Source organism: Tenacibaculum holothuriorum (genome assembly GCF_002120225.1).
Taxonomy (GTDB): Bacteria; Bacteroidota; Bacteroidia; order Flavobacteriales; family Flavobacteriaceae; genus Polaribacter; species Polaribacter holothuriorum.
This window is the reverse complement of record NZ_LAPZ01000007.1, coordinates 1-57,671: the sequence shown is the minus strand read 5'-3', so window position 1 is coordinate 57,671 and position 57,671 is coordinate 1. Positions and strand designations below refer to the sequence as shown.

Genomic DNA, 57,671 nt, shown 5'->3' with positions numbered 1-57,671 from the left:
CCAGAAACACGAATCTATGATTTAGAGGACAATTTTGAAACATTAAAAATACTTCTTGGAACTCTAGGGTTTCCCTTATTTAGAAATATAGAACAAAAAGAAACTAATCAAACTGAATATTATTACTGTAAAGGAAAGGAAGCACAAGCAACTGCAATGTTGACAGATGAAGGTGTTTGGGTATTAAAAGACTCTTTAGCCAATTTAAAGGAAACAAAAACAGCTGGTAGCTGGGTTGTTGGAATGAGACAAAGATTATTAGATTCAGGAGCGTTAGTAAAAAACGGAAGCACTATAAAATTTGCTAAAAAAGTTTTATTTAAATCTCCTAGCGCTGCTGCAGCCACAGTTTTAGCTAGAAGAGCAAATGGCTGGATAGAATGGAAAAATAACAATGGTAAAACCCTAGACGAACTTAAAAGAAAGTAACCTTAATAATTCTTAGCTTTACGCCCCCTTTTTCTCCCCCTATAAAACAAAAAAACCTTCAAAATCAAAAGATTAAGAAGGTTTATTGTGATCGCGACAGGATTCGAACCTGTGACCGTCTGCTTAGAAGGCAGATGCTCTATCCAGCTGAGCTACGCGACCAGTAACTCTTTTTGTCGGGGTGGCAGGATTCGAACCTGCGACCTCTTGGTCCCAAACCAAGCGCGATAACCGGGCTACGCTACACCCCGATAAGGTTATCTACAATTCTTTTGCGGAGAGACCGGGATTCGAACCCGGGCATCCCGAAGGATGACAGCTTAGCAGGCTGCTGCATTACCACTCTGCCACCTCTCCTTAACTCGTTATATTGAGTTAAAAATTGCGAGTGCAAATATATAATGGATTAAACATTCTCACAAGTTTTTTTGAAGAAAAAAATAACTAATCTGGATACTCTACACGTAAGTGGTAGATATTCATCAACTTATTCTTAATAATTTTTTTAATTTTTTCTATTTCTCTAAAAGTGATATCAGAATTTATGAACTGATTATCCATTTTTTGCTTTTCAATAATCTTATTTATCAATTCATCTATACTTTGTGCAGTCGGATTCTTCAAACTCTTAGAAGCAGCTTCTGCAGCATCACACATCATTAATATTGCTGTTTCTTTAGAAAATGGAATAGGGCCTTGATATTGAAACTTCTTAATATCCACTTCTCCATCTGGGCTATTCTCTTGTTCCTTTTTATAAAAATAGTACGTTACGTTTGTTCCATGATGAGTTCTTATAAAATCAATTATTCTATCAGGTAACTTATTCTTTTTGGCGATTTCAACTCCTTTAATTACATGATCTAAAATAATACGTGCACTATCTCTTGCTGATAAATCGTTATGTGGATTTACTCCTGTTGACTGATTTTCTGTAAAATACATAGGATTTGCCATTTTACCAATGTCATGATACAAAGCTCCTGTTCTTACCAACATAGAATTCGCTCCTATTTCATTTGCTGCTGCCTCAGCTAAATTGGCTACTTGCATAGAATGTTGAAATGTTCCTGGTGCTTTCTCATTCAACTCTCTCAATAGTTTTGAGTTTGTATTAGATAATTCTAATAAAGTAACATCAGAAACTAATCCGAATACCTTTTCATAAAAATAGATAAAGAATACTGCTAAGAATGATAACAATCCATTTACAGCAAACAATCCGAAGTACATCCAATTAATCTTATCTGCATTCCCTTCTTTTATAATTGAAAAGGCAAAATAAGTAATCATATAAATCAATGTTATTTGACCTATAGAAATAAACAAATTCGCTCTTTTATATAATTCTGAAACTGTTAAAATGGTTACAATTCCTGCGATGATATGTAGGTAAATAAACTCAAAACTATTAGGCACTATAAACCCAAGTAATAGTACTGTAAGCACATGAGCAAACATTCCTAAACGAGCATCGAAAAATGCTTTTAGAACAATTGGAAGAATACTTAATGGAACAACATACAAATAGTCAGAATTAAACTTAACAACCATGGTTTGTACCAAAATCATTAGAAAAACATTGAAAAATATAAATGTTACTTTATTATTATCGTTGAATATTTCTAGTCGATAACGTTGCATAAATAACAATAACATTAATAACGCTAACGATACTAAAACTGTGTAACCAAATACAATCCAATTTCGATTAGATTTTGTCCATATTTGTGATTTTGATGCGTTTTCATAAGATTGTAACACATTAAAACTCTTTCCTTCTACAATATCTCCTTTTAAAATAATTAATTCTCCTTTAGACACTTTACCTTTCGTTAGCAACACTCCATTCAAAGCCTCAGTCAACTCTTTTTGAGTAAACTTTACATCATAAAAAACATTCGGAGTTAATAAATCTGAAAGCGTATTAATTAAAATTGATTTAGAATATTCTTTAACCCCAACAATATTTTGATTGATTATATTCAACACATCTTTAGATTGAATCAATCTCGAAAACACTAATTCTTCAATCGTGTTTCCTCGTCTTAGAACAATTATATCATCTTTATTCTCAAGTTTATTTCTCCCAGTTTCATCAACAAAACCATTAGCATAAACTTTTGCAATAATCTTATTCCCTAAGCTCAGTACATCAGATATATCTCTTTTAGATAACGAATCACTCAGGGTTAAACTATTAACCTTTTCTTTAAAGGTAGCTTCAACTTTATTTTTAATTTCATTATTGAATTCAAAATACAAACGCGATGCTTCTTGAATTTGCTGCTTTTCTTCAGTAATTTCTTTATCTGTTTTTTGAATAGCAAAATCAAACGGGGCATATAAATTTGCGTATTGCCAAGGCTTTCCTAAAGAAAAATCATACTTAAACTTCCCTCCTTTCGGAAACAAATAAACAATTGCAAAAGCTGTAATTAAGAACAAAAACACCTTGTAAATTATAGCATTATTCTTATAGAGTTTGTTAATAAATTGATTCATTGAATGTATTTAATATATCGTAAAGATAACCTTTCTCTTTAATTTTACTACTTGCTATAATTTGGTTATTTTCGCAAGACAAAATTAACAACAAATATATTCAACAATATGAAAGAAGTAGTAATTGCATCGGTTGCAAGAACCCCTATAGGAAGCTTTTTAGGAACTTTATCTACTACACCTGCACCAAAGTTAGGAGCAGTAGCAATTAAAGGAGCTTTAGATAAAATTAACTTGAAACCAGAAATGGTTGAAGAGGTTTTTATGGGAAATGTAGTTTCTGCTGGTTTAGGACAAGCACCTGCACGTCAAGCTGCTATGTTTGCTGGTATTCCTAACAACGTTCCTTGTACTACGGTAAATAAGGTTTGTTCATCTGGAATGAAATCTATTATGTTAGCAGCCCAAACAATTGCTTTAGGTGATGCTGAAATTGTTGTTGCTGGTGGTATGGAAAACATGAGTATGATTCCTCATTACCAACATGCTCGTAGTGCTACCAAATTCGGCCCAGTAAAAATGGAAGATGGTATGCAGAAAGATGGTTTAGTTGATGTTTATGAACAAGTAGCAATGGGAGTTTGTGCTGATGAGTGTGCTGTTGAATACAATTTTACTAGAGAAGATCAAGATGCATTTGCTATAGAATCTTACAATCGTTCTTCTAAAGCTTGGAGTGAAGGAAAATTTGCAGATGAAATTGTTCCTGTTGAAATTCCTCAACGTCGTGGAGAACCAATTATTTTTTCTGAAGACGAAGAATATAAAAACGTAAAAATGGAAAAAATTCCTGCTTTACGTCCTGCATTTACAAAAGAAGGAACTGTAACAGCTGCCAATGCCTCAACTATTAATGATGGTGGGGCTGCATTAGTACTAATGTCTGCTGAAAAAGCTGCTGAATTAGGAATTACTCCATTAGCAAAAATTAAAGGATATGCAGATGCTGCTCACGAACCAAAATGGTTTACTACTGCTCCTGCAAAGGCATTACCAAAGGCTTTAGCTAAAGCTGGAGTTTCTATTGATGATGTAGATTATTTTGAATTAAACGAAGCTTTCTCTGTTGTTGGTTTAGCAAACATGAAAATTTTAGGGTTAGATGCTTCTAAAGTAAATGTAAATGGTGGGGCTGTTTCTTTAGGGCACCCATTAGGGGTTTCAGGAGCAAGAATTATTATTGCTTTAACTTCTATTTTAAAACAAAACGATGCTAAAATTGGTGCTGCTGGTATTTGTAACGGTGGTGGTGGTGCAAGTGCAATGGTTATCGAAAAATTATAAAATTTTTCATCACATAAAACATTTATCTTTTGACCTACGGAATTTGTAATCTTAGTATAGTACCTATGAGGCTTTCTCCTTCTGACACTTCAGAAATGGTTAACCAACTTATTTTTGGTGAGCATTTCAAAGTATTAGAAAAAGATAAAAAATGGAGTAAAATAAAATTGTCTTTCGATGGATATGAAGGCTATATAGATAACAAACAATACGAAGAAATTTCAGAAGATTCTTTTAATCAATTAACTACAGAACCTAAAAACTATGCAGGTGAATTAATTGATTTTATTACTGATGATGCTAATAACTTAACAACAATTCCGTTAGGTGCTCGATTACCTTTTTTAAACAATCAACAATTTAAGTTAAACGGAACTCAGTTTAATTATCAAGGTAAAATTTGTAATGCTAAACTTCCTAAAACTTCAATTGTAGAAACTGCTTTTATGTTTTTAAACACTCCCTATTTATGGGGTGGTAAATCTCCTTTCGGAATAGATTGTTCTGGTTTTACACAAACAGTTTATAAACTTTGTGGTTACGAATTATTAAGAGATGCTAAGGAGCAAGCTACTCAAGGTGAAGTTTTAAGTTTTATTGAAGAAAGTGAACCTGGTGATTTAGCATTTTTTGATAATGAAGAAGGAATTATTACACACGTAGGTATCATAATGACTGATTACAACATTATTCATGCCCACGGAAAAGTAAGAATTGATAAACTAGATCATAGTGGGATTTACAATGTAGATAAACATTCCCACACTCATAAGTTAAGAGTTATTAAACGAATGATATAATTATAGATTTATTTCATATTAAGAATATGACATAAAAAAACCGAAACTAATGTTTCGGTTTTTTTATTTCATATTCTATTATTTCATTGATTTGTATAAATCTCTATACTCTTTAGCTTTTGCTTCGTTCTCTAAAATTTCATAGATATTCATTAAAGTTTTAACAGTATCTACACTTCTATTTAAAGAATCAGCTTTTTCTAAAAATGGTAAAGCTTCTTTATAAACCTCTTTTTGCTTAGCAGCTAATTCATCGTACTTTTTAAAGTTAGACAAGTTCTTATTCATTTCTTCAACGATAGCTTTATCTTTATTTAAAACTACTACTGCTAAATTCATATAAGCATCTGCATAATCTGGTTTTAATTCAGTTGCCTTAATATAATATTTTTTAGCATCCTTCATTCTCCCTTGGTTATAATTTACAACTCCTAAGTTATAATATAATGTAGGGTTATTTGGATCCAAGGCAATAGCCTCATTCATTAACGCTCCAAACTTATCCATTTCGCCAAGCTTAATATACATATCAGCTTCGTTTAATAATAAGTTTAAATCTTTAGGATTCGCTTTTCTAGCTTCTGTTAATGCTGCAATAGCTTCTTCAGTTTTTCCTTGCTCTTTTAAAATTAAAGCTACATTCTTAACAATAGTAGCTGACTTAGATTCAGAAACTTTTACTTCTGGCTTTATATACTGACCAGACTTTACCATTAAATCACGTTGTTGCTTCGAGCCTAAATTTTCGACTTTGCCAGTTACTCGGTTAGTAGCAATGTATTGTGTTTCGACTCCAGTATACCCAATTTTTCTTAATTCATTATAATATTTAATTGCAGCATCATAATCTTTTGCTTGGGTTGCGGCAACAGCAGCATTATACGCATATGAGGTATCTTTAGGGCTTAAAACATATGTCAAATAAAAATTCTCAGATGCTCCTTTAAAATCTTTTTTATTATTATATAAGTCTACAGCTTTATTAGATACTTCTTGGATCATTTGATTTAAGACTGGCTTAGCATCACTTGAATAAATATCATCCTTGATACTCTTTTCAAACGACAACAATTGATTGAAAGCCTCAGAAGCTAATTTATAATTCTTTTTTGCTGCATAAGCTTTACCTTTTAAGAAGTAAAACTTCGATTTATATTTATCTTTAGCGTTAGCAATTAATCCTTCTGCAGAATTTAATGCTGTAATAGCTCCAGCAAAGTCTTGATTTTTAATTGCTTTTTCAGCAGCTTTTAACTCAGATTTTTGAGCTGTAGCAGCTATAGATATTACTCCTAAAGAAAGTGCTAAAATCTGTTTTTTCATTTTAGTTATTGTTTATTTAGTGTTTATTCTTGATTTTCGTTTACATCATTTTCAATTTCCGTGCCATTTTCACTTTCTTCTTCTTCATGCATAACTTTTGCTACTGCAGCAATACCATCATTACTCTTGATGTTTATCAAACGAACTCCTTGTGTAGCTCTACCCATAACACGTAAATCTTCTACTGCTAAACGAATTGTAATTCCTGATTTATTAATAATCATTAAATCGTTAGAATTATCTACATTTTTTATAGCTACTAATTCACCTGTTTTTTCAGAAATATTAAGAGTTTTAACTCCTTTACCACCTCTATTTGTTATACGATAATCTTCTAATTTAGAACGCTTTCCGTACCCTTTTTCAGAAACTACTAAGATATTACTTTCCATATCATTAACAGCAACCATACCAATAACTTCGTCATTATCATGTGCTAAAGTAATACCTCTAACACCAGATGCTGTACGTCCCATTGGACGAGTTTTCTCTTCTTCAAAACGAATTGCCTTACCAGATTTTAAAGCTAACATTACTTGACTATCTCCAGTAGTTAATTTTGCTTCTAAAAGCTCATCTCCTTCCTTAATAGTAATTGCATTAATACCATTAGTACGCGGACGAGAATATTGCTCTAATGGAGTTTTCTTAACCTGTCCTCTTTTGGTAGCCATAATTACGTAATGATTGTTGATATACTCTTCATCTTTTAAATCACCTGTAACTAAGAATGCTTTCACTTTATCATCTTGTTCAATATTGATAAGGTTTTGTATTGCTCTACCTTTTGAATTCTTTCCTCCTTCTGGAACTTCGTATACACGCATCCAAAACACTTTCCCTTTTTGAGTAAAGAACAACATATATTGATGATTAGTTCCTACAAATAAATGCTCTAAGAAATCTTGATTACGAGTTGTAGCTCCTTTTTGACCTCTTCCTCCTCTATTTTGAACTTTATATTCATCAAGATTTGTACGCTTTACATAACCTGCATGAGAAATAGTTACCACTACTTTCGAATTAGGAATCATGTCTTCAATTCGCATGTCTCCTCCTGCATACTCGATAGTAGAACGACGCTCGTCTCCGTATTTATCACGGATATGAATCAATTCATCTTTTATAATATTATAACGACGTTCTTCGTTTGCTAAAATATCTTTTAAATCAGCAATTGTTTTGATAATTTCATCATACTCTGCACGTAACTTATCTTGCTCTAATCCTGTTAACTGACGTAAACGCATTTCAACAATGGCACGAGCTTGAATTTCAGTCAATTCAAAACGTTCCATTAACTTTTCACGAGCTTCATCAGCATTTTTAGAACCACGAATTAAAGCAATTACTTCATCAATGTTATCAGAAGCAATGATTAATCCTTCTAAAATGTGCGCTCTAGCTTCAGCTTTCTTTAATTCAAATTCTGTACGACGAACAACTACTTCATGACGGTGTTCAACAAAGTGATGAATTAACTGCTTTAAGTTTAATTGCTCTGGACGACCATTAACTAAAGCAATATTATTAACGCTAAAAGAAGTTTGTAATTGCGTGTACTTGAATAATTTGTTTAAAACGATGTTTGGTATTGCATCACGTTTTAAAACGTATACTACACGCATTCCTTTACGGTCAGACTCGTCACGAATACTTGCAATTCCTTCTAACTTTTTATCGTTAACTAAATCAGCAGTTTTTTTAATCATTTCTGCTTTGTTAACTTGGTAAGGAATTTCAGTAACAATGATACACTCACGTCCTTTAACTTCTTCAATCGTAGCTTTAGCACGCATTACTATACGACCACGACCGGTATGAAAAGCATCGCGTACACCATCGTAACCATAAATAATTCCTCCTGTAGGAAAGTCTGGTGCTTTTACATGTTGCATTAACTCGTCAATCTCAATATCACGATTATCTATATAAGCAACTGTACCATTAATAACTTCTGTTAAGTTATGAGGAGCCATATTTGTAGCCATACCTACTGCAATACCAGAAGCTCCATTAACTAATAAATTTGGAATTCTTGTAGGAAGAACTGTTGGCTCTTTTAAAGTATCATCAAAGTTTAATTTGTGATCTACAGTATCTTTTTCAATATCAGATAACATTTCTTCTGATATTTTTTGCATACGTACCTCCGTATAACGCATTGCTGCAGGACTATCTCCATCGACCGAACCAAAGTTTCCTTGTCCGTCCACCATCATATAACGTACACTCCAATCTTGAGCCATACGCACCATAGAGTCGTACACTGATGTATCACCATGTGGATGATACTTACCTAATACTTCTCCAACAACTCTTGCCGATTTCTTGTAAGCTCCTGTAGATTTGATACCTAATTCATGCATTCCATATAAAACTCTTCTGTGTACTGGTTTTAAACCATCACGAACATCTGGTAATGCTCTCGAAACAATAACCGACATCGAGTAATCGATATACGCCGATTTCATTTGCTCTTCAATGTTGATAGGTATCAACTTTTCGCCATCTGCCATATATTTCTTTTTAAAATATTAGTACTCATTTTCGTTAAAAAAGTGAATTTTATCTTCGTAATAAAACTCACTTCTTTCCCTCGCTAAAACGCGTTGTTTTTTAAAACATGGCAAGATACAATTTACACCTATTATATACAAAGTTTCACCCCATTGTTTTCAGTATACTTATTAACAATTTAATTGAAAAATTTAAGCTATTTCTATTGAAAAAAATTGCATATTTATCACAGCCATAATGACAGCATTTAGTTTTGGCATTTTTTTTGTAATTTTTAATAAAAAAAACTCACTAACTTTACACAATACAGAATTTAATTTATATGGACGATAATTTTTCACCACAAGTTAGAGATGTAATTACCTTTAGCAAAGAAGAGGCTTTACGCCTTGGACATGACTTTATAGGTACTGAACATCTTTTATTAGGTTTGATACGTAAAGGAGACGGAAAAGCCATTGAGATCTTAACTACATTTGATGTGGATTTAGACTTGGTGCGCAATAAATTGGAAAAATTAAATCCGTCTACAATCAATTTAACAAATAACGAAAAGAAAAGCTTACACTTAACTCGTCAAGCTGAAAAGGCTATAAAAACCACTTTCTTAGAAGCAAAGCTATACCAAAGCTCATCCATTGATACAGCTCATTTATTGCTTTGTATTTTAAGAAATGAAAATGACCCTACAACTAAACTTTTACAAAAGTATGATGTAGACTATGATCAAGCTAAAGCTTTATACAAAGAATTACATATTGGAGATTACGATACAAGTAATGATCCTATAGCTCAAACTCCTTCTGACGATGATTTTTCTGAAGAGAAATCTAACCCTTACGGGCAACAACCTAAAGGAAAACAAGCTAAAAAATCTAAAACTCCTGTTTTAGACAATTTCGGTAGAGATTTAACTGCCTTAGCAGAAGGAGGTAAATTAGATCCTGTTGTTGGAAGACTAGAAGAAATTGAGCGTGTTTCTCAAATTTTAAGTCGTCGTAAAAAGAATAATCCAATGTTAATTGGTGAACCTGGTGTTGGTAAATCTGCCATTGCTGAAGGTTTAGCTTTAAGAATTGTAAACAGAAAAGTATCTCGTATCCTTTTTGATAAGAGAATTGTTTCTTTAGACCTAGCTAGTTTAGTAGCAGGAACAAAATATAGAGGTCAGTTCGAAGAACGAATGAAAGCTTTAATGAATGAGCTTGAAAAGAATGATGACATCATTCTTTTTATTGATGAAATTCATACAATTGTTGGTGCTGGTGGAGCAACAGGCTCTTTAGACGCATCTAACATGTTAAAACCTGCATTAGCAAGAGGAGAAATTCAATGTATTGGGGCCACTACTCTAGATGAATACAGAACTAATATTGAGAAAGATGGTGCTTTAGAACGTCGTTTTCAAAAAGTAATTGTAAATCCCACTACTGTTGAAGAAACAGTTCAAATTTTACACAACATAAAAGGCAAATACGAAGCACATCATAATGTTGAATTTACCGATGAAGCTATTGAAGCTTGTGTAAAATTAACTAACAGATATATGACCGATAGATTCCTACCTGACAAAGCTATTGATGCTTTAGACGAAGCTGGATCTAGAATCCATATCACCAACATTGTTGTACCTCAACAAATCCTTGAATTAGAAGCTCGTCTTGAAGAAATTAGAGATCGTAAAAGTAAAGCTGTAAGTGGGCAAAAATACGAGGAAGCAGCTAAACTTAGAGATGATGAAAAGAATATTGAAACCGCTTTAGAATCTGCACAACAACAATGGGAAGAAGATTCTAAGTTACATAGAGAAATAGTAACTGAAGATAATGTTGCTGAAGTTGTATCTATGATGACAGGAATTCCTGTTAATAGAGTTGCTGAAGCAGAGAGCAACCGTCTTGCTGAGCTACCGAAGTTAATAAAAGGGAAAGTTATTGGTCAAGATGAAGCTGTTACTAAAGTTGTCAAAGCAATTCAACGAAATAGAGTTGGTTTAAAAGATCCTAACAAACCTATTGGATCATTCATTTTCTTAGGTTCCACTGGAGTTGGAAAAACACAATTAGCTAAGGTTTTAGCACGTGAGTTATTTGATTCTGACGATTCTTTAATTAGAATTGACATGAGTGAATACATGGAAAAGTTTGCTATTTCTCGCTTAATTGGTGCACCTCCAGGATATGTTGGTTACGAAGAAGGCGGGCAATTAACAGAAAAAGTACGTCGTAAACCATATTCTGTAGTTCTTTTAGATGAGATTGAAAAAGCGCATCCAGATGTATTTAACATGCTTTTACAAGTATTAGATGACGGACATATTACCGATAGCTTAGGAAGAAAGATTGATTTTAGAAATACTATCATCATCATGACCTCAAATATTGGTGTTCGCAAACTTAAAGACTTTGGTGGTGGAGTTGGTTTCGGAACTTCTTCTAAAAAAGAACAAGAAGACGCTCATGCAAAAAGTATTATTGAAGGAGCTTTAAAGAAATCATTTGCTCCTGAATTCTTAAATCGTATTGACGATGTAATTATTTTCAACTCATTAGAACGTGAAGATATTCATAAGATTATAGATATTGAATTAGATAAATTATTACACCGTATAGCAGATTTAGGCTACAACTTAAACTTAAGCGAAAAGGCAAAAGATTACATTGCTGATAAAGGATACGATAAACAATACGGAGCAAGACCTTTAAAAAGAGCTATTCAAAAATATATTGAAGATGCTTTAGCTGAAGAAATTGTAAACTCTAAATTAGACGAAGGCGATTCTATTTTTATGGATTTAGATGAAAGTTCTAAAAAACTAATCATCAAAATTGAAAAAGGTGAAAAACCTGAAGAAACTAGAACCGAAATAGACGAATAAGTTAAAACTTAATTAAATTACAAAAGGTGTTTGATCTTTATCAAACACCTTTTTATTTTTATAAATATCTTTGCTATTTGAAAATTATAAAAAAACAAATTAATGATAACAAAAATCCCTAACTATATTAAGTTCATTTTCTCAAATGCATTTTTCATTTTTTGTTATTTATTAATCCTTCGATTAGTTTTTTATTTCTTCTTTTCAGATTTATCAAAAGCTACACCTAACGAAGTTTCTACCGCATTTGGTTACGGTATCCGTTTTGATTTAAAACTAACTTCATTACTACTACTACCGTTAGCAATATTAATTTTTATAGTAAATAATCGAATTTTTAAAAACAAAACCTTAAATTTTATTAGCAAAACATATTTACTTTTATGCTACATTTTTATTACATTATTCTATGTTTTTGATTTTGGCTATTATGACTATTTAAGTACTCGATTAGATGCAGCTTCGTTACGATTTTTAAGTAATCTTAAAATATCTACTCAAGTTTTATTTGAAAGTTATCCTGTCTATAAAGGCTTATTCGCTCTTTTAATTCTAATCTTTCTTTTTTACAAACTTATTTCTTGGATATATAATTCTTTTAAAAACTACATATACACCCCAAATAAAAAACAAAAAGCATTTTTTATAATTGTTCCGTTACTAATTTTAGCTTTGGGAGTTTACAATAGTTTTACACACTATCCTTTAAGATGGAGTCAAGCATTTTTCTCACAAAAAAATTCAGTAAACCAATTTGCTTTAAACCCTGTTTTATACTTTTTTGATAGTTTCAAGTTTAGAAATGAAGGTTTTGACACAGAGAAAACAAAGAAATATTACTCTACAATTGCTAGAGAATTAAACCTTTCTAAAACTCCTTTAGAGTTTAAAAGAGAAATACACAAAAATGATTCTATTACTAACAAACCTAACATTGTTATTGTTATGTTAGAATCTTTAGGCACTATACCTATGAGCCACTATGGAAACCCACTAAACTCTACTCCTCATATGGATTCCATTATTAGAAACAGTGTGAGTTTTCCTAATTTTTATGTGCATAAAGCAGGAACAGCTGGAAGTGTTTTTGCTAGTGTTACTGGATTGCCTGATGTAGACGGAACACGAACTGCATCAAGAAATCCTTTTGTAATTAATCAACGAATTATTTTTAATCAGTTTGATGGTTATGAAAAACTTTATTTTTTAGGTGGTAGTGCTAATTGGGCAAATATTAGAGGAGTTTTTCAAGCTAACACCAAAGATTTAAAAGTATTTGAAGAAGGGAGTTATGAGGTAGAAAAAAGATCGGATGTTTGGGGAATAGACGACTATGAATTATTCAAGGAATCTAACAAAGAATTAAAGAAACTTAACGATAAAAAACAACCTTTTGTAGCTTATATTCAAACAGCTACAAACCATATGCCTTTTACTGTTCCAGATCAAAAAGAAAGCTATAAACCTTTAACTACAAATGATATTGATGAAGGTAAATTAAAAGAAGCAGGTTTTGACGGAATTGATCGTTTGAATGCTTTGCGCTATTTAGATTTTAATGTTTTTAAATTCTTAGAAAGAGCTAAAAAAGCTGGTTACTACGACAACACTATCTTTTTATTTTTTGGTGACCATAACACATCTATGAGTTATGTTAAAAACTTCGATAAAGATTATGAATATCGTTTGAATGTACATCACGTTCCGTTTTTTATTCATTCTCCAAAATATCTTAGTCCAAAAGAAATTAAGAAATACACAAAACTCGCCGATGTATTTCCAACTGCCGCTAGTTTAGCCAATATAAACTACACGAATTACACATTAGGTAACGATGCTTTAAAAGATGATGATTCATCAAGCTTTGCTTTCTTATACCAAACAATAAAAGGAGAACCTGCAGTAACTATTTTAAAAGACTCTCTTTTGTATTCTAAAACTTTAATTAGCGGATACAGCCATTTATTCAATACAAATAAAACGACTAAAAAAGACATACAAAAAAGCTACCCTATTTTAACTAAAAAAATGGATAGCTTATTAAATGGTTATTATCATAGTACTAAATATTTGTACTATAACAACAAAAAAGATTAGGTAAATATTTTATTTGATAAATAAGAATATAACTTAAAAAAAGCATATCCTATAATTGTTCCGTTAATAGCTCCTACAGTAATATCAATTGGAAAATGAACTCCTAAATAAATTCTACTGTAAGCAAAAACTATTGGAAACAAGAAGATTAATTTTATATACTTCGGAAAAACATTTTTGAATAATTGATACACAAAAACAGCAAAAACTGTTGATGTAGTTGCATGACCAGAAGTAAAACTAAAACTCTGAGGGTTAATCAACCTTTTGCGTAATAAATGATTTACTGTATCATCGTTATTAGGTCTTAATCTTTCAAAAATTCCACGAATCATATTTGTAAACTGATCAGAAAAAGCAATCATTACTGCTATTATAACTAATAGAAACATTCCTTTTTTTAACCCGAAGTTTTTGAACACTAAATACAACACAAAAACAAACAACGGAATCCAATTAAATTGATTCGTAATAAATAACCAAAACGAATCCCATTGTTCACTTCCTAAATTATTTAGGAATATTAAAAGCTCTTTGTCTTTTTGAATTATACTATCTAACAAACTACTTTCCTACTTTTAAAACTTCAACTTCAATAATTAAATCAGACTTTCCAGGAATTGGCCCATAATTTTTCTCTCCATATCCTAAGTAATAAGGAATAAAGAAACGAGACTTACCTCCTTCTTTCATCGTAAGCACTCCTTCTTTCCAACCAGCTATTAATCCAGTTTTATCGATGACAAACTCTAAAGGTTGCCCTTTATCATAACTCGAATCAATCTTATCTCCTGTATCTAAATACACAGTATAATGAGCTTTTACCGGTTGCGCTCCATTTACTTTTTTACCTGTCCCCTCTTTTAATTGTAATACTTTTAATCCAGAATCGGTTGGAGTAGATCCATTAATCCCCATTTCTTCTTTAAACTTATTTTTCTTTGTCCAAATAGCTCTTTCTCTTTCTGCTTTACGCTCTTCTGCTCTGGCTATTTCTGTTTCAAAAACTACTGGGGCATCAAACTTTTTAGCATCTTTTCCTACACGAATAATATCTACCTTATTAATATAATCATTTCGTTCGATACTATCTACAATATCTTGCCCTAATTGAACTTTACCAAAAACCGAATGTTTTCCATTTAACCATGGAGTTTCTTTGTGAGTAATAAAAAATTGACTTGAATTTGTTGCTGGCCCAGAGTTTGCCATTGATAAAATTCCAGGTCCATTGTGCGGATAAATTAATTTTGCTTCTTCATTCATAGGAAATTCATCATCAAATCTAAAACCTGCATTTCCTTGCCCTGTTCCAGTAGGATCTCCTCCTTGAATCATAAAATCTTTAATTACTCGGTGGAATTTTGTTCCATCATAAAATGGTTTTCCTTTTATTGAGTCATTTAACTTTGGATGATTTCCTTCAGCCAACGAAACAAAATTTGCTACCGTCATAGGCACTTCATCTGGATGAAGTTTAACTAATATATCTCCTTTATTTGTTTGAATATCTGCATATAAACCATCTTCAAGATTGGTATATTTCATTGTTTTACATGCCGAAAATACAATCGCGAAGACTAAGAGTAATTTTATTTTTTTCATAATTGTTTAAGGATTAGGTAATAAAAAAACAATTAGGTTAATGAAACTCACTAACCTAATTGCAAACATATAATTTTATATTGATTATTTTACTTCAACAAGCTCTACATCAAACACTAAAGCAGAAAATGGTTTAATTTTAGCTCCTTTTTGTTGTGCTCCGTAAGCCAATTCTTGAGGAATAAAGAACTTGTACTTTGCTCCTGGCTTCATTAACTGTAACCCTTCTGTCCATCCTTTAATTACTTGATTTACTCCGAATTCAGTTGGTTCAGCTCCGGATTTATCAAATTCTGTTCCATCAGTTAATTTACCTACATAGTTTACTCTAACTCTCGAAGTAGCTTTTGGCGATTCTCCTTTTCCTTCTTTAACAACTATATATTGTAAACCGCTAGCAGTAGTTTTTACTCCTTCTTTAGTTTTGTTTTCAGCGATAAATTTTTCGTTTTCTTTTTTGTATTCTCCAAATTCAGCTTCAGCTTTTTTAATTTGCTCCTCTTGCTTTTTCTTCATCATCTCTATTCTTTTCTTTTGAAAAAATGCATTGATGATATTTCTAGTTTCTTCTGGCTTTATTAATAAATCAGTAGAATCTACTCCGTTTAAATATCCTTGTACAAATAAAGAAGCATCTAATTCTTTAGCATCTTTCTTCATTTGCATTCCCATATTCAACCCAATAGCGTAGCTAACAGAATCGATGTTAGAATCTAAGCTACTTTTAGTTTTTACACCAGTATTATTTTTACATGATACTACTGACAAACCAGTTAAGGCTATTGCTAAAATTTTAATTGTTTTCATTTATTGTTTTTGATTTAATATCTATTAATGTAATTGTACTTTTTATTGGTTGGTTTCCTTTTATTTTATTTCCATCTCCTACAACTCCATAAGCTCTGTACGATGGAATTACAAATGTAATGGTTTCTCCTTTTTTCATCAATTTTATTCCGTCTTGTAACCCCGAAATAAAATCTTGTTTATCTACTGTATACTCTTTTTGTTGTTTTGGATAGATAACGTTTCCATATAAATCTGTAATATCAAAATCTATTACAGTCACTTCTTCTGGTTTTGGTGTTTTTACATTTACAGTATCTTTTTTTTGATACGCATACCAAAATCCACTTGTTGAAGGTTTAAATTCATATAAAGTATCCTTTTTTATCCAGCTTTCTATAGCTTTTTTCTCAAGAGCATTTAACCTCTTATTTTTGGCTAAAACTTCTTTATAAAAATTTGTAGTACCATGTTGTTTTGGTCTTCTTGCTTCTGGAGTAGCACAAGAAACCATTAAAGTTATAAGTAATAAAATAATAAAACTATTCTTCATAACTAGATAATAATTCTTCTTTATACTCTGGTAATAACGCCACAAAACTCTTTATAGTATCTTGAAGTGACTCTGTACTTTTACCACCAGCAGCATTATCGTGTCCTCCACCATTAAAATATTTTCTAGCAAATTGGTTTACCGAGAACTTTCCTTTAGAACGAAATGAAATCTTTACAATTCCTTGCTCTTTATCTTCAATAAAAATTACTCCAAATACAATTCCTTTAAGTGACAAGGCGTAATTAACTACTCCTTCGGTATCTCCTTTTTCGTAATTAAATTTATCTTTTTCTTCTTGAGAAAGTGAGATAAACGCTGTTTTATATTCTGGATAAATCTGAAGATTACTCAACGCTTGACCTAATAATAACAACCTGTTATATGAATTAGCATCGTGAACACTACTATGAATTCGATCGTTTTCTGCTCCTTTATCTATTAAATCGGCAATAATCCTATGGGTTCTACTGGTTGTTGATCTAAAACGGAACGAACCAGTATCTGTCATAATTCCAGTATATAAACAAGTGGCGATGTTTTTATCTATTAAATCAACATCTCCCATCATTTCAATAAAATTATACACCATTTGACAGGTAGAAGACATTGAAGTGTCTGAATACATATAGGTAAAATCATCGGGTTGTTGATGATGATCTATCAAAGCAAAGTCATTCTCGTACTTTTCGAGCGTATTCTTCATATCATCTCCCACTCTATGCAATGCATTAAAATCGAGTAAAAAGACAATTTCTGATCTATTTAAAGCTTTTACACTTTGATTGTTTTGCCTATCAAAACGTTTTACAGTTTCAGAACCTGGTATCCAATGTAAGAAATCTGGATACTCATTTGGCATTACCACTTGTGTAGAATGTCCTTTTTTATCTAAATAATGCTTCAACCCTAAAGTAGAACCTACCGCATCTCCATCTGGATTTCTATGACCAATTATTACTATTTCCCTAGGCTTAGCAAGGAATTCTTCAAGTTCTGAAAAATGTTTTAAAATCATAAGTGGCGAATATACAATTAAATTAAAAAAAATATGTAATTTCGCGCCGATTTGTGCGGAATCGCATTTTTCAGTTTTTAATTATTGAAACATATACAAATGGCAACAAATAGAACTTTTACAATGATTAAACCAGATGCTGTTGAAAACGGACATACTGGTGCTATTTTAGAAAAAATTAACGCTGCAGGTTTTAGAATCGTAGCAATGAAAAAAACTCAAATGACTAAGCGTGATGCTGAGACTTTTTATGCTATTCACAGCGAGCGTCCTTTCTTTGGAGAATTAGTTGAGTTTATGACTCGTGGTCCAATTATCTCTGCTATCTTAGAAAAAGATAATGCTGTTGAAGATTTCAGAACCTTAATTGGTGCTACTAACCCTGCTGAAGCTGCAGAAGGAACTATTCGTAAAATGTTCGCTACTTCTATTGGTGAAAATGCTGTTCACGGATCTGATTCTGATGAGAATGCTGCTATCGAAGGAGCTTTCCATTTTTCTGGAAGAGAAATGTTCTAAGAATTTTACACAATTCTTAGTTTAAATATTTTAAACCTCATTGCTTTTAAAGTAATGAGGTTTTTTCATATTCTAAACCAACATTAATCTTTTCACCAACACCTCTCCCATTTCATCATTTAACATTTTTACAATTTTTTCTTTCCCGTAACTTAATTCTTCTCTTAAAACAGAAGAAGATAAACGAACTATTAATGTTCCGTTTTGTAGCTTCACCTCAGTAGTATAAGAAGCAACTCCAGCACCCATTAGCTTTTCCCAAGCTTCTTCAATATGAATTTTTTGAAAACCTTTTTTCAAATTATTCTCTTGAATAAAGGTTCCCATTAAATCTTTTAATGAAAAACTATCGTTTTCTCGCTTACTCATTTATTATTACTACAATTATAATTTAAAAATCTGATATTCTTTATTACTCTGTTTTACCACAGCTTCTGTTCTATCTGCATGCGTATCGGTAATAAAAATTTGTCCGAATTCATCATTTGCAACCAATTGAATTATTTGTGACACCCTATTTTCATCTAACTTATCAAAAACATCATCTAACAACAATATTGGAGTAACATTCGATTGTTTTTTAATAAACTCAAACTGCGCAAACTTCAATGCTATTAAATACGATTTTTGCTGACCTTGAGACCCAAACTTTTTAATAGGATAGTCTTCAATCTCAAAACTTAAATCATCTTTATGGATTCCTACAGTAGTATACTGTATTATTTTGTCTTTTTCAAGGTTTTGAGCTAATAAATCTGAAAAATCAGCATCGTGCAACTGACTTTTATATCTCAAATTTACTTTTTCTTTCCCGCCAGTAATTACTTGATGTTTTTCATTAAATATAGGAACAAATTCATTTAAAAACTCTTTTCTCTTTTGATAAATAAATTTTCCGTATTCCATCATTTGTTCGTCATACACCTTTAAATTCAGCGCATCAAAGGTTCTATTCGCTGCAAAATATTTTAACAAAGCATTTCGTTGACTCACCACTTTCGTATAAGACAATAATGCTTTTAAATACTGCTTGTCTTGCTGAGATATAACCCCATCTATAAACTTCCTTCTTGTTTCACTACCTTCTATAATTAAATTTCTATCAGCAGGAGAAATAATAACAAGAGGAAGTTGCCCAATATGCTCCGAAAATTTCTCATAAGCTTTTCCGTTTCTTTTCAACAGTTTTTTCTGACCTCTTTTTAAAGAACAAATAATCTTTTCACTTCTTTCATTTAAAAGATAATCTCCTTCAATCATAAAAAAATCTTGCCCATGTCGAATATTTTGTCCTGCAACCGAATTAAAGTAACTCTTTGCAAACGATAAGTAATAAATAGCATCTAATACATTTGTTTTTCCAATACCATTATTTCCAACGAAACAATTTATTTTCTTTTCAAAATCAAATGTCTGAGTATCTATGTTTTTAAAATTTACTAACGAAAGCTTTTGCAAATACATGAAAAATTCTGTTTGAGAAAAGGAAGCGCAAAATATCGAAAATTTACGAAAAATCGACTTTTAAAATCCAATTAAAAAAACTATTTTTGTCGCCACTAATTTTTAAGCAATTATGGCAACATACAAGAAAAGAGGTTATAAACCGAAGAAAGAAAAGGTTGTAGAACAAGAAGTTGAAGAAACATTTGACGAGTCTCAAAGTGCTACTGCTGAAGTTTTTAACACACTTGACGAAACTGCAAACAAATCGGAAGAGTGGATTGAAAAAAACAGTAAACCTTTATTTTATGGTTTAGTAACTGTAGCTGCTTTAATTTTAGCATACTTAGCATATACTAAGTTTATAGCTGAACCAACAGAAAAAGAAGCTTCTAACGAATTAGCGTATCCAAGAGCTTTATTTGACGAAGCAAGAACTGCTGCTGGTGTAAAAGCAGATTCTTTATACAACTTAGCTATTGCTGGTGGTGTCGATGGAAAATATGGTTTTGCAGATATTTCATCTTCTTTTAGCGGAACTAAAGCAGGAAACTTAGCTAATTATTACGCTGGTGTTTCTTACTTAGAAATGAAAAAATATAAAGAAGCTATCGAATACTTAAGTAAATTTGATTCTGATGATGAATTATTAGGACCAACTGCTTTAGGTGCCATTGGTGATGCTTTTGCAGACATCGACCAATTACAAGATGCTTTAGATTATTATGAGCAAGCTGCTAATAAAAAAGCAAATGATTTCACTACTCCATTATTCTTATTCAAAGCAGGTCAAACTGCAATGGCTTTAAAAGAATATGGTAAAGCTGAAGAATTATTTACTAAAATAAAAGACAACTACGCTGAAACCGATCAAGGTAGAGATATTGAAAAATATATCAACAGCGCAAAATATGCTAAATAATTAATGGCTACAACAAACTTATCTTATTACGATAAAGCTTCAATCCCAAATGCGAAATCTTTTCGATTTGGGATTGTTGTTTCTGAATGGAATTCAGACATAACAGGAAGCATGCACAAAGGTGCAATTGAAACATTAATAGACTGTGGTGCTGAAAAAGAAAATATTATTTCTTGGGATGTACCTGGAAGTTTCGAACTAGTTTACGGATGTAAAAAAATGATTGAAACTCAACAATTAGACGCTGTAATTGCTATTGGAAACGTAATTCAAGGAGAGACAAAACACTTCGATTTTGTTTGTGAAGGTGTTACGCAAGGACTGGTAGACTTAAACATGAAATATGACGTTCCTGTTATTTTCTGTGTATTAACCGATAATACCAAACAACAATCTATAGACAGATCGGGAGGTAAATTAGGAAACAAAGGTATAGAATGTGCTGTAGCAGCAATTAAAATGGCAGCTATAAAAAACAGTAATACCTCAACTTCTACAGTTGGTTTCTAATTTTCTTTAGAAAAACAAATACAAAACAAGCCAAGTAACAGTAAGTTACTTGGTTTTTTGTTACGATAATTTTTCAACAAAGTTTGATGAGTTCTTACGAATTCAGTAACTTTGATATTCATCTTGTTTTGGTGTAATTTTTGATGCTTTCAACCAAAACACATACCTTATTTTATGGGATTTATTAAAAGAGAAGCTAAAAAATTTGATTATAAACCACGTTACTATAAAGGTGAAGGAAATCCTTATGAATTTAAACATAAATTCGATAAATTCCGAACCACTGTTGGTAAACGAAAAGGTATAAAAGGTAAATTTAATGCTGCTATTGAAGAGTTTAAAAATTCTGAAAATGGCGGATTCAATAAAACTATTATTATTACCATAGTAGTTTTAGTACTTATCTTTTTTTATATAATCGATTTTGATTTCTCTATTTTCATACCTAACAACGACTAATGTCTGATATTATACAATTATTACCAGATCATGTAGCAAATCAAATTGCTGCAGGAGAAGTAGTTCAACGTCCTGCTTCTGTTGTAAAAGAATTATTAGAAAACGCTATTGATGCTGGTGCAACTTCAATAAAGTTACTATTAAAAGACGCAGGTAAAACGTTAGTTCAAGTTATAGATAACGGAAAAGGAATGAGCGCAACCGACGCTCGTTTATCTTTCGAACGTCACGCTACTTCTAAAATTAGAGATGCCCAAGATTTATTCAACTTAAATACCAAAGGTTTTAGAGGTGAAGCCTTGGCTTCTATTGCGGCTATTGCTCATGTTGAACTAAAAACTAAGTTAGCAGACGATGAGTTAGGGACGCAAATAAAAATTGAAGGTAGTAAAGTAATCACTCAAGATGTTGTTTCTACTGCCAAAGGAACGAGTATTGCTGTTAAAAATTTATTTTACAACATTCCTGCACGTCGTAACTTTTTAAAGTCAGATACTATAGAAACACGTCATATTGTAGATGAATTTCAACGAGTAGCTTTGGCACATCCTACAATTAGCTTTTTATTACATCATAATAACAACGAAGTTTATAATTTACCTAAGAGCAATTTACGCAAGCGAATTGTATCTATTTTCGGAACCAAGATGAATGAAAAACTGGTTCCAATTGATGAACAAACTGATATTATTACAATTACCGGATTTGTTGCTAAACCAGAGTTTGCAAAGAAAAAACGTGGAGAACAATTCTTTTTTGTAAATGATCGATTTATAAAAAGCTCATATTTAAATCATGCTGTAGTAAATGCTTTTGAAGGATTGTTAGAACATGGTTCGCATCCGTCTTATTTTTTATATTTAGATGTACCTCCGAACAGTATTGATATTAACATTCACCCTACCAAAACAGAAATAAAGTTTGATAACGAAAAAGCTTTATATGCTATTTTAAGAGCCACTGTAAAACATAGTTTAGGACAATATAATATTGCTCCTGTACTTGATTTTGATAGAGATGCGAACTTAGACACACCATACGATTTAACTAAAAAAAACTCGGGTACAGTATCGATGCCAAAAATTACAGTAGACCCTACATTCAACCCTTTTAAAAATGATGTAGTACCAAGCTCTCCTGTAAAAAATACAACAAGTAGCCCAAGTACAAACAGTTATACAGCAAACTTTAAAAAAGATGCTGGTAGCTGGGAGGCATTGTATACGAATACCGATTTTGAACCAACTCCATCCGTTCAACAAGAACAACTATTTGAAAGTTCTCAAGAAACTGAAACTGGTAAAACGTTTCAAATTCAAAAGAAATATATTTTATCAACCATAAAATCTGGAGTTGTTTTAATTCATCAATCATTAGCACATCAACGTGTACTGTATGAAGAATTTTTAGAAACTATAACAGTTAGAGAAGCGAGTAGCCAACAGTTATTATTTCCTGTAAGTATTTCATTTTCTTCCGCAGATATTGAAATGATTTACAGCATTAAAGCCGATTTAGAAAGTACTGGGTTTGTCTTTGAAGAATTCACTAAAGAAAGCGTGGTTATTCGAGGAATTCCTACTTCTATTACCGAAAGCCAGATTACGTTTATTTTAGAACAGCTACTAGATGATATGAAAATGGAAGTTCCAGATACTAGTTTTAGTCACTTTGATGTTATGGCAAAATCTTTTGCAAAATCTTTAGCTATAAAAACAGGAACTATATTATCAAGTAAAGAACAAGAAAATTTAGTTAACGATTTATTCTCATGTAAAGACCCCAATAGTTCTCCTTTTGGAAAACCTACTTTTAAAACATTGACTTTACAAGAAATAGATACTATTTTTAACAAATAAACAAATATGGTATTCCCTAAATTAACTAGTACTATAAAACATATTGTATTGATAAATTTAATAATGTTTATTACTCCAACTTTATTAAATTTAGATTTAACTAATATTACAAACCTTCATTACCCACTAAACCCTATGTTTGGCATGTGGCAATATTTTACAAGTATTTTTATGCATGGTAGTTGGGGACATTTAATTTTTAACATGTTGGGACTATGGATGTTTGGTAGCTCTGTTGAACAATTCTTAGGAAAGACAAAGTTTTTATTTTTGTATCTTTCCGCTGGTATTGGAGCTGGATTAATATTTACTCTAATTGATTATATACAATTCCAACAGATTTACACAATCTTTACAGAAGCAGGATTATTAAAATCTGAAATCATAACTATTCTTGAAAAAGGCAGTACAAACGACCCTAGAGTAATTCAATCAATAACACAAGAACAATTTAATCAAATAGGCTTGATTTATAATAAAGTATTATTAGGGGCTTCTGGAGCAGTCTTTGGAATTTTTTCCGCTTCGGCTGTTTTTTTCCCTAACTCTAAAACTCTTGTTTTTCCAATTCCTTTTCCAATTCCAATGAAAGTTCTTATCATTTCATTAGTTCTTTCCGATCTGTTTTTAGGAACATTTAGCTTACCGGGTGATAATATTGCAAGATTTGCTCACGTAGGAGGAGCTATCATTGGTTTTATAATATCATGGTATTGGACCAAAAAAAAATAAATTGTCTATGTATAATGAATTAATTAAAGATTTAATAGAAGCTTTAAAATTATCACCTAATAACATTCCTCTTCGACTGCGTCTTGGAAAATGTTATGAAGCTATCTTCGATTTAGAAAATGCTGAAGAACAATACTTAGAAGTTCTACGAATTGATGATAAAAATGAGTCTGCCCAGGAAAATTTAGCTAATGTTTATTATTCTTTAGGAAAATACGATGCTTCTTTAATATTAATTGAAGAGCTTTTAAAAAACACCCCTTCCAACCTAAATATTAAGCTTTTAGAGTTACAATGCAAAGTTTTAATCAAGCTTAATGAAATTACTACAGCTCAAGAAGTATATAAATCTATAATTGCTATTCGTCCTGATTATATTAACGAAGATTTTGATAATGTCCTAAAAACAAAATCAATTACCATAGATCATGAAGTCAATATTATAGACTCCTTATTGAAAAAATCTAAAATTAATTTTGAAGATATTGGAGGAATGGAGAAAATTAAGAATGAAATTTCTCTAAAAATCATTCAACCGTTATTACATCCTGAACTTTACAAAGCATATGGAAAGAAAATTGGAGGAGGTATCTTACTTTATGGCCCTCCTGGTTGCGGAAAAACACATATTGCCAAAGCAACTGCAGGTGAAATAAATGCCAATTTTATTAGTGTTAGCATTAATGATATTTTAGATATGTGGACAGGGAATAGCGAAAAAAACTTACACGAAATATTTGAAACAGCTAGAAAAAACACTCCCTGTGTAATTTTTATCGACGAAATAGATGCCTTAGGAGCCAATAGAAATGATATGGTAAAAAATAGCGGACGTACTTTAATTAATCAATTTTTGTCCGAATTAGATGGTATTAATTCTAATAACGAAGGAATTCTGATTTTAGGTGCTACAAATACTCCTTGGCATCTAGACCCTGCATTTAGAAGACCTGGTAGATTCGATCGAATAATTTTTGTTACTCCTCCCGATGATAATGCTAGAAAAGAAATATTTGAAATTTCTTTGAAAGGCAAACCTTTGGAAAATTTAAACTATAAAAAATTAGCTCAAAGTTCAAAAGGGCTTTCGGGTGCTGACATAAATGCTGTAATTGATATTGCTATTGAAGAAAAATTGCAAGATTCGTTGAAAACAGGACAATTAGAACCATTATCAATGAAAAACCTACTCAAAGCGATAAAAAAACATAAGCCAAGTACCAAAGAATGGTTTAATTCTGCTAGGAATTATGCATTATATTCAAATGATTCTGGGCTTTATGATGACGTATTACATTATTTAAATATAAAAAAGTAATGAGCGGACATTATAATCGTGGTATACAGCTTTATAATTTGGCAAAGTATAATGAAGCTATAAAATCTTTTAAAAGTGATTTAGCGGAAAATCCACATGAATTTTACGCTAAATATTATTTGGCTCTTTGTTTTTATCATATAAATGATTTTTCAAATTTTGAAAAAACTTCCAATGCTTTAATTGCAGATTATCCAGATAGTGATGAAATTCATTTTTTATACTCTTTTGTATATTCTTCAAAAGATGATTATAAAAACGCTATAAAGCATCTTAACAAAGCTATTCAACTGAATCCATACGAGGCAGAATATTTTGGACAACAGTCGATTAACCTATTAAACCTAAAGAAATACGAAAAAGCACTAAGTTCTTCCAATCTTGGTTTACAAATTAATCCTAAAAACAATACTTGTTTAAACACACGAACTAAAGCTCTTACAAAATTAAATCGAAAACAGGAAGCTTTTGAAACCTTGCAAAACACATTACATGAGAATCCTGAAGATTATTTTACTCATGCCAATGCCGGATGGACTAATTTAGAGTTAGGTAATTACAAAACTGCTAATAAACATTTTAAAGAAGCTTTAAAACTAGATCCTAATGATGATTATGCACGCAATGGAATGGTTGAATCTATCAAAGCTAAAAATATCATTTATAGATCATTTTTAAAATATGCTTTTTGGATTCAAAATAAAGACTCTAAATTTCAGTGGCTCTTTATTATTGGCATATATATAGGTTACCGTTTTATTAGTAAAGTTGCCGATGGCTTTGGCTTTACTTTTTTACTACCAATATTTGCTATAATATATTTAGGTTTAGTATTAGGTTCATGGTTAATTTCACCTATTTCTAATGCTATATTGCTTTTTGATTCGTATGGCAAATATTTATTAAACAGAGAAGATAAAAATGCTGGATATGGATTTATTCTTGTTACAAGTGTTGCTATAATAGCGTCAATAGGTTATTACATAAACTCAAATAATATAATGCTATTAATTGCTATTTCATCATTTTGCTCTTTAATCCCAATAACCAAAGGACTACAAAAGAGTATACGATTTTACAAAAATTTAACTTTTTGGTATGGTATAGTTATTTTTATCTTAGGGTTTATAAATATAATATATCCAATTTCAATAATGGTTCCTATCATATTATTTGTAATTTTTACTTGGGGTTATAATTTTAAAAGATTGAAATGAATTTCTTAGAAAACATAAAACATCGTTTTACCAATTCAGGTATTGTAGAAAAACTCATTTATGTTAATGTAGGTGTTTTTGCCTTGGTGTTTTTTGCCAACACCTTTAGTTTTTTGTTTCAAATAAACGGAAATGTACTGGTAAACTGGTTAGCTTTACCTGCTAGCTTCGATGAGTTTTTAACAAAACCATGGACAATTGTCACGTACGGATTTTTACACGCACGTTTTATCCACATTCTTTTAAACTTAATTGCTTTATTCTACATAGGTCATTTATTTAAACAATATTTCACTTCGAAACAATTATTGAATTTTTATCTACTAGGAACTGTTTTCGGCGGAGTTATTTTTATGTTGAGTTATAATTTTTTCCCTGCTTTTCAAAAAGTTTCTCAAAGTAGTATTCTTTTAGGAGCATCTGCAGGAATTTCAGCAATATTCATTGGTATCGCAACTTACATTCCTAATTATGAATTAAAATTCCCTTTAATTGGCTACGTAAAATTATGGATATTAGCTGCTATTTGGATCGCTATAGATATTATTCAAATTCCAGCAGGTAATGCTGGTGGACATTTAGCTCACCTTGGCGGTGCTTTATTCGGTTTTCTCTATGTGAATAGAGCTAGCAATAAAGAACTTACTATTTTTACCTCCCTTAAAAACCTCTTTACAAAAAAAGAAAAGCCTTTAAAAACTGTTTATAAATCTGGGAATTCACCTCGTAAAAAAACAGTTGTAAAATCTCAAAATCAACAAGAAATTGATGCTATTTTAGATAAAATTGGTAAATCAGGTTACGATGCTTTATCTAAAGAAGAAAAAGAGTTTTTATTTAAACAAGGTAAACGTTAAGATTAAAAAGAGAAAATTATTTTATGCGTAAAATCGTATTGTTTTTCAATTCAGTATTTGCAGCGGCATTGCTATTGTCGTACGCATTACCGTATATTTCTCCAAGGCTTATTCCTTCATTAGCTGTTTTCAGCTTATTTGTTCCGTTATTAATAATTGTGAATGTTTTATTCTTAATTTACTGGTTAATAAAGCTTCATAAAAACTTTATACTTTCAGCATTAATTCTTGGAATAGGCTGGTATATTGCTCCACCATTTTTTAAGTTTTCTAAAAAAGAAGTTGTTTTAAATGAAGACTTAAAAGTAATGAGTTATAATGTTCGCTTGTTCAATCATTACAAACACGAAGATGACATTACTACCGAACAAAAAATATATGAATTTGTAAATAAGCAATCACCAGATATTATTGCTTTTCAAGAGTTTTATAATTCTAAATTATTAGATATAAAACTACCTTACAAGTACATTAAAACAAAGTCTAAAACCAATAAGTTCGGATTAGCAATTTATTCTAAATATCCTATCGTAAATTCTGGCTCTCTAAATTTTGAGCACAGTGCTAACAATACCATTTTTATTGACATTGTTAAGAAAAAAGATACGATTAGAATTTATAATGTGCATCTAGAGTCTTTAAAAATCAATCCGAAAAAAGAAAATTTTGGTGAAAAAGATTCAGAAAGATTGTTCCAACGTTTAAAAAACGGATTTGAAAAGCAAGTAGCACAAACCGAACATATCTTGCAACACGAATATTCTTGGAAAGGAAAGAAAATTATTTGCGGTGATTTTAACAATACAGCTTACTCTTGGGCATACCAAAAGCTTTCAAAAAATAAAAAAGATGCTTTTGTAGAAGCTGGTTTTGGTATGGGAAAATCCTTTCGATACATCTACCCTATGCGAATAGATTTTATTTTAACTGATGAAAATGCAACTGTAAATCAGTTTAAAACATTTAGTAAGATTAAATACTCCGACCACTACCCTATTCTAACTAGAATGCATTGGTAATTAAACAAAATAACTGTATTTTTAAATCAAAAAATTACAGTATGCAAACATTTGATGTAGCAATTATTGGTAGTGGCCCATCTGGAGCTTCAACTGCATTTCACTTAGCTAAAAAAGGAATTTCAACCGTTATTATTGAAAAAGAAACTTTACCACGTTATAAAACCTGTGGTGGTGGATTTGTTTTTAGAGGCCGTAAAGATTTACCCTTTAATATTACCTCAGTTATTGAAAAAGAGTTTCATACAGTAGATATTTATTTAGGTAATAAATTACATTTTCAAACACATAGAGAAGATCCTACAATTACTATGATTATGCGTGATTCTTTTGACAACCTTATTGTAGAAAAAGCAAAAGAATTAGGTTGTACAATTTTAGAAGACCATAAATTAAAAGGATTAGAATATGGAGGTAATCAAATTGTTTTAAAAACTTCACAAGGAGATATTGCTACAAAATTTGTAATTGCTGCCGATGGTGCTTTGAGTCCTACAGCTAAAATAGCTGGTTGGAAAGAAGACACTAGAAAATTGATTCCAGCATTAGAATATGAAGTCGAAGTGCCAGAAGAAGATTTTCAACGTTTATCAAAAGAAGTTCGTTTTGATATAGATGCAATACCTTTTGGTTATGCTTGGAACTTCCCTAAAAAAAATCATTTATCTGTAGGTGTAGCTTCAGCAAGAAGAACTAAAATAAATCTAAAAAAGTATTATAAAGAATATCTAGAAACCATTGGATTAACCAATATCATAAGTGAGTCTCAACACGGGTTTCAAATTCCTGTCGCTCCTCGTACAGACGGATTTGTAAGAAACAATGTTTTCTTAATTGGTGATGCAGCAGGTTTTGCAGACCCTATCACTGCTGAAGGTATTTCGAATGCTATTTACAGCGGGAAGTTAGCTGCAGAAGCTTTGATTGAGAGCGAATTAAATCCTGAAAAAGCAGAACAATTATATATTGAAAAATTAGAAGAAAAACTATTACCAGAAATAGAAACTGGTTTATGGCTTTCTAAATGGTTTTATGAGCAAAAAACAGTACGAAACATTTTACTAAAAAAATACGGACAACGTTTTGCTGATGCTATGGCAGATGTTTTTCACGGAGATAGGAGTTACCCTTCTAACATTAAAAAACATATTAAGGAAAAAATTAAAGAGTTGGTCTTTTAAACTAACTATTCCTATTAGTTAATAAAATTCTAAAACACTATTAACTCTTTTAGAAGATTTCAATTTAGCGTATCTTGCAAGCCTTAATAAAGGTAATACATATGCAAAGCAATACTGTGCTAAATTATATTTTAAACGTTGTTAAAAGCATGCCATCAGATTGGTTAAAATTAACAACACATCGATTAGATATTTACAACGAAGAGTTAGCTAAAACAGAGTTTTTAGAACAGTTCGAAAATTTATTCAATACTAATAATTTTCAAACAAATACTTTAAGTGAGCTACCAACTGCTTATGATTATATCAGACTAGGGCATCCATTATCTTCTGTTTTAGAATGGGCTTTAGGAAAAGTTTACAATACTAATCCTACGAATGTGATTAGTTTCTCTTCTAAATCTACGCCTATTTTAGCTGTTTTAAGAAAGAACTTATTAGCTAACAAAAACACTCGAATTGTTTATACAAATCAACTACCAAATTGCTTTGATGTTGACGCAGTTAGAAAAGTATATAATTACAATTTTGAAGTAATAAAAATCAACAACATAGAAGAACTATCTGAATTTGATGGAACTACAGTTTTCGTTTCTGAAAAAGAAAACATTTGTGATTTCTCTCTTTCTCCAAAAGTTGATTTTTACATCAATACACAGTCTACTTTAGGAAGTATTTTATTAGTAAATGGGACAGATAATGAATCGTACGTTTCAGAAATCCAACATGTACGAAGAAGGGAAACCATTGCCATGACTCCTTCTAATACTGTAATTGCTTTACAACAACTAACAGGACAACCTACTAAAAAACCTACTTTTAATACAGCTAATAATAAAGCTAAAGTTTTAAATAGTATTAAAGAAATCACTAAGTCTAATTCTAAAGCTGTGGTTGGTTCAAGCGGACTTTCAATTCAGTACGCTATCGTCATGGGATTAATTGATCATGCTTTAGAAAAATACCCTGGGAAAGCTATTAAAATTGTTGTACCTCCTAACTGTTATGGTGGAACCAATGATCAAGCAAGACGTATAGCTGCATGTATAGAAAATGTAGAAGTGATAGATTTGCCTGTAGATGGAGGAAATAACATGGTACAAAGTGTTGACGTAGTTTTAAATAAAATTGCTGAAGAGGATGCTGTACCATTTATTATTGCTGAAATACCAACAAACCCAAGAGTTGAAGTACCGAACCTTTTAAAATTAAAAGAAGTTTTAAGTGCTACTCGAACAACTCCATCAGAAAATAAAGCTATTGAACCCGTATTTATTTTAGATCAAACATTTTGTCCGAATGTGAATTTTTTAGGTCAAAATGAAATACTTTCTTCAGTAAAAACGATTGCTTATGTAAGTGGTTCTAAATTCCCAAGTGGAGGAAAATGTACAGCTGGATTCGCCGTAGCTAATAAAAAAGCTGCTAACTTAATGGATGCTATCGAGAAACATATTCAATTATGTAATAACGAAGCTACCGAATTACAATTAGAGATTTTAGCTGAACAATTACCTTCTATGGTACAACGAATTGACGATGCTTATAAAAACACCCGTGCTTTTGTTAATTATATTGAAGAGGTTTTACCAACAGCAAAAATCAACTTTGTTTCTGAAGAATTAGCAGCTCAAGGCTTCACTCCATCGGTTTTCTCTTTAGACCTTCCTACCAAAGGAAATACTGATGAAGAGAGAGAAACCTACAAAAGAGCTCTCAACTTAAAGTTGATTAACTTAATGATTTCTGAAATTCCAAACGAAAGTAAATATTGTGTGAGCTACGGTCAGTTAAAAGGATGTTATTGGACTATTCCTGCAACCTCAACTCAAGGAACCACCAAAGAAGGAGATAAAGACTATATTGCTCGTGTAGCTATTTCTCCTGATTTAGATTTGGAACTACACAAAAAAGTATTTCTAGATTTTGTAAAAAGTATATAACTTAAAAAACGTCATTGCGAGGAATTAAAAACTCCGAAACAATCTCTATATTTTAAACAGAGATTACTTTACTCACATTTCGACTACGTGCTATATGTTCGTAATGACGTTTTTTACTTCTTCTTTACTCTTCTTAAATCTAACAAATCAATTGGGTTAATTCCCAAACCTTTTACATTTTTTTGTCTAAAACGAATAACCTCATCATAATACAAAGGAATAATAGGCGCTTCTTCAATAATTATACTATCCATTTTTTGATACAGCATATAACGCTTATCTACAGAAACTTCTTTGATTGATTGTTCATACAACTCATCAAAAGTTTCATTTTTAAAATGCGTATAATTAGGTCCGTTTGGAGTGAAGTTTTTGCTATAAAAAAGCGATAAATAGTTTTCTGCATCTGGGTAATCGGCAATCCAGCTTGCTCTAAAAATCGGTAATTTACCACTAGCCTTTCCTTGACGTAAGGTTGATGGTGGAATTACATCTACTTTAGTATCTAATCCTATCTTTTGTAATTCTCTTTGAATAAACTCGCATAAATCTAAATAATTACTATTGGTTGTAATCGTTATTTGTGGATTTTTATTTCCAGTCTCTTGTTTGTATTGAGCCACTAGTGCTTTGGCTTTTGCTGGCTGAAATGAATATCCTTTTTGGTTATTAAAAGAAGGTAACCCATTAGGAATAAATCCGCTTGTTGCTGGTGTACCAATTCCATTTCTTAAAAACTTAATCATTTTCTGTCGATCAAATCCATAATTAATTGCCTGCCGAATTAATTTAGATTTAGTTGGTACTTGTTCTTCTCCGTCTAAATAAATCCCCAAATATTCAGTATTCAAATATGCCCCCGTTTGCATGATTATTTTTGAAGCATACTTTTCTTTTAAAGTTCCGTCTGTATTTAGAATATCATCTTTATACGAAGCGTCTAAACTTTTCATAAAGTCAATATTCCCTTGAATAAACTGTAAAAATTCGCTTTGTTTATCGGGCAAAAAAGTTACCGCCACAGCTTCTAAATAGGGTAACTGTTTTCCATCAGTATCTTTTTCAAAATACAGTGGATTTTTACGCAATACCAACTTCGTATTTTCTACCCATAACTTAAATTGAAAAGGTCCAGTACCAATGGGATTCGCTCTAAAACTATTTCTAAAATAGTCTACTGCTTCTTTGGAAACAACTGAGCAATATTTCATTGCTAGTAATCCTAAAAAAGGAGGAAATGGTTGTTTTAGTTGCATAGAAAAGGTAGAATCATTCTCTGCTTTAAACGACTCCACATTTTGTAAAACCCAACCTCCAGGTGAAGCCACCTTTTTATCTAGCAATCGATTAAAAGAATATTCAAAATCATTTGCATTTACTTTTCTTGTAGAATCTTTACCGAATAGCATATGTTTATGAAAATAGACATCACTTCTTAAAGTAAACTGATAGTTTTTACCATCCTCAGAAATCGTCCAACTTTTTGCTATTGATGGTTTTACATGTAAACTATCGTCTAATTCTACCAATCCGTTGTACAATTGGTTTACCGCCCAAATATTACGTTGGTCCTTGGCAAAAGCAGGATCTAGAGAAGTAATATTTGAATGTTCATTATATCTAAAAACTTCTTTATCTGTAAAATCAGTTTTTTTTTGAGTACAAGAAAAAATTAGAAGAAAGGAGAAACGAAAAATAATCTTCGTCCTAGTTCTACTTTTCATAAGTTCATCAACTAAAAATGTCTTGTTTTTTGTTTCTTGTTTCTTATTTCTCATCACAAAATCAATTCATATTTAGTTTCTGGTAAACCTATATCATCACTCACAAATTTTTCAACTTCCTTAAAGTTGAATCGCTGTAAAATTTTTGCTGAAGCAATGTTTACATCAACTACACAACCAATCAGTTTTTTTATTCCTATAGATTTACAATAAGAGACTAAACCTTCACAAATTTCTGTTGCGTATCCATTACCCCAAAAACGCTCAATAAATCGATAACCAATTTCATCATTTCCTTCATCATCTTTTATTAAAGCTACAGTACCAATAAATTCATTCGTATCTTTTCTTTCAATTGCATAAATCCAGAAATCATTTTCAATATTATTATACCTATTAATCAACTGTAATAAATCCTCTTCACTTTCTTTTAAAGACTTAGGTTCTCCTGTTGCATATTGCAATACTTTAGGATTACTTTCTAATTCGAAAAATGCCTCTAAATCAGAAACTTTAAGTTTTCTAACCGATAATCTTTTGGTTTCAAAAATCATGAATAAAATCGTACTTTTGCAAATTGAAACTGCGCAATGCAGTAAAGAATATTAAATATACCATACGAACTTCTAAAAAATTAAAGACTTATACAAGGCTTTTGTTTTTTATTAAGGATTGAAAAGATGAATGCAGATAAAAAAGTAGCTTTTTATACTTTAGGTTGTAAATTAAATTTTTCTGAAACTTCTACCATTGCAAGAAACTTTGTAAATGAAGGTTTTGAACGTGTAGAGTTTGAAGAAAAAGCAGATGTATATGTGATTAACACGTGTTCGGTAACCGACAATGCCGACAAACGTTTTAAAACCATTGTTAAATCGGCTTTAAAGAAAAACGACAATGCTTTTGTTATTGGTGTTGGTTGTTATGCGCAATTAAAACCAGAAGAATTAGCTGCAGTAGATGGTGTAGATTTAGTTTTAGGTGCTACTGAAAAATTTAATGTTACAAGTTATATTAACGACCTTACTAAAAACGATATTGGTGAAGTTCATTCTTGTGAAATTGAAGAAGCCGATTCGTATGTAGGAGCTTATTCTATTGGAGATCGTACACGTGCTTTCTTAAAAGTTCAAGACGGTTGCGATTATAAATGTACCTATTGTACAATTCCACTAGCTAGAGGAATTTCTCGTTCAGATACTTTAGAAAATGTAATGAAGAATGCTAAAGAAATTTCAGAAAAAGGTATTAAAGAAATTGTATTAACAGGAGTTAATATTGGTGATTATGGTAAAGGTGAATTTGGTAACAAACGTCATGAACATACCTTTTTAGATTTGGTAAAATCTTTAGATACTGTTGAAGGAATTCATCGTTTACGTATTTCATCTATTGAGCCAAATTTATTAAAAGATGAAACGATAGATTTCGTTTCAAACTCTGATACTTTTGTACCTCATTTTCATATCCCGCTACAATCAGGTAGTGATGAATTATTAAAGAAAATGAAGCGTCGATATTTACGTAAAGTATATACCAACAGAGTTTCTAAAATAAAAGAAGTAATGCCAAATGCATGTATTGGTGTTGATGTTATTGTTGGTTTCCCTGGAGAAACTGACGAATTGTTCTTAGAAACATATAACTACCTATCTGAGTTAGACATTTCATATTTACATGTATTCACCTATTCTGAAAGGGCGAATACTGAAGCTGCTGAAATGGATGGTGTAGTTCCTAAAAATGTTCGAGCAAAACGTAGTAAAATGTTACGTGGTTTATCGGTTAAAAAACGTAGAGCTTTTTACGAAAGTCAAATAGGAAATACTTTAACTGTTTTATTTGAAAGTGAAAATAAAGAAGGTTATATCCACGGATTTACAGAAAACTACGTAAAAGTAAAAACTCCTTGGAATCCTGAATTGATAAATACATTACATACAGTTACGCTTACTAAAATAGATGAAGATGGTTTGGTAAGGTTCGATTTTGTAGAAACACATCAAACTGTATAACATAAACAATATAAAATAACACAAAAGCCCCAAAAAATGGGGCTTTTCTTTTTATGATTCATTTTATAACAGTAACTTTAATGGCACAAAAATTGAATCTAAAAAATCAAAAAACATTTTATCTTATGAGACTATTTTCACTTTTATGTATTCTATTAATTACCAGCTGTAGTATTCCTAAAAAGAATAATGATTCTGAAAAAACTCCACAGAAAGAAGAAACTACAACAAAAACTCCTATGGAAGAAGAAATTAACACTCCTGTGAAGAATATAGAAAATGAATTAATTGTAGTTTTAAAAAACCCTAAGAATGTAAAAGACGCAAAAGCTTTAATTACAAACAGTGGATTGAGTTGGGATAAATTACTTTTTGATCAAAAAGATTTAAAAATTGCTCAAATTACTGTTCCTGAAGACAAAGTTGATTTTTGGTTAAAACGATTAAACGAATCTGGTGTTTTTCAATCAGTAGAAAAAAATCAAATGGGTACTTTTAATACTATCAAGGAAAATTTTGAGAATAGGTTGATTTCTATCCGTAAAACTCCTTGTTTTGGAGATTGTCCTGTATATGAAGTAACCATAAGCAAAGACGGAAAAGTAACATACAACGGAATTAATTTTGTAAATGAAAAGGGAGTTAAAGAATTTCAGCTTTCAGATAAAGAATTAAAAAAGTTAAACGAAAAATTAAGCAAAAAAGATTTTTCTGAATTTGCTGAAGAATACAACAATCCAAGAATTACAGATTTACCAAGTACGTACATTACTCACGGAGGTAAGCAAATTCACATTCGTTTATGGAAAGATATTCCAGATGAGTTAGCTGATGTTCATGAGTATATAGAAGGTATCTTATTAGATAAAAAGTATTTTGATTAATGCATAAAACACACATATATTTTGTACCAGGTTTAGCGGCTAATCCGAAAATATTCGATTACCTAACACTTTCTAAAGATGTATTTGAATTGCATTTTTTAGAGTGGATATTACCTGATAATCCTAAAGAATCTATTAGCGATTATGCAAAACGTATGTGTTCAAAAATCACTCATGAAAACCCTATTTTAGTAGGAGTTTCTTTTGGTGGTGTTATGGTGCAAGAAATGAGTAAACATATTTCTTGTAAGCAAGTAATTATAATTTCGAGTATTAAAAACAATCAAGAGTTACCTAAAAGATTGCGACTAGCACAAGTAAGCAAAGCTTATAAATTATTTCCAACTCATATTGTAGCTAATATCGAAAGTTATGAGCAGTATTTTTTTAGTGATTACTTAAAGAAAAGAGCCGAATTGTATAAACTCTACCTATCGGTTAGAGATGCTAAATACTTACATTGGGCTATTTACAATGTACTACATTGGAAACAAAAAGAAACCCTAAAAGATATTATTCATATTCATGGATCAAACGACGAAATTTTCCCCGCAAAACATATTAAAAATTCAATTTTAATAGAAAACGGAACACATATAATGATATTAAACAAGGCTCGAATAATTTCAAAAATAATTGAAGAAAAGTGTCTTGAAATATCAGAAACAATATCAATAAAAAATTAGAAGTATGATGAGAGCAGCACGATATGCTTCACTAATAGCCATTGGTGGAGTGTCTTTTTTATTAATGAATACCATTCAAAAAGACTTAGAGCCTATTGTAAAAAATGTAGCGGAAACTTATGAAATTAAAGCTCCAAAAACTCCAAATTATTTAGAATTGGCAGGAGAAAGAGTTCCAATAGAACGTTACGATATTAAAGAGCGAATGGATCGAGAATTACTCGTAAACACCTATTGGCAATCTAACGGATTACTCTTAATAAAAAGAGCCAATAAGTACTTTCCTATTATCGAATCTATTTTAGCTGAAGAAGGAATACCTGATGATTTTAAATACTTAGCAGTTGCTGAAAGTGCTTTGTTGGTTAACAATCCGTCACATGCTCGTGCTTCAGGACTTTGGCATTTTTTACCAAGAACTGCTAGAGAGAAAAAGTTTAATTTAGAAGTAAACAAAAATGTAGATGAGCGTTACCACATAGAAAAATCTACCAAAGCTGCTGCTCGTTATCTAAGAGATGCTAAGAAAAAATTTGGTAGTTGGACTCTAGCTGCAGCTGCATATAACGCTGGTATGGGAAGAGTTTCTCAACGATTAAAAGCTCAACAAGTAAATAATTATTACGATGCTTTATTACCAGACGAAACAGAACGTTATGTTTTCAGAATTTTAGCATTGAAGGAAATCATGACACATCCCGAAAAATACGGATTTAAGTTTGACAAAGACGATTTATATACTTTTCCTAAAACTTATGAAGTAGAAGTAGATACTGCAATTACTAATATTGCTTCTTTTGCTAAAAACTTTGGAATTACTTACAAGCAATTAAAATTAGTAAATCCTTGGTTGAGAGAAAATAAATTAAACAATAAAAGTAGAAAACTATATAAAATTAAAATCCCTGTTCAATAATGAAAAAAGTTTTACCCTTCATATATATAGCTATAGGAATCTTTATTCTTGTAGGCACATTTAGTATGTTTTTTCAAGATAGAGAAACTTATCGAGTACTTTTAAACTTTAAAACTGAAAATAAATATATTTTCTTAATTGTAAGATTACTATTTGCTTCTTGGTTTTTAGTAGATGGAGTAAAAAAATTAAAGCAAAATCAAGCAGAAGATTAATAAAAAAAGCTCATTCAAATTGAATGAGCTTTTTACTTTATTTTTTGCTTTTTAGTGAAAGTCTGTATTTAACTTGATATAGTCTAAGAATTCACGTTTAGTTTCTTTGTTTTTAAACGCTCCACCAAACTCAGCAGTTACTGTACTACTTTCAATATCTTTAATTCCACGAGAATTTACACATAAGTGTTTTGCATCAATAACACAAGCAACATCTTCTGTTCCTAATGCTTCTTGCATTGCTTGTACCACTTGCATTGTTAAACGCTCTTGTACTTGCGGACGTTTTGCATAATACTCTACAATACGGTTCATTTTAGAAAGTCCAATTACTTTTCCTTTTGAAATATAAGCAACATGTGCTCTACCAATAATTGGTAATAAGTGATGCTCACAAGTAGAATACACAATAATGTTTTTCTCTACTAACATTTCACCATACTTGTACGTGTTATCAAAAGTAGAAGCTTCTGGTTTGTTTTTTGGGTTTAACCCCATGAACAACTCATTAACAAAAGCTTTGGCAACTCTCTTAGGAGTTCCTTGCATACTATCATCTGTTAAATCCATTCCTAAAGTTTCAAGAATTTCTTTAACACTTTCTTGTATTCTTTCTATTTTTTCTTTGTCCGAAATATCAAAAGCATCTGCTCTTAACGGAGTTTTAGCCGACGTTGCAATGTGGTTCTCTCCTATTTCGTCTATTCTTTCGTCATTCATTTTGTTGTTATTCACTTCAAACATTTCTTTCTGTAGTTATAAGGCGTAAATTTACGACATTGCCGTTAATTTACTGTAGTTTGTTAATTAATTCGTTTACAGTGCAAGTTATTTGCTCTCCTGCGTTCATATCTTTAACAACAAGTGTACCATTTTCTACCTCTGTTACTACAAAGTCAATTTCTCTACTAGTAGCATATTTCCACTGCTTTTTTTGTTGTTTGTTACTCGAAGCAACATCTGGATATAATTCCGACTTGATATCGTTATTTCTTAATTCTTTAATCGCTTTTACCTTAGCAATACTCTGGTCTGCATCAAAATTTAAGAACAATACTTTTGGCTTGGGTAATTGAACCGTTTCGAATAAACCAAGCTCTTCCATTACCAAATAAATACGATCTAATCCAAATGAAATTCCAACTCCCGACACATCTTTCAATCCAAAAATACCTGTCAAGTCGTCATATCTTCCACCACCACCAATAGATCCCATTTTTACTCCTTCTGGTGCAGCTACTTCATAAATAGCTCCGGTGTAATAATTTAATCCACGCGCTAAGGTTACATCTATTTCTAAAGAAGCAGAACTTAAACCAAGTTCTTCAATAGCATTTATAATAAATTGTAATTCCTCTACTCCCTTCATTCCTTCTTCAGAAGATTGCAACATATCTCTTAGCGCTGCTAAATTAGTACGATTATCTCCATCAAAATTAAATAATGGATCAACCTTTTCTATAGCAGTATCAGAAATTCCTTTTTCAAGCATTTCTTTTACCACTCCTTCTTTACCAATCTTATCTAGTTTATCTAAAGCAACTGTAAAATCAATTAACTTATCTGAAGCTCCAATTACCTCAGCAATACCCGATAATATCTTACGGTTGTTAATTTTAATTGTCGTGCCGTTTAATCCAAGTTTACTAAAAACGGTATCGTATAACTGTACAAATTCTACCTCTTGCCAAAGCGATTTACTTCCCACTACATCGGCATCACATTGGTAAAATTCTCTGAATCTTCCTTTTTGCGGACGATCTGCTCTCCATACTGGTTGAATTTGATAACGTTTAAACGGAAAAGTAATTTCATTTTGGTGTTGTACTACATAACGTGCAAATGGCACTGTTAAATCGTAACGCAATGCTTTTTCTGAAATCTTAGAAATTACCTTTTGACTTTCTTTATTTACCAATAAATTCTCATCAACTTTTTTAAGATAGTCTCCTGAATTTAAAATCTTAAAAATCAAACGATCTCCTTCTTCTCCATACTTTCCCATTAACGTAGAAGAATTTTCAAAACTTGGAGTTTCAATAGGTTGAAATCCAAAATTTTCAAACGAATGCTTAATCGTAGAAAATATATAGTTTCTCTTCGCTACTTCGGTTGATGAAAAATCTCTGGTTCCTTTTGGGATACTTGGTTTCATAAAATCAATGTTCAATTATCGGTTATCAATTATCAATAACAGTTTACTGATAATTATTATTTAAGCCTGCAAATATCTGAATTAAATAGCAGATTAAGAAGTTTTATTTTTACGTTTTAATCTGTATAAACTTGCGTTTAATTCAAACCCTAACAGTAAAATAATGGCGTTTAACCAAACAAAAAGCATTAAGATAAGTAAGGTTCCGATAGAACCATATAGTTGATTGTATTGTGCAAACTTTACTACATAAATACCAAAAAGATAAAAGGTAAACATAGATACTACCGTAGTTAATACAGCTCCTGCCGAGAAAAACTTTACCTCTTTTCCTTGCTTGGTTCCGTATCTAAAGAGTAAAGAAACAATGGTAAAAATCATTACTAAGAATAAGAAACCTCTTCCATAGTAAAATAAATCTAAATCGTTTAAATCAAACCAGCCATACTCTCCTATTTTAGAAAGTGCTATCTGATACATTATAATCAATACGACTGTTACAATTAAGAACAACGACATTAATAACGATACTCCTAATGAAATAATATAGGCTTTTACTACACTTCGAACTTCTTTTACATGGTAAGAATATTCAAAGCCTCCAAAGATGGCATTGACTCCGTTGGTCATTAAAAAAATAGAGACTAAAAAACCAAAGGATAATAACCCTCCGTACTGATTATTTAAAATATCTTTTAAAACACCATCAGCTGCTTCAAAAGTCTTGGGCGGTAATATTTCTTGTATAAGAGAAAAAAGCCCTTCTTGAAATCCGTCTATAGGAATATAAGGAATTAAGGTAAGTATGAACAGTAAAAATGGAAATATAGCCATAAAGAAACTATACGCAATTCCACCTGCTCTAGTAGTTAAAGCTCCTTTTACAATACCAATTACGTACATTTCAAGTACGTCGTATAAAGACATTCCTTCTAGCCCTGGAATTTTAATTTTCTTTCCAAAGGCTACAATCCAATTTACAACTGGAATTTTAACTAGTTTGTCTTCTATTCTTCTGGTCATTTTTACAATTTAATTAATAACTTAAAAAAACCTAGTTCTTACCTATATAATTACCAAACAAACAATTCAAAAATTATATAAATAAATAACACAGTAAAGACTGCAATACTCAAAAACTCACTTATTGCTTTTAAATCTTCCTTTTTCATAACACTTTTATTTAATCTTCTATTACAATTCCATAGCTACTTAGTAATCCATTGATATTCTCTTTTGAAAATAGGGCTTTTTTCAATCGATTCCTTTCTGGCGAAATTGAAAAATTAAAAGCAGTTTTCAAATTGGCTTTTTCTAAATTCGTGTTTTCAAAAATTGCACCTTCTAAATTACTTCTTTCAAATACTCCACTTGAAACATTCGCTTCTGTAAAATCAACTTCTTTTACATCACAATTGATAAATTTTGTATTCGGAATTTTCAATTGATAAAACGATGAAAAATTGAGCTGACAATTTTTAAAACTCATTTGTAAGAAAAATGGATTACATTCATTAAACTTTACTCCTATCAACTTACAATCAGAAAAACTGCAATCTTTAAACGCGGTTTGGTTTACGATGGCATTGCTAAAATTACAATCGATAAACTCGCATTCTAAAAACTGAATATTAGATGCATGTACGTTCTCGAAGTTACAGTTCTCGAACGTACAATTGTCATATTCTCCTTTTTTTATTTTTAAGGTATTAAAATTGACTTTTGAAAATATTTCATTGTCAAAATAATTATCCATCTATTTTAAACCCCTAGCTTTTAACATTGGTTCTGCTTGTGGATCTCTTCCTGCAAATGTTTTATACATTTTAGCATAATCCATTGTATTTCCTTTTGATAATACTTGCTCACGGAATTTTTGTCCGTTTTCACGAGTTAACAATCCGTTGTTTTTAAACCAATCGTATGCATCATGACTTAACATTTCTGTCCATAAATACGAATAATATCCTGCTGCATATCCTCCACTAAAAATATGCGCAAAATAGGTTGAACGGTATCTTGGTGGAACCTCATCTACCTTTAGCTTCATTTTAGCTAAAGCTTCTTCTTCAAACTTTGCTACGTCTTCTACAATCTCATCCACAGAAATCGTATGCCATTGCATGTCTAAATTAGATGAACATAAATTTTCAATGATTGAATATCCTTGGTTAAAGGTTCCAGCATCCTTAATTTTCTTTAGTAACGATTCTGGTATTACCTCTCCAGTTTTATAGTGTAATGCGTAGTTGTTTAATACTTCTGGATGTGTAGCCCAGTTTTCATTAAACTGCGATGGAAATTCAACAAAATCTCTTGAAGTACTTGTTCCAGAAATAGAAGCATAAGTTTGATTACCAAATAATCCGTGTAACGCATGTCCGAATTCATGGAACATTGTTTCTACATTGTCAAAACTAATCAATGCTGGCTCTCCTTCCGCTGGTTTAGGCGAGTTACATACATTGTAAATCACAGGCTTTTGGTTACGTAACTTAGATTGTTTTACAAAAGCACTCATCCAAGCTCCTCCTCTTTTACTATCTCTAGCGAAAAAATCTCCGTAATACAATCCTAACGGACTTCCATCTTCTTCAAAAATCTCATATACCACTACATCTGGATGATAAGTTGGAATATCTGTACGCTTTTTAAACGTTATTCCATACAACTTCGTTGCTGCATAGAATACTCCTTTTTCTAATACATTGGTTACTTCGAAATATGGCTTTACCTCTTCTTCGTTTAAGTTGTATTTAGATTTACGTACTTTTTCAGCATAATGATTCCAATCGTATGGAGTTAATTTAAAATCTCCTCCATTTTTATTGATTTCTGCTTGAATCTCTTTTACTTCTGAAGCTGCTTTGTCTAACGATCCTGGGATTAATCCGTTAAACATTTCAAACACCTTATCAGGAGTGTTTGCCATGGTTCCTTGTAAACTCCAACTAGCATAGTTATCAAAGCCTAAAATTTGTGCTTTTTTAGCTCTTAAGGCTATCATCTTCTTTACTAAATCACTAGTATCATATTCACCTCCATCGGTTCTGTGAATTGATTTTTCAAATAATTCTTTACGAACTTCTCTGTTTTCTAATGATTGTAATGATGGTTGTTGTGTAGTATTAATTAATTGAATTTCATAAGATCCATCTTTTTCTATCGATTTGATTTTATCTTCTGAAAATCCTTTTAATTTTTCTTTATCAGTTACTACCACTCCTCCTTTTTTACTAGCATCTAACAATTTCTTTCCAAAATCGTTTGATAAAGTTGCCAATTCAGAGTTAATCTTTTTTAATTCTTCTTTTTTGTCTTCTGATAAATTTGCTCCTGCTTTTACAAAGTTCTTATAGTATTCTTTTACTAAATGAGCAGATTCAGCATCTAATTGTAAACTTTCTAAATTGTCATATACTTGCTTAATACGTGCAAATAATTTGGTGTTTAACAAGATATCATCGCTATGTTTTGAAAACTTAGGCGCTAATTCTTTTTGAATTTCTTTAATCTCATCATTGGTATGTGCTCCTGCTAAACCATAAAAAACCGCAGTAACATTGTCTAATGTTTTGCTACTTTCTTCTAAAGCTACAATGGTGTTTTCAAAAGTAGGTGCGTCTTTGCTATCTACTATTTTTTGAATAGTTTCATTTTGTACCTTCATTCCTTCTAAAATAGCAGGCATAAAGTGTTCATTTTTTATCTTAGTGAAATCTGGTGCCCCGTAATCTAAGGAGCTCTTTACCAATAACGGATTTTCTACCATATCTGCTTTCATGTCTTTTTTAGCTTCTTTTGTATTACAAGAAATTGCCAATACCAAAGTAGCTACTAGGATTAAGCTTTTTTTCATGAGTATTTAGTTATTTACTTGTCTTTGCAATAAAGAAGACTTCCTCCTTTCATTCGCAACGACGGTTGGGTTATATTAATCTACTGCTTTTAAACTTAAGTCTAAGTTATATACAGAGTGTGTTAATGCTCCAGATGAGATAAAGTCTACACCACATTCGGCATATTCTCTAATGGTTTTTTCATTGATTCCTCCTGAAGATTCTGTTAAGCAAGTATCTCCAATTAACGCTACTGCTTTTCGAGTGTCTTCATAATTAAAGTTATCAATCAAAATTCGGTATACACCTTCATTAGAAAGAATTTCTTTGATTTCCTCTAAATCACGTGCTTCTACAATAATTTTTATATCTAAACCTTTTTCTGCCAAGTACTTTTTAGTTTTGGTAATGGCTTGTGTAATTCCACCTGCAAAATCAATATGATTGTCTTTAATCATTACCATATCATACAAAGCAAAACGGTGGTTCTCTCCTCCTCCGATTTTAACGGCCCATTTTTCTAACGCGCGAATTCCTGGAGTGGTTTTACGAGTATCTAATACTTTTGTTTTTGTTCCTTCTAATAAATCAGCAAAAAAACGTGTTTTAGTTGCAATGGCACTCATACGTTGCATAGCATTTAATACCAAACGTTCTGCCATTAAGATAGATTGTGATTTTCCTTCTACATAAAAAACAATATCTCCGTACTTTACCTTCTCTCCATCTTCTATTAAAGTTTCAACTTTTAAGTCTTTATCTACATAAGCGAACACCTTTTTAGCAAACTCTACTCCTGCAATAATTCCTTCATCTTTTACTAAAAGTTTTGCTTTACCAGTTGCGGTTTCTGGAATACACGACAATGAGGTATGATCTCCGTCTCCAATATCTTCTCTAATGGCGTTTGTGATAATTAAATCTAACTCTTTTTCAAATTGTTCTTTTGATATCATAATTTCATTTATTCTGATGTAAAAATACTAATTCATAATTCATAATTTTGCCTTATGAAAATAAAATTACTTGCTATTGGCAAAACGGATGATAAGAATTTAATTCAGCTTATTAACACTTATGAAAAGCGTTTGAAACATTATGTAAAGTTTGAATTAGATATTATTCCTGATTTGAAAAATTCTAAAAACCTTTCTGAAAATCAACAAAAAGAAAAAGAAGGTGATTTAATTTTATCGAAACTACAACCAACTGATGAACTAGTTTTATTAGATGATAAGGGAAAACATTTTACTTCTATTGAATTTTCTCAATATTTACAAAAGAAAATGAATTCGGGAATAAAGCAATTAGTCTTTGTTATTGGTGGTCCGTACGGATTTTCTGAAGCAGTTTACAACAAAGCAAAAGGAAAAGTATCATTATCAAAAATGACCTTCTCCCATCAAATGATTCGTTTATTTGTTGTTGAACAAATTTATCGCGGTTTTACGATTCTTCGAAACGAACCTTATCACCATGAATAAGTTCTTTTATAAGTTTATAAAAATCATTTAAAAACTATTCATTTACCATACTTAATTCATTTTAAAAATTGTACTTTTGTCGCCCCAAAAAAGTATCTAAATAAAAGTTCAATAAACAAATTAAAATGAAAACATTAAGACTTTTAGTAACCTCTATTTTTATTATCGGATTTGTAAGCATACAACAAGTATCTGCTCAAAACGACATTAAAAGTTTAAAAGTTAAAATTAAAAACAAAGAAAATCAAATTAGTGCCAACGAAGAAATTTTAATGAGTGGCGTAAAAGCGTTAAAGCGTGTTAATGCTAATTTAGCTGATTTTAAAAAGAGTAAAAAAGCTACTAAGAAAGAAGTAAATAGAAAAGAAAAAATTGTTGCTAGTATGCAACTAAGACTTACAAAGTTAAACACTCAAATTGAAAATCAAAAAAAGGAATTAGCCATTTTTGAAAGAAAATTAGCTAGAAAACAAAAAAGAAATCCAGTTAAAAAAGCTGAAGTAGCTGAAACAACTTCTACTTCTTTCGACGCTACTATTAGTAACAACCAAAAAGGAATTTCTTTACGTAAGCAAAAATTAGAAGCTGCTCGTAAAAAATTAGAAGAAGAGCGTAAAGCAAGAGAAATAGCTTATTTAAAGCAACAAGAAGCTTTACGTTTAGAAGAAGAAAAATTAAAGCAGTTAGACAACGAAATTAAAGCTGAAGAACAAGCTATTAGTAAAGAAAAGAATACTTTAATTAGTGATCTTGAAGACGATATTAGTATTAATGAAGAAATCTTAACTAGTGGTAAAGAAGGTTTAGCTAAAATGAAAACAAAATTAGAAGAGGCTAAAAAAGACCCTACTACTTCTAAAGAAAGTATTTCTAGAAAAGAAGCTATTATTCTTAAAATAGAAAAACGTTTAGCGAATATTCAAAATGAAATTAACGCTAAGAAACAAGAATTATCTACGTTAAAAGGATAAGACAACTTTTTATCAAATAAAAAAGCGGAATCTGGTTTAAACTAGATTCCGCTTTTTTTGTTTTTAAAGAATTAGTTTATTTTCTCGCTAACCTATACAGCACAATAATTTCTACAATAACTGTTGGTATTAAAAATACTGCTCCTAGTGAAGCTAAAATTATTGTAGCTAAACAAGCTCCTGTTATAATTTCTAAAATTCCGTTTATTTGAATTAATACTCCTAACTTGTCTTTTAACCTTAGTAAGCTTAATCCGAATATTATTTGGATAGCTCCAAAAATAATTAATTCAACTATTCCTGTTATAATTAATGTTTCACTAGTTGAGTTAATTAAAAACACATCGTATAATTCAGCTATTACGAATGCTATAATAAAAACATAAACAATAATTTCTAATAGTTTGTATGAATACATTTTTGCTATTCTTATAAAGCCAGAAAAAAATATTGCAAACGATATTGATGAAATTATTTTAATACTAGTATATGTAATTTTATTAAAGTAAGAAGTATCTTGAGTAAATTGATATACGTCTGCTATCGTTTCTAAAAACCCCACAACAAAATATACAATACCAAAAATCCAAGCTAAATTTAATAGCTTCTTATCTTCACTTGTAACTCCAATTTCACTTGTAAAACTATCGATATTAATATCTGCATCAAGAGCTTCTAATATAGCTTTAATAGTAAAACTTCTTGGTGTTGTTTCGCCTGCTTCTATTCGTTGAATTGTTCTAACATTTATATTACACTTTTCAACAAGTTCTTCTTGAGTTAATCCTTTTTGTTTTCGTAGTTCGGAAATTTTCTTTCCTAATGCTGGTTGTTTCATGATATATAAATTTTCATTTTTCATACAATGTTAGTTTAGCTTTTTAATTTCATAAAACATTTCCATAGATTTAAACCCGACATTTTAACGACATTCCTTTATTTACAAGGAGTTCAGCTATTTTTAGTTTATTATAAAAATTGTTTACTTCTTAGTACAAAGATTATAAATTTTGATATTTTTGTTTACCTAAAATTACAATAATGCAGTTAGTTTTTGCTACTAATAATCTAAATAAACTTGCCGAAGTACAAAAAATGCTTCCTAAATCTATTGAATTACTTTCTTTAAAAGACATTAATTGTTTTGATGAAATAGAAGAAACAGCAACTTCTTTAGAAGGAAATGCGCAAATTAAAGCGAATTATATTACCGAAAAATTCGGATATAATTGTTTTGCTGATGATACTGGTTTAGAAGTGGAAAATTTAGATGGCGCTCCTGGGGTGTATTCTGCCCGTTATGCAGGTGAGCCTGCTAATGCAGAAAATAACATGCAAAAACTACTTACCGAATTAGGAAATTCTACCAATAGAAAAGCTCAATTCCGAACATCTATTTGTTTAAATTTAGATGATGAACAATATTTATTTGACGGAATTTGCAATGGTGAAATCTTACACCAAAAACAAGGAGAAAAAGGTTTTGGTTACGATCCTATTTTTCAACCAAATGGTTTTAAAAAATCTTTTGCTCAAATGACTTCTGAAGAAAAAAATGTTATAAGTCACCGAGGGTTAGCTATTCAAAAATTAATTGAGTTTTTAAAATCTATTAATTAGTTGAATTCTACTAAAACAAATATTAACTACTTTACTTTACTTATAGTTTTACTATTTGTTTTTGCTTTTTTAAATATTAGTTTAGGGTCTATTTCTATTCCTTTTGATGAAATTTTAAACAGTTTATTAGGAAAAACCGTTTCTAAAGAAAGTTGGAATACCATTATTATAAATTACCGATTACCAAAAACTATTACAGCTATTTTAGTTGGATCAGGATTAGCAATCAGTGGATTGTTAATGCAAACATTATTTAGAAATCCGCTAGCAGGTCCTTTTGTATTAGGAATTTCATCTGGTGCAAGTTTAGGTGTTGCTTTACTAATCTTAGGATCGAGTATTTTTGGTGGATTTTTAGCTTCTTCTGTTTTTAGTAATTGGGCTACAGCTGTTGCTGCCAGTTTAGGTTCTTTCTTAGTTTTATTGGCTGTAATTGCTGCTGCAAATAAAATTAGAAATACCATGTCTATTTTAATTATTGGATTAATGTTTGGCTCATTAACATCTGCGGTAATAAGTGTATTAACTTACTTTAGTGAAGCAGAACAAATTCAACAATACATGTTTTGGAGTTTTGGTAGCTTAGGCAATCTTACATGGAACGAGTTAAGCATTTTTTCTATTATTTACTTCATAAGTATATCTTGTATATTATTTGTTATAAAACCTTTAAATAGTTTATTATTAGGAGAAAACTATGCTAAGAGTTTAGGTATAAACATTAAAAAAAGTAGAAATATCATACTGCTAATTACTAGTTTACTTACTGGTGTAATTACTGCATTTTCAGGTCCTATAGCTTTTGTAGGTATTGCGGTTCCTCATATAGCGAAAATGATATTTTCGAGTTCTAATCATAAATTATTAATTCCTGCTTCGGCAATAATAGGTGCTATTATATTACTAATTTGTGATAGTTTTGCTCAATTACCAACAAGCGAATTTACCTTACCAATAAACGCAATTACTTCTTTATTTGGAGCTCCGGTAGTTATTTGGTTATTAATAAGAAAGAAGAAAATTTATGTGTAAATTTTGAGTAGTAATAACAAACATATCATTTTAAAAACCAACAATCTTTCTATCGGTTATAAGACCAAAAAGGAAGAAAACTGTATTGCTGCAAACATAAACTTATCTATTGAAAAAGGTAAGTTTGTTGCCATAATGGGTAAAAATGGAATTGGAAAATCTACCTTATTAAGAACTCTTTCTAAAGTTCAAAAACCATTAAAAGGTACTGTTACTATAAATAATAAAAAACTTTCTAGTTATACTAATTTAGAACTATCAACAACATTAAGTTTAGTACTTACAGAACGTTTACCTTTAAGTCAGTTAACCGTTTTTGAATTGGTAGCTCTGGGTAGACAACCTTATACTAATTGGGTAGATAAACTTACCAAAGAACACCTAAAAAAAATTCTTTGGGCTATTGAACAAACTGAAATTACTCATTTAAAAGAAAAACGTTTTCATGAATTAAGTGACGGACAATTACAACGTGTTCTCATTGCCCGTGCATTAGCTCAAGATACTGAGATTATTATTCTAGATGAACCTACAGCACATTTAGATATTCATCATACCTTTAAAGTCTTTTCACTTTTAAAAAAATTAGTAGAAACTACTGGAAAAACCATTATTATTTCTACACACGAAGTAAATATTGCTTTACAGTTAGCCGACGAATTCATATTACTTACTGAAAATAAACTACATAGCGGAACATCAAAAGAACTTATTGAAAAAAATGCTTTTGATGAGCTTTTTCCAAAAGAACTTATTAGTTTTAACAAAACCTTAGAACAATTCGTTATAAAGAAAAAGTAACTTTGAAAGTTGTAACTTTTTGTTGCTAACAAAAACTAATCAAAACCTAAACTTAATTAATTTTTAATGAAAAAAATAATGTATTTGGCAAGTGCAGCTGTGCTTGTAGCATGTGGCTCGAGCAAAGAAACTGCTGTAGATGCAGATTCTAATATTGATGCTTCTGAAAAATATGCAAAAACAATAACTGCTAAAGATTTAGGAAATCACCTTTTCGTATATGCTTCTGATGAATTTGAAGGAAGAAACACTGGTGAGCCTGGGCAAAAAAAAGCAGTTAAATATTTAAAAGACTTTTATGTTAGTAAAGGAATTGCTTCTCCATTAGGTGGCGATGATTATTTTCAAGAAGTCCCTTCAGAATACTTAAGTAATAACCGTAGAGGAATTACATTAAAAGATTCTGAAAATGTAGTAGCTTTTATAAAAGGAACAGAAAAACCAGATGAAATCGTAGTTATTTCTGCGCATTTAGATCATGAAGGTGTAAAAAACGGAAAAGTATATAATGGTGCAGATGATGATGGATCGGGTACTGTAGCTATTTTAGAAATTGCAGAAGCATTTAAAAAAGCTGCCGATGCTGGTAAAGGACCAAAACGCTCTGTTTTGTTTTTACATGTTACTGGTGAAGAAAAAGGTTTATTAGGTTCTAAATACTATACTGAAAATCCAATTTTCCCATTAGCAAATACAGTGACCAATTTAAATATTGATATGATTGGTAGAGTTGATGATAGACATATAGGAAAACCAAATTATATATACTTAATTGGTTCTGATAAGTTAAGTACAGAGTTGCATAACCTTTCGGAAGAAATGAATAAAAAGTATACCAATATTGATTTGGATTATAAGTATAATGATGAAAACGATCCGAATCGTTTTTACTATCGTTCTGATCATTACAACTTCGCTAAACATAATATTCCTATTATTTTCTATTTTAATGGTACTCACGAAGATTACCATCAACCAACTGATACTCCAGACAAAATTAATTATGAGATGTTAGAAAAACGTGTTCGTTTAGTATTTCATACAGCTTGGGAAGTTGCCAATAGAGAAAATCGTGTTGTAGTAGATAAAGCAGGTAAATAATTATTACTACATTTAAATTATAAGTTGAAGAACTCACCTCAAAAAGGTGAGTTTTTTCTTTTTACATAAACATTCCCCAAACTACTCAAATGAAAAAATCGTGTATTTTTGATGAAACTTAAAATTGCTTTATGGTTTTAGCTACTGCTTTTCTAATAATTATTATTACTTTATATACCATCTCTTCTACTAAAAAAGAGGCTAAAAATAATTGGAATATACCTAAAGAAAATTTCCCTAATTCTTGGAAAGCAATACTTACCAAAAAAGTAGCTTTTTACAATGCTTTAACTCCTCAAGAAAAAGAATTATTTGAATACAAGGTTCATGAATTTTTATTGAATTGTTCTATTATTGGAGTAGATACTAATGTGGTAATTACAGATAAACTTCTCATAGCGTCGAGTGCAATTATTCCTATTTTTAATTTTCCGAAATGGAAATATCCTAACATTGTTGAAGTAATTCTTTATCCTGATATGTTTAATGAAGACTTTGAAACATCAGGAAACAATCATCGCCGAATTTTAGGAATGGTGGGAAATGGTTATATGGAAGGAAAAATGATTTTATCGAAACCCGCTTTACACCATGGTTTTAGCAATGAATCTGATAAAAAGAATACAGCTATTCACGAATTTGTTCATTTAATTGATAAGTTAGATGGTAATATAGACGGAATTCCAAAAGTACTTTTAGAAAAACAATATACCATTCCTTGGATAGATTTGATGACACAAAAAATTGACGAAATCTATGATAAAACTTCAGACATTAATCCATATGGAGGAACAAATAGAGCTGAATTTTTCTCTGTAGTAAGTGAGTATTTTTTTGAGCGTCCAAAACTATTAGCAAGAAAACATCCTGATTTATATTTACTATTAGAAAAAATATTTAAACAAGAAATGGATGAAATGAAATTACATACTATAAAAGCTGAAATTTCTAGAAACGATCCTTGTCCATGTAACAGCGGAATTAAGTTTAAGAAATGTTGTGCTTTAAACTAAAAAACGCTGAGTAATTAAATTACTCAGCGTTTTTACATTTAATAAAACTTTTAATTTAAGATTTTATCTTTTCTTCTTCGGCTAGCAAACCAAAAAACTTATCTAAATTTGGTAAAATAACGATTCTCGTTCTTCTATTTCTTGCTCTATTAGCTCGTGTAGTATTATCAACTAATGGTACAGAACTTCCTCTACCCGATGCTATTAAACGACTTGGATTAATACCATATTTTTTTTCTAAAATTCTTACAATTGATGTAGCTCTTTTTACACTCAAATCCCAATTATCCTGTAATACTGCATTGTTAATTGTTCTTGAGTCAGTATGACCTTCAATCATAACATCCATACTTGGTTCAGACTTAATTACATCTGCTAATTTTTTAATTAACCTATGAGCGCTACGCTTTACTTTGTAACTCGCTGTGTTAAATAACATTTTGTCTGATACCGAAATCATAACTACAGTCTTGTCAATATCAATATTAACATCGTCTGAATTTTCTAAATCTGAAGTATTGATAGACTTTTTTAAGTTATAAGCTACCGCTACATTCATAGAATCTTTTAATGTTTTAGCATTTGCTAATTCAGCTGGATCTACTTTTGATAACGTTTCTCTCATTTTTTCTTTTAAAGAATTCGAGATCACTGTATTTCCTACTAAATCTAACTTTACGCTATTTTCTTTTTCTAATGATGAGTTTACGTTTTTTAATGAATTTATTTTTTCATTATACGATGCTACTCTTTTTTCAATCTTAGCAAATTTAGCTTCTAGATTTTCTTTTTCTAACGTTGTTTTTTGAAGGTTTCCTCTAGTATCGTTATACTGTTGTTCTAACGCTAGATATTTCTTTTTAGACACGCATGATACTGCTAACAAAGAAATTGCTATAATTGGAAAGATTTGTTTTTTCATTTTTAATAATAGATTGATTTGCTGCTAATAACTTGCTTTGCATTTTATTATTATGATTAAAATGTTAAAAAAATGAAAAACTATACAAAGAAAAAGCCCAATCTAAATTAGATTGGGCAGAACTTAAGGGAAAAAATAGTTGTTTATCAACTATCTTTAAAAATCAGGGGATCTGAAATAAATTATTGGTTTCTATAAATAACTTTAAATTTCTTTTTATCCTTTTTACAATTTTCTTCTTCGCCTATTAAACATTTATCTGAAGTAGTATTTCCTTTTTTCTTCATGTTTTTTCTTAAGAACTGTAAGAAGCTATTTCTTTTAGAAATTCTCTTTTGCACTTTTATTATCTCTGCCTCTTCACGTGCTTTAATACTTTCATTTCCTTTTACTATATAGAAATATGAACGCCTATTTGCTTGATGCTCTTTTTCACTACACTTCTTTTGGTTAGCATTATTACAGTGATTTAACAATTGCTCTTCTCCGTAACCTATAGCACTTTCTATTTGTTTAGCTTTAATTCCTCTAGATAAAATAAAATCGCGAGTTGCCTTTGCTCTTCTATCAGAAAGTTTTTTGTTATAATCGTCTGGACCTCTACTATCTGTATGAGCTTCAATTTTTATAACTAATTCTGGATGATTATTTAAAACGGTTACAATGTTTTCTAATTCATACTGTGCATCGTCTCTAATTACCGATTTTCCGTAGTCAAAATAAATTGGATTAATTACAATTTGATCTCCTACTATTAATGGAATTAACTCAACATTACTCTTAACTATACCGCCAGCAGTAACTGTGGTTTGAGTAGCTTTTTTATTAGGTTTATAATTTAATTTACTAACTTTTACAGTAAACTTAGCATCACATAATACTTCGTTGAATTTATAATTACCAGCAATATCAGTTATAGCCTCTTCTATTACTTTTCCTTCGTTATTTATTAATTTAACAACTGCCCCATTAACAGGTGTTTTTGTTTTACTATTTGTAATTACTCCAGCAATTACTTGCTTACAAATTGCAGGTGTTGTATAGATGTAAAAACTATAAATATCATCGTCTCCCTTTCCTTTTTTTCTGTTAGAAGAGAAGAATCCTCGTTTACCATCTTCAGCTAAGAAAAAAGAAAAATCATCTTTTTTACTGTTAAACGGATCTCCTAAATTTTTTGGAGCCGTAAACGTTGAATCATTTTTAATTTTAGATTGAAAAATATCTAATAATCCAAAACCTAAATGCCCATTTGATGAGAAATACAGTGTACTATCTTTTCCTATAAATGGAAATAACTCTTTATCGGAAGTATTAATTTTTTTACCTAGATTTTTTGGATCTCCATAGGTACCATCTTCATTAATTGTTACGCTATATAAATCACTTCCTCCAAAACCACCTGGCATGTCTGAAGCAAAATAAAGTTTTTTCTCATCTGCACTTAACGCTGGATGACCTACAGAATATTCATCGTTATTAAAAGGAAGTTCTGTTACTTTTATCCAAGCCCCATTTACAAACGAAGCTTTGTATATTTTTAAATTAGAAGTATTCTTTTTACTCTTTCTTCTTCTTTTACCATTAAAATTATTTCTGGTAAAATACATTGTTTTTCCATCTTTTGTAAAAATGGGTGTAGACTCATGAACATCGGTAGTAACAGGTCCAATAATTAACTCAGGATTTACAACTTCTAAAACAGTATCTCTTTCTTGTCTTTCAAAGTCTTCTTCTGTTAATTGAATATCTTCAGTTGCTTTATAAATATTTAAAAATGGTTGATTATTCCATTTATAAATTTTCTCTTTTTTCGTGTTCTTAGGAACTGAAGATGTAAAATATACCTGTCCGTTTACTATAAAGCCTCCAAAGTCAGAATATGGTGTATTAATTGCTAAATTTCTTAAACTTATTTTTTGAACTTCTTCGGTAGAATAATCTAAAAGATAGTTGGTATTTTGTAATTCTTCTCTTCTATTATTAATTTCATCTTCGCTAGCGATTAGTTTAAAAATAGAATCGGATTTTTTATACTTCCCATTACTTCTTAATACTTGAGCATATTTAAAAAAATATTTAGGCGATAAATCTTTTTGATATTTTTCTAAAAGTTTTCCGTACCAAGTTTCTGCCTCTTCTGTATTAGCATTATTATAATACGAATCTGCTAAACGAGATAATACATGCTTTGTTGTATCTCCTTTTTCTTCTACTAATGCTTTATATAATTTTGCTGATTCTATGTATGAAAACTCATCATAATAACGATCAGCAACACGTTTACTTTGTCCGTTTACAAAAACAACAGTCATTAACAAGACTGCGAAAATTAATAGTTTTTTTCCCCCCATTTAAACTTAAATATATCTTCTTTTAGAAAAATCTTGGTGATTTGTATCGAATTCCACCTTCAAAAATTTCATAACGTAACATTATTTCATGCGTTCCGTTATTTACTACATTATAATTCGAAGTAGTTAAATCATAAGCATATCCTAAATGTAAAGAATCACTTACCTGAAAACCTAACATAGCACTAATAGCATCTCCCCACCTCCAAGCCGCTCCTACTCTAAACTTTTCATTGAAAAGAAAGTTAGCTGATATATCTAAAGAAAGTGGTGCTCCTGAAACTCCTTTTAATAAAAGAGCTGGTTTAAATTTTGTACTTTCATTTAAGTCGAATACATAACCAGTTATTAAGAAAAAGTGCATTCTTTCAATAGCTACTTCTCCTGGTTTATTCTCAGCATCATAATGTTCTTTTCGTAAAATATTTGGTACAGATAATCCTATATACCATTCTGGTTCATGGTAATAAATTCCGGCTCCTACTGTAGGTAAAAATCGATTATTAATAGGTACAAATGATGGATCTTGTTCATCGGTTCTTCTTCCTTTATTCCAATCTATACTTAATAACCTTCCTCCTAATCGTAAACCAAAAGCTAAATTTCCTTCTTGACCAGTTTCAATTGTATATGAACCATTAACATCGAAATAAATTTCGTGCGAAGGACCAATTTTATCATTCACTAAATTGAAACCTAATCCTAATCCAGAAAGTCCTAGTGGAGTATCATAGCTCAAAGTTTGAGTATCTGGTGCTCCTTCAAAACCTACCCATTGAAATCTACCCAAAGCAGTAATAACTGTATGACCTTTAGAACCTGCATATGCTGGATTTACCGTCATAGTATTATACATATATTGAGTATACTGCGGATCTTGTTGCGCGTAGGTATTAGTTATAAAACCAATACCTAATGCACATAAGAAAACCTTTTTAACAATACTTGTTGTGTTAATTTTCATTACAATTTATTACCTGTTAATATAAATCCATCCTTTTCTTGGCGCTGTACCATTTCCAAGATCAAGTACATAGAAATATGTTCCTACTGGCAGCTCATCAGCGGCATCTATTGTTGCTCTACCATTTGAAATACCTTCAAAGATTCTATCTTTATTATTATATCCTTTAATCTTGAATACTGTATTACCCCATCTGTTAAAAATTTCTAAGGTGTTTTCTGGGAATCTTTCTATACAATCAATATGTAAATAATTATTGATATCATCTCCATTATTAGGACTGAATTCATTGAATACTACTACACAAGTGTTAAGATCTACTGCATCTCCAAAGCCTACTAACCCATCTACACTATCCGCAATACCATCGCCATCACTATCTGTACCACTATCATCAACAGGTCCATTTCCTCCATCGAATGGATCAGTTGGATCTGAATCAAAATCTGGATCATTATCATCTCCAAACCCATCAAGTCCATCTTCTGAATCTGGGATACCATCTCCATCTGTATCTACATTTGGATCATCTACCAAACCATCGCCATCTAAATCTTCATTTCCTCCTTCTTCAACATCATTTACACCATCATCATCACTATCTAAATCTTGATTATCTGGTACACCATCTCCATCGGTATCAACTGGATCATCATCTCCTCCATCTCCTTCACCAAAATTACTATCATCGGCATCTACACTATCAGATATTCCATCTCCATCTGAATCAGCTCCATTAGTATCATCTGAATCGATTACTCCATCATTATTAGTATCTAAATCTCCATTTCCTCCTTCAATAACGTCATTAATTCCATCATTATCACTATCTAAATCTTGATAATCTGGTATTCCATCTCCATCGGTATCTGGCTCTTCATCTGAATCTACTGAATCATCTGCTTGACCATCTCCATTGGTATCTGTGTAACCAGTATCATTAGAATCAATAACTCCATCTCCGTTGGTGTCTAAATCTCCATTTCCTCCCTCATCTACATCTAAAATTCCATCATTATCACTATCTAAATCTAAACTATCTGGTATACCGTCTCCATCAGTATCAGTAGATCCATCTCCTTCTTCTTCATCCGGAATACCATCATTATCATCATCTACATCAACTGAATCTGGAATTCCATCTCCATCTGTATCTACTCCTATAATTAATTCATCTGTCGTTACATCAGTACTTGTG

The 57,671-nt window shown here is 30.9% G+C and carries 52 protein-coding genes and 3 tRNA genes (1 of these 55 running past the window's edge); 29 read left to right on the top strand and 26 right to left on the bottom strand.

The window, feature by feature from the left end; translation table 11 throughout:
• Positions 1–429 carry the 3' portion of a GIY-YIG nuclease family protein gene (locus WH52_RS09465; RefSeq protein WP_086030708.1) on the top strand. 414 nt of this gene lie to the left of the window's left edge, so the window shows 429 of its 843 coding nt (coding positions 415–843); the start codon falls outside the window, past its left edge; its stop codon occupies positions 427–429.
• Between the two features lie 88 nt (positions 430–517).
• On the opposite strand, the gene WH52_RS09460 is transcribed toward WH52_RS09465, so the two are convergent.
• The 4 genes from WH52_RS09460 to WH52_RS09445 all read right to left on the bottom strand — a co-directional run bounded on the left by WH52_RS09460 (position 518) and on the right by WH52_RS09445 (position 2,934).
• Positions 518–591, bottom strand: a tRNA-Arg gene (locus tag WH52_RS09460).
• A 14-nt stretch (positions 592–605) separates the two neighbouring features.
• A tRNA-Pro gene (locus WH52_RS09455) sits at positions 606–680 on the bottom strand.
• A gap of 24 nt (positions 681–704) precedes the next feature.
• Positions 705–786: transfer RNA gene (locus WH52_RS09450), tRNA-Ser, on the bottom strand.
• A gap of 87 nt (positions 787–873) precedes the next feature.
• A complete protein-coding gene (locus WH52_RS09445) occupies positions 874–2,934 on the bottom strand; it encodes an HD family phosphohydrolase (RefSeq protein ID WP_086030707.1) in 2,061 nt (686 codons plus the stop codon).
• Between the two features lie 108 nt (positions 2,935–3,042).
• On the opposite strand from WH52_RS09445, the gene WH52_RS09440 reads away from it, so the two are divergent.
• Together WH52_RS09440 and WH52_RS09435 are read left to right on the top strand one after the other, a co-directional pair.
• A complete protein-coding gene (locus WH52_RS09440; protein ID WP_086030706.1) occupies positions 3,043–4,218 on the top strand; it encodes an acetyl-CoA C-acyltransferase in 1,176 nt (391 codons plus the stop codon).
• A gap of 65 nt (positions 4,219–4,283) precedes the next feature.
• Complete coding sequence (locus WH52_RS09435; RefSeq protein WP_086030705.1) at positions 4,284–5,018, top strand: C40 family peptidase; 735 nt, start codon at positions 4,284–4,286, stop codon at positions 5,016–5,018.
• A gap of 78 nt (positions 5,019–5,096) precedes the next feature.
• Here WH52_RS09435 and WH52_RS09430 read toward each other — a convergent pair whose 3' ends face one another.
• Positions 5,097–6,341, bottom strand: a complete 1,245-nt coding sequence (locus WH52_RS09430) for a tetratricopeptide repeat protein (RefSeq protein ID WP_086030704.1) — start codon at positions 6,339–6,341, stop codon at positions 5,097–5,099.
• Positions 6,342–6,364: 23 nt separating this feature from the next.
• Positions 6,365–8,860, bottom strand: coding sequence for a DNA gyrase subunit A (gyrA, locus tag WH52_RS09425; protein ID WP_086030703.1), 2,496 nt, complete (start codon positions 8,858–8,860; stop codon positions 6,365–6,367).
• Between the two features lie 323 nt (positions 8,861–9,183).
• Here gyrA and WH52_RS09420 point away from each other — a divergent pair, with 323 nt between their 5' ends.
• Both WH52_RS09420 and WH52_RS09415 read left to right on the top strand, forming a co-directional pair.
• On the top strand, positions 9,184–11,739 hold the full coding sequence (locus WH52_RS09420) for an ATP-dependent Clp protease ATP-binding subunit (protein WP_086030702.1): 2,556 nt from the start codon (positions 9,184–9,186) through the stop codon (positions 11,737–11,739).
• A gap of 102 nt (positions 11,740–11,841) precedes the next feature.
• A complete protein-coding gene (locus WH52_RS09415) occupies positions 11,842–13,836 on the top strand; it encodes an LTA synthase family protein (protein WP_086030701.1) in 1,995 nt (664 codons plus the stop codon).
• On the opposite strand, the gene WH52_RS09410 is transcribed toward WH52_RS09415, so the two are convergent.
• The 5 genes from WH52_RS09410 to WH52_RS09390 form a co-directional block, all read right to left on the bottom strand.
• Positions 13,833–14,399, bottom strand: coding sequence for a phosphatase PAP2 family protein (locus WH52_RS09410; RefSeq protein ID WP_086030700.1), 567 nt, complete (start codon positions 14,397–14,399; stop codon positions 13,833–13,835). The two genes, WH52_RS09415 and WH52_RS09410, sit on opposite strands and share 4 nt — an antisense overlap.
• Before the next feature lies 1 nt (position 14,400).
• Positions 14,401–15,384 (bottom strand): peptidylprolyl isomerase, encoded by a 984-nt coding sequence (locus WH52_RS09405; RefSeq protein ID WP_233131542.1) that lies wholly within the window; start codon positions 15,382–15,384, stop codon positions 14,401–14,403.
• Positions 15,385–15,525: 141 nt separating this feature from the next.
• Positions 15,526–16,248 (bottom strand): FKBP-type peptidyl-prolyl cis-trans isomerase, encoded by a 723-nt coding sequence (locus tag WH52_RS09400; protein WP_086030698.1) that lies wholly within the window; start codon positions 16,246–16,248, stop codon positions 15,526–15,528.
• Positions 16,235–16,780 carry a gliding motility-associated peptidyl-prolyl isomerase GldI gene (gldI, locus tag WH52_RS09395; protein ID WP_086030697.1) on the bottom strand — a complete coding sequence of 182 codons (546 nt, stop codon included), beginning with the start codon at positions 16,778–16,780 and terminating at the stop codon, positions 16,235–16,237. The genes WH52_RS09400 and gldI overlap by 14 nt, the downstream gene beginning before the upstream one ends.
• Complete coding sequence (locus WH52_RS09390; protein ID WP_086030696.1) at positions 16,770–17,798, bottom strand: DHH family phosphoesterase; 1,029 nt, start codon at positions 17,796–17,798, stop codon at positions 16,770–16,772. The genes gldI and WH52_RS09390 overlap by 11 nt, the downstream gene beginning before the upstream one ends.
• A 99-nt stretch (positions 17,799–17,897) precedes the next feature.
• On the opposite strand from WH52_RS09390, the gene WH52_RS09385 reads away from it, so the two are divergent.
• Positions 17,898–18,317: a nucleoside-diphosphate kinase gene (locus WH52_RS09385; RefSeq protein ID WP_086030695.1), complete on the top strand. Its 420-nt coding sequence runs from the start codon at positions 17,898–17,900 to the stop codon at positions 18,315–18,317.
• A gap of 72 nt (positions 18,318–18,389) precedes the next feature.
• Here WH52_RS09385 and WH52_RS09380 read toward each other — a convergent pair whose 3' ends face one another.
• Positions 18,390–18,686: a DUF721 domain-containing protein gene (locus WH52_RS09380; protein WP_086030694.1), complete on the bottom strand. Its 297-nt coding sequence runs from the start codon at positions 18,684–18,686 to the stop codon at positions 18,390–18,392.
• A gap of 15 nt (positions 18,687–18,701) precedes the next feature.
• Positions 18,702–19,781: a DNA replication/repair protein RecF gene (recF, locus tag WH52_RS09375; RefSeq protein WP_086030693.1), complete on the bottom strand. Its 1,080-nt coding sequence runs from the start codon at positions 19,779–19,781 to the stop codon at positions 18,702–18,704.
• Between the two features lie 112 nt (positions 19,782–19,893).
• Between recF and WH52_RS09370 the strand changes: the two genes are divergently transcribed.
• The 11 genes from WH52_RS09370 to WH52_RS09320 all read left to right on the top strand — a co-directional run bounded on the left by WH52_RS09370 (position 19,894) and on the right by WH52_RS09320 (position 31,777).
• Positions 19,894–20,682 (top strand): tetratricopeptide repeat protein, encoded by a 789-nt coding sequence (locus WH52_RS09370; RefSeq protein ID WP_086030692.1) that lies wholly within the window; start codon positions 19,894–19,896, stop codon positions 20,680–20,682.
• A gap of 3 nt (positions 20,683–20,685) precedes the next feature.
• Complete coding sequence (gene ribH, locus WH52_RS09365) at positions 20,686–21,192, top strand: 6,7-dimethyl-8-ribityllumazine synthase (RefSeq protein ID WP_086030691.1); 507 nt, start codon at positions 20,686–20,688, stop codon at positions 21,190–21,192.
• 174 nt (positions 21,193–21,366) lie between these two features.
• A complete protein-coding gene (locus WH52_RS09360) occupies positions 21,367–21,651 on the top strand; it encodes a riboflavin synthase subunit beta (RefSeq protein ID WP_086030690.1) in 285 nt (94 codons plus the stop codon).
• Complete coding sequence (mutL, locus tag WH52_RS09355; protein WP_086030689.1) at positions 21,651–23,510, top strand: DNA mismatch repair endonuclease MutL; 1,860 nt, start codon at positions 21,651–21,653, stop codon at positions 23,508–23,510. Before WH52_RS09360 ends, mutL begins: the two co-directional genes overlap by 1 nt.
• A 48-nt stretch (positions 23,511–23,558) precedes the next feature.
• Entirely contained in the window at positions 23,559–24,242 is a 684-nt protein-coding gene (locus WH52_RS09350; protein WP_233131541.1) for a rhomboid family intramembrane serine protease, read from the top strand.
• A 7-nt stretch (positions 24,243–24,249) separates the two neighbouring features.
• Positions 24,250–25,560: an AAA family ATPase gene (locus tag WH52_RS09345; protein ID WP_086030905.1), complete on the top strand. Its 1,311-nt coding sequence runs from the start codon at positions 24,250–24,252 to the stop codon at positions 25,558–25,560.
• On the top strand, positions 25,560–26,777 hold the full coding sequence (locus WH52_RS09340) for a tetratricopeptide repeat protein (RefSeq protein WP_086030687.1): 1,218 nt from the start codon (positions 25,560–25,562) through the stop codon (positions 26,775–26,777). The genes WH52_RS09345 and WH52_RS09340 overlap by 1 nt, the downstream gene beginning before the upstream one ends.
• Positions 26,774–27,634, top strand: coding sequence for a rhomboid family intramembrane serine protease (locus WH52_RS09335; protein WP_086030686.1), 861 nt, complete (start codon positions 26,774–26,776; stop codon positions 27,632–27,634). Before WH52_RS09340 ends, WH52_RS09335 begins: the two co-directional genes overlap by 4 nt.
• Positions 27,635–27,657: 23 nt before the next feature.
• On the top strand, positions 27,658–28,653 hold the full coding sequence (locus tag WH52_RS09330) for an endonuclease/exonuclease/phosphatase family protein (protein ID WP_086030685.1): 996 nt from the start codon (positions 27,658–27,660) through the stop codon (positions 28,651–28,653).
• 41 nt (positions 28,654–28,694) lie between these two features.
• Positions 28,695–29,834: a geranylgeranyl reductase family protein gene (locus tag WH52_RS09325; protein WP_086030684.1), complete on the top strand. Its 1,140-nt coding sequence runs from the start codon at positions 28,695–28,697 to the stop codon at positions 29,832–29,834.
• A gap of 101 nt (positions 29,835–29,935) precedes the next feature.
• Positions 29,936–31,777: a PLP-dependent aminotransferase family protein gene (locus tag WH52_RS09320; RefSeq protein ID WP_086030683.1), complete on the top strand. Its 1,842-nt coding sequence runs from the start codon at positions 29,936–29,938 to the stop codon at positions 31,775–31,777.
• Positions 31,778–31,890: 113 nt separating this feature from the next.
• On the opposite strand, the gene WH52_RS09315 is transcribed toward WH52_RS09320, so the two are convergent.
• Both WH52_RS09315 and WH52_RS09310 read right to left on the bottom strand, forming a co-directional pair.
• A complete protein-coding gene (locus tag WH52_RS09315; protein ID WP_086030904.1) occupies positions 31,891–33,501 on the bottom strand; it encodes an ABC transporter substrate-binding protein in 1,611 nt (536 codons plus the stop codon).
• A gap of 53 nt (positions 33,502–33,554) precedes the next feature.
• Entirely contained in the window at positions 33,555–34,055 is a 501-nt protein-coding gene (locus tag WH52_RS09310; protein ID WP_086030682.1) for a GNAT family N-acetyltransferase, read from the bottom strand.
• Between the two features lie 126 nt (positions 34,056–34,181).
• On the opposite strand from WH52_RS09310, the gene mtaB reads away from it, so the two are divergent.
• From mtaB to WH52_RS14805, 5 genes are all read left to right on the top strand, one after another.
• On the top strand, positions 34,182–35,516 hold the full coding sequence (gene mtaB / locus WH52_RS09305) for a tRNA (N(6)-L-threonylcarbamoyladenosine(37)-C(2))-methylthiotransferase MtaB (protein ID WP_086030681.1): 1,335 nt from the start codon (positions 34,182–34,184) through the stop codon (positions 35,514–35,516).
• A gap of 125 nt (positions 35,517–35,641) precedes the next feature.
• A complete protein-coding gene (locus tag WH52_RS09300) occupies positions 35,642–36,400 on the top strand; it encodes a DUF6438 domain-containing protein (protein ID WP_143592130.1) in 759 nt (252 codons plus the stop codon).
• Positions 36,400–37,086 carry an alpha/beta hydrolase family protein gene (locus WH52_RS09295; RefSeq protein ID WP_086030679.1) on the top strand — a complete coding sequence of 229 codons (687 nt, stop codon included), beginning with the start codon at positions 36,400–36,402 and terminating at the stop codon, positions 37,084–37,086. The genes WH52_RS09300 and WH52_RS09295 overlap by 1 nt, the downstream gene beginning before the upstream one ends.
• 4 nt (positions 37,087–37,090) lie before the next feature.
• Positions 37,091–38,002 (top strand): lytic transglycosylase domain-containing protein, encoded by a 912-nt coding sequence (locus WH52_RS09290; protein ID WP_086030678.1) that lies wholly within the window; start codon positions 37,091–37,093, stop codon positions 38,000–38,002.
• A complete protein-coding gene (locus WH52_RS14805) occupies positions 38,002–38,217 on the top strand; it encodes a hypothetical protein (protein WP_143592128.1) in 216 nt (71 codons plus the stop codon). The genes WH52_RS09290 and WH52_RS14805 overlap by 1 nt, the downstream gene beginning before the upstream one ends.
• A 51-nt stretch (positions 38,218–38,268) precedes the next feature.
• On the opposite strand, the gene folE is transcribed toward WH52_RS14805, so the two are convergent.
• The 6 genes from folE to nadC all read right to left on the bottom strand — a co-directional run bounded on the left by folE (position 38,269) and on the right by nadC (position 45,167).
• Complete coding sequence (gene folE / locus WH52_RS09285; protein ID WP_086030677.1) at positions 38,269–38,961, bottom strand: GTP cyclohydrolase I FolE; 693 nt, start codon at positions 38,959–38,961, stop codon at positions 38,269–38,271.
• A gap of 46 nt (positions 38,962–39,007) precedes the next feature.
• A complete protein-coding gene (hisS, locus tag WH52_RS09280; RefSeq protein WP_086030676.1) occupies positions 39,008–40,372 on the bottom strand; it encodes a histidine--tRNA ligase in 1,365 nt (454 codons plus the stop codon).
• A 93-nt stretch (positions 40,373–40,465) separates the two neighbouring features.
• Complete coding sequence (locus tag WH52_RS09275; RefSeq protein WP_086030675.1) at positions 40,466–41,395, bottom strand: YihY/virulence factor BrkB family protein; 930 nt, start codon at positions 41,393–41,395, stop codon at positions 40,466–40,468.
• A gap of 160 nt (positions 41,396–41,555) precedes the next feature.
• Complete coding sequence (locus tag WH52_RS09270; protein ID WP_086030674.1) at positions 41,556–42,128, bottom strand: pentapeptide repeat-containing protein; 573 nt, start codon at positions 42,126–42,128, stop codon at positions 41,556–41,558.
• Positions 42,129–44,231 carry a M3 family metallopeptidase gene (locus WH52_RS09265; protein ID WP_086030673.1) on the bottom strand — a complete coding sequence of 701 codons (2,103 nt, stop codon included), beginning with the start codon at positions 44,229–44,231 and terminating at the stop codon, positions 42,129–42,131. It abuts the gene before it with no gap.
• Positions 44,232–44,306: 75 nt separating this feature from the next.
• Positions 44,307–45,167: a carboxylating nicotinate-nucleotide diphosphorylase gene (nadC, locus tag WH52_RS09260; RefSeq protein WP_086030672.1), complete on the bottom strand. Its 861-nt coding sequence runs from the start codon at positions 45,165–45,167 to the stop codon at positions 44,307–44,309.
• 54 nt (positions 45,168–45,221) lie between these two features.
• Between nadC and rlmH the strand changes: the two genes are divergently transcribed.
• Positions 45,222–45,695 (top strand): 23S rRNA (pseudouridine(1915)-N(3))-methyltransferase RlmH, encoded by a 474-nt coding sequence (gene rlmH, locus WH52_RS09255; RefSeq protein WP_086030671.1) that lies wholly within the window; start codon positions 45,222–45,224, stop codon positions 45,693–45,695.
• A 125-nt stretch (positions 45,696–45,820) separates the two neighbouring features.
• Positions 45,821–46,666: a coiled-coil domain-containing protein gene (locus tag WH52_RS09250; RefSeq protein ID WP_086030670.1), complete on the top strand. Its 846-nt coding sequence runs from the start codon at positions 45,821–45,823 to the stop codon at positions 46,664–46,666.
• A 76-nt stretch (positions 46,667–46,742) separates the two neighbouring features.
• Here WH52_RS09250 and WH52_RS09245 read toward each other — a convergent pair whose 3' ends face one another.
• Complete coding sequence (locus WH52_RS09245; RefSeq protein WP_233131540.1) at positions 46,743–47,528, bottom strand: helix-turn-helix domain-containing protein; 786 nt, start codon at positions 47,526–47,528, stop codon at positions 46,743–46,745.
• Between the two features lie 179 nt (positions 47,529–47,707).
• Between WH52_RS09245 and WH52_RS09240 the strand changes: the two genes are divergently transcribed.
• The 5 genes from WH52_RS09240 to WH52_RS09220 all read left to right on the top strand — a co-directional run bounded on the left by WH52_RS09240 (position 47,708) and on the right by WH52_RS09220 (position 52,233).
• Positions 47,708–48,286, top strand: coding sequence for a non-canonical purine NTP diphosphatase (locus WH52_RS09240; RefSeq protein WP_086030669.1), 579 nt, complete (start codon positions 47,708–47,710; stop codon positions 48,284–48,286).
• Complete coding sequence (locus WH52_RS09235; RefSeq protein WP_086030668.1) at positions 48,287–49,318, top strand: FecCD family ABC transporter permease; 1,032 nt, start codon at positions 48,287–48,289, stop codon at positions 49,316–49,318.
• Between the two features lie 3 nt (positions 49,319–49,321).
• On the top strand, positions 49,322–50,119 hold the full coding sequence (locus tag WH52_RS09230; RefSeq protein ID WP_086030667.1) for an ABC transporter ATP-binding protein: 798 nt from the start codon (positions 49,322–49,324) through the stop codon (positions 50,117–50,119).
• Between the two features lie 66 nt (positions 50,120–50,185).
• On the top strand, positions 50,186–51,220 hold the full coding sequence (locus WH52_RS09225) for a M28 family metallopeptidase (RefSeq protein ID WP_086030666.1): 1,035 nt from the start codon (positions 50,186–50,188) through the stop codon (positions 51,218–51,220).
• Between the two features lie 131 nt (positions 51,221–51,351).
• Positions 51,352–52,233: a zinc-dependent peptidase gene (locus WH52_RS09220; protein ID WP_086030665.1), complete on the top strand. Its 882-nt coding sequence runs from the start codon at positions 51,352–51,354 to the stop codon at positions 52,231–52,233.
• A gap of 55 nt (positions 52,234–52,288) precedes the next feature.
• Here the strand turns inward: WH52_RS09220 and WH52_RS09215 are convergent, their stop codons facing one another.
• The 4 genes from WH52_RS09215 to WH52_RS09200 all read right to left on the bottom strand — a co-directional run.
• Positions 52,289–53,155 (bottom strand): OmpA/MotB family protein, encoded by an 867-nt coding sequence (locus tag WH52_RS09215; protein ID WP_086030664.1) that lies wholly within the window; start codon positions 53,153–53,155, stop codon positions 52,289–52,291.
• Between the two features lie 182 nt (positions 53,156–53,337).
• Positions 53,338–55,470: an OmpA family protein gene (locus WH52_RS09210; protein WP_086030902.1), complete on the bottom strand. Its 2,133-nt coding sequence runs from the start codon at positions 55,468–55,470 to the stop codon at positions 53,338–53,340.
• A 61-nt stretch (positions 55,471–55,531) separates the two neighbouring features.
• Positions 55,532–56,473 carry a PorP/SprF family type IX secretion system membrane protein gene (locus WH52_RS09205; RefSeq protein WP_086030663.1) on the bottom strand — a complete coding sequence of 314 codons (942 nt, stop codon included), beginning with the start codon at positions 56,471–56,473 and terminating at the stop codon, positions 55,532–55,534.
• Positions 56,474–56,482: 9 nt separating this feature from the next.
• Positions 56,483–57,671: gliding motility-associated C-terminal domain-containing protein (locus WH52_RS09200; RefSeq protein ID WP_198938424.1), on the bottom strand; the 1,189-nt coding region annotated here is incomplete at its 5' end.

Excerpts from the sequence above, each read along its gene's own strand:
- WH52_RS09445 (WP_086030707.1), bottom strand. The coding sequence starts at position 2,934 with ATGAATCAATTTATTAACAAACTCTATAAGAATAATGCTATAATTTAC.
- WH52_RS09440 (WP_086030706.1), top strand. The coding sequence starts at position 3,043 with ATGAAAGAAGTAGTAATTGCATCGGTTGCAAGAACCCCTATAGGAAGC.
- WH52_RS09435 (WP_086030705.1), top strand. The coding sequence starts at position 4,284 with ATGAGGCTTTCTCCTTCTGACACTTCAGAAATGGTTAACCAACTTATT.
- WH52_RS09430 (WP_086030704.1), bottom strand. The coding sequence starts at position 6,341 with ATGAAAAAACAGATTTTAGCACTTTCTTTAGGAGTAATATCTATAGCT.
- gyrA (WP_086030703.1), bottom strand. The coding sequence starts at position 8,860 with ATGGCAGATGGCGAAAAGTTGATACCTATCAACATTGAAGAGCAAATG.
- WH52_RS09420 (WP_086030702.1), top strand. The coding sequence starts at position 9,184 with ATGGACGATAATTTTTCACCACAAGTTAGAGATGTAATTACCTTTAGC.
- WH52_RS09415 (WP_086030701.1), top strand. The coding sequence starts at position 11,842 with ATGATAACAAAAATCCCTAACTATATTAAGTTCATTTTCTCAAATGCA.
- WH52_RS09405 (WP_233131542.1), bottom strand. The coding sequence starts at position 15,384 with ATGAAATATACCAATCTTGAAGATGGTTTATATGCAGATATTCAAACA.
- WH52_RS09400 (WP_086030698.1), bottom strand. The coding sequence starts at position 16,248 with ATGAAAACAATTAAAATTTTAGCAATAGCCTTAACTGGTTTGTCAGTA.
- gldI (WP_086030697.1), bottom strand. The coding sequence starts at position 16,780 with ATGAAGAATAGTTTTATTATTTTATTACTTATAACTTTAATGGTTTCT.
- WH52_RS09390 (WP_086030696.1), bottom strand. The coding sequence starts at position 17,798 with ATGATTTTAAAACATTTTTCAGAACTTGAAGAATTCCTTGCTAAGCCT.
- WH52_RS09385 (WP_086030695.1), top strand. The coding sequence starts at position 17,898 with ATGGCAACAAATAGAACTTTTACAATGATTAAACCAGATGCTGTTGAA.
- WH52_RS09380 (WP_086030694.1), bottom strand. The coding sequence starts at position 18,686 with ATGAGTAAGCGAGAAAACGATAGTTTTTCATTAAAAGATTTAATGGGA.
- recF (WP_086030693.1), bottom strand. The coding sequence starts at position 19,781 with ATGTATTTGCAAAAGCTTTCGTTAGTAAATTTTAAAAACATAGATACT.
- WH52_RS09370 (WP_086030692.1), top strand. The coding sequence starts at position 19,894 with ATGGCAACATACAAGAAAAGAGGTTATAAACCGAAGAAAGAAAAGGTT.
- ribH (WP_086030691.1), top strand. The coding sequence starts at position 20,686 with ATGGCTACAACAAACTTATCTTATTACGATAAAGCTTCAATCCCAAAT.
- WH52_RS09360 (WP_086030690.1), top strand. The coding sequence starts at position 21,367 with ATGGGATTTATTAAAAGAGAAGCTAAAAAATTTGATTATAAACCACGT.
- mutL (WP_086030689.1), top strand. The coding sequence starts at position 21,651 with ATGTCTGATATTATACAATTATTACCAGATCATGTAGCAAATCAAATT.
- WH52_RS09345 (WP_086030905.1), top strand. The coding sequence starts at position 24,250 with ATGTATAATGAATTAATTAAAGATTTAATAGAAGCTTTAAAATTATCA.
- WH52_RS09340 (WP_086030687.1), top strand. The coding sequence starts at position 25,560 with ATGAGCGGACATTATAATCGTGGTATACAGCTTTATAATTTGGCAAAG.
- WH52_RS09335 (WP_086030686.1), top strand. The coding sequence starts at position 26,774 with ATGAATTTCTTAGAAAACATAAAACATCGTTTTACCAATTCAGGTATT.
- WH52_RS09330 (WP_086030685.1), top strand. The coding sequence starts at position 27,658 with ATGCGTAAAATCGTATTGTTTTTCAATTCAGTATTTGCAGCGGCATTG.
- WH52_RS09325 (WP_086030684.1), top strand. The coding sequence starts at position 28,695 with ATGCAAACATTTGATGTAGCAATTATTGGTAGTGGCCCATCTGGAGCT.
- WH52_RS09320 (WP_086030683.1), top strand. The coding sequence starts at position 29,936 with ATGCAAAGCAATACTGTGCTAAATTATATTTTAAACGTTGTTAAAAGC.
- WH52_RS09315 (WP_086030904.1), bottom strand. The coding sequence starts at position 33,501 with ATGAAAAGTAGAACTAGGACGAAGATTATTTTTCGTTTCTCCTTTCTT.
- WH52_RS09310 (WP_086030682.1), bottom strand. The coding sequence starts at position 34,055 with ATGATTTTTGAAACCAAAAGATTATCGGTTAGAAAACTTAAAGTTTCT.
- mtaB (WP_086030681.1), top strand. The coding sequence starts at position 34,182 with ATGAATGCAGATAAAAAAGTAGCTTTTTATACTTTAGGTTGTAAATTA.
- WH52_RS09300 (WP_143592130.1), top strand. The coding sequence starts at position 35,642 with ATGAGACTATTTTCACTTTTATGTATTCTATTAATTACCAGCTGTAGT.
- WH52_RS09295 (WP_086030679.1), top strand. The coding sequence starts at position 36,400 with ATGCATAAAACACACATATATTTTGTACCAGGTTTAGCGGCTAATCCG.
- WH52_RS09290 (WP_086030678.1), top strand. The coding sequence starts at position 37,091 with ATGATGAGAGCAGCACGATATGCTTCACTAATAGCCATTGGTGGAGTG.
- WH52_RS14805 (WP_143592128.1), top strand. The coding sequence starts at position 38,002 with ATGAAAAAAGTTTTACCCTTCATATATATAGCTATAGGAATCTTTATT.
- folE (WP_086030677.1), bottom strand. The coding sequence starts at position 38,961 with ATGTTTGAAGTGAATAACAACAAAATGAATGACGAAAGAATAGACGAA.
- hisS (WP_086030676.1), bottom strand. The coding sequence starts at position 40,372 with ATGAAACCAAGTATCCCAAAAGGAACCAGAGATTTTTCATCAACCGAA.
- WH52_RS09275 (WP_086030675.1), bottom strand. The coding sequence starts at position 41,395 with ATGACCAGAAGAATAGAAGACAAACTAGTTAAAATTCCAGTTGTAAAT.
- WH52_RS09270 (WP_086030674.1), bottom strand. The coding sequence starts at position 42,128 with ATGGATAATTATTTTGACAATGAAATATTTTCAAAAGTCAATTTTAAT.
- WH52_RS09265 (WP_086030673.1), bottom strand. The coding sequence starts at position 44,231 with ATGAAAAAAAGCTTAATCCTAGTAGCTACTTTGGTATTGGCAATTTCT.
- nadC (WP_086030672.1), bottom strand. The coding sequence starts at position 45,167 with ATGATATCAAAAGAACAATTTGAAAAAGAGTTAGATTTAATTATCACA.
- rlmH (WP_086030671.1), top strand. The coding sequence starts at position 45,222 with ATGAAAATAAAATTACTTGCTATTGGCAAAACGGATGATAAGAATTTA.
- WH52_RS09250 (WP_086030670.1), top strand. The coding sequence starts at position 45,821 with ATGAAAACATTAAGACTTTTAGTAACCTCTATTTTTATTATCGGATTT.
- WH52_RS09245 (WP_233131540.1), bottom strand. The coding sequence starts at position 47,528 with ATGAAAAATGAAAATTTATATATCATGAAACAACCAGCATTAGGAAAG.
- WH52_RS09240 (WP_086030669.1), top strand. The coding sequence starts at position 47,708 with ATGCAGTTAGTTTTTGCTACTAATAATCTAAATAAACTTGCCGAAGTA.
- WH52_RS09225 (WP_086030666.1), top strand. The coding sequence starts at position 50,186 with ATGAAAAAAATAATGTATTTGGCAAGTGCAGCTGTGCTTGTAGCATGT.
- WH52_RS09220 (WP_086030665.1), top strand. The coding sequence starts at position 51,352 with ATGGTTTTAGCTACTGCTTTTCTAATAATTATTATTACTTTATATACC.
- WH52_RS09215 (WP_086030664.1), bottom strand. The coding sequence starts at position 53,155 with ATGAAAAAACAAATCTTTCCAATTATAGCAATTTCTTTGTTAGCAGTA.
- WH52_RS09210 (WP_086030902.1), bottom strand. The coding sequence starts at position 55,470 with ATGACTGTTGTTTTTGTAAACGGACAAAGTAAACGTGTTGCTGATCGT.
- WH52_RS09205 (WP_086030663.1), bottom strand. The coding sequence starts at position 56,473 with ATGAAAATTAACACAACAAGTATTGTTAAAAAGGTTTTCTTATGTGCA.